Origin of the sequence: Rhizobium sp. CF080 (assembly GCF_000282095.2) — a bacterium.
Taxonomy (GTDB): Bacteria; Pseudomonadota; Alphaproteobacteria; order Rhizobiales; family Rhizobiaceae; genus Neorhizobium.
Genome location: NZ_AKKC02000011.1, coordinates 168,098 through 224,299 on the forward strand (window position 1 = coordinate 168,098; position 56,202 = coordinate 224,299).

Below are 56,202 nucleotides of genomic sequence, written 5' to 3' on the forward strand. Positions count from 1 at the left end.
CCAGCCTGTCGATCCGCTGGCGCTCTGGACCAGCGATCCGTTCGAGCCGCGGCTGGAGCCGCTGCCGAATGGCGATACCGCGATCGTCGCGCGCGGGGCCTCGGACGACAAGGGCCAGATGATGACCTTCGTCGAGGCCTGCCGCGCCTGGAAGGCGGTGACCGGCAAGCTGCCGGTGCAGGTCAGCATTCTTTTCGAAGGCGAGGAGGAGGCGGGCAGCCCGAGCCTTGCGCCCTTCCTCGATGCGACCGCCGCCGAGCTGAAGGCCGACATGGTCTATGTCTGCGACACCGACATGTGGGACCGCGAAACGCCGGCCGTCACCACCATGCTGCGCGGTCTCTACAGCACCGAGGTCGAGATCACCTGCGCCGACCGGGATCTGCATTCCGGCATGTTCGGCAATGCCGCCCGCAACGCGCTGCAGGTGCTGTCGGATGTCGTGTCGAGCCTCAGGACGCCGGATGGCGGGGTGGCGATCGAAGGTTTTTACGACGGCGTCAAGGAACTGCCGGAAGCCGTCAAGGCGCAGTGGCAGCGGCTGCCGTTCGACGAGAAGGGTTTTCTCGCCGATATCGGTCTCAATATCCCGGCGGGCGAAGCGGGCCGGTCGATCCTCGAACAGGTCTGGTCGCGGCCGAGCTGCGAGATCAACGGCATGAGCGGCGGCTATACCGGGGAGGGCTTCAAGACCGTCATCCCGGCCAGGGCGACCGCCAAGATTTCCTTCCGGCTGGTCGAGGGCCAAGTGCCGGAAAAGATCCGCGATGCCTTCAAGGCGCATGTTCAGGGGCGCATCCCCGCCGACTGCTCGGTGACGTTCAAGGATTTCGGCCTGGCGCCGGCGACGGTCATGCCGGTCGAGAGCCCATTCCTGACGAAGACGCTTGCCGCGCTTTCCACCGAGTGGGAATGCGAGGCGGCGCTTGCCGGAACCGGCGGCTCGATCCCGATCATCGGCGAGTTCAAGCGTCGGCTCGGCTGCGATGCGCTGCTTGTCGGCTTTGCCCGCTTCGACAACCGCGTTCACAGCCCGAACGAGAAATACGACCTGTCGAGCTTCCACAAGGGCATCCGCTCCTGGGTGCGCATTCTCGCCGAGCTTGCCGAGTAACCTGCCCGACTGATCCCGCCGCCGGTCAGGCTTTTTCGAAGAGCGGCGAGATCACCATTTCCGGCACCAGGACAAGTCCCTTGTCGGTGATGCGGATTTCGGGGATGACCGATAGCGGGATGAGGTTGAAGCCCATATAGGCGATAGTGCAGCCGGCCTTTTCCCATTCGAGTTTGAGGGCCTTCACCTCGTCTGCGACTTCGTGGACACGTTTGTCGGAGAGCAGGCCGGCGATCGGCAGCGGCACCATGGCGGTGACTTTCCCGTCCATCACGACGCAGACGCCGCCCTGTGTCTCTTCGATCGCGTCCAGCGCCAGCTGCATGTCCGTCTCATTGGTGCCGGCGACGATGATATTGTGGCTGTCATGGCCGACGGAGGAAGCGACGGCACCCTTTTTCAGGCCGAAGCCGTTCAACAGCCCGTGCGCCACGTTGCCGGACGATTTGCCGTGCCGCTCGACGACGGTGACGAAGCAGAGGTCATGACGGTCGAAATGCGCCTGCCAGTCTTTGGCGGGTTCGAGCGTCACCGTGACGTGGCCGAGCGTGATGCCGGGAAGCTCCGTGCGGATCGTATGGGCAGTGACGGTGTCGACGGGAAGATCGGGCGCCAGTTTCAGGTTTTTCGGCAGCTTGACGGTATGATAGGCGGCCTCCGGATAGCGATAGGGTTTCGACAGGGCCTCATCCAGGATTGGGGTGATCTTGCTATTGTCGACCACCAGTTCGCCTCCATACCAGGTGCTGACCGGTTTCAAGTCGTCGGTCAGAAGCACGAGGTCGGCACGGCGTCCACCGCCGAGACCGCCGATCTCCCCTTCCATGCCGAAACGCGTCGCACCGTGCAGCGAGCCCATCGCCCAGGCCTGTTCCGGCGTCATGCCGGCCTTGACCGCTTCGCGCGTCACCCAGTCGAGGCCGAAAGCGAGCAGGTCTTCGGCGTCGCGGTCGTCGGTGCAGACCGCGACGCGTTTGTGCGAGGCGCCGAGTTCGGTGATCGTCTTGATTGCGTGCGGCAGCGAATGCCACGGCGTCGTCGGCGGGCCGCCGCGCAGGAAAAGCCAGACGCCGGCCTCGAGCAGGTCGTCGGCAATGTCGCGGTCGATTGCCTCATGGGTATCGGTGACGCCGGACGCAGCATAGGCCGCGACGAATTCCCGACCATAAACGTGGCCGGAGACCGGCCGGCCGCGCTGGAGCGCTGCGGCAAGGATCGCGTGGCTGCGCTCGTCGCCCATGGCGACGGGGACGAAATCCATCTTCTCGCCGAGCGCCACCGCCTCCGGCCATTTGTCGAAGAGGGCGGCGATCTTGGCGGGCGTCAGGTCGCCGCCGGCGGTTTCGAGTTCCGGAGACGTCGCCGGCACGGTGCTGGGCACGGTGAGGAAGATCGACAGCGGTGCCTGGCGCGCATCTTCGAGCATGGCCTCGACGCCCGCCACGTCCATGACATTGCCGATCTCGTGGCTGTCGCAGAAGATCGTCGTGGTGCCGTTGAGGAGTGCCGCCTCGGCATAGGCGCAGGCCGTGACCATCGAGGATTCGATATGGATATGCGGATCGACGAGGCCGGGCGCGATGATGCCGCCTTTGGCGTCGTAGAGCTTTGCCGAGCCGTTCCGATAGCTGCCGGCCGGCTTTACGGCTGCGATGCGGCCGCCCGAGATCCAGACTTCGCGACCGTCGAGAATGCGTTCCGAATAGGTGGACAGCACGCGCGCACCCTGGATGACCAGATCGGGGTCGTGACGGGCCGAGGCGACATCGGCGAGACGGCGGGTCATGGTCGAAAGCGGCTGAACGGAGAAGCGGGTGAGGGTGCTCATGAAAATCTCATTTCCAGGATTCGGGCAGGACAGGTGGATTGTAGGGAAAGCCGGCGAGGCAAGGAAGCGCCAATAGGGCGGGAAGATTATTGGAGCGTTGCCGAAATTCGAACTCTTGCGGCGAAATATGCTTCTTTTCAGCAACGCCAAGGTTTGGGATAGTGCTGTCGAGGCAATGAGAGGCGAACGATCCGATGGCCTATATCATCACCGAACCCTGTATCGACGTGAAGGACGGCGCCTGCACCGCAGCCTGTCCCGTCGACTGCATCTACGAGGGCGGGCGGATGTTCTATATCCATCCGGACGAGTGCATCAATTGCGGCCTCTGTCTCTCCATCTGTCCGGTCGATGCGATCGCCTATGACGAGGAGGCGACCGAGGCGCAGATGGCATTCATTCCGGTCAACCGGGATTATTTCGGGCCTGAGGTCACCGGGTTGGGATCACCCGGCGGTTGGGACAAGAGCAGGACGCGAGCTGTCGATCACCCGGTGGTGACATCGGTACCCGTGCGGGAGCCAGCTCATTAGGCGTTCGTCCAGCTTCCATAATAGGCGCGAGTGGCGGTGATCAGCTTGCCGCATCTTTCCCGCTCGATGGTGAGGCGCGGCAAGTCGGCCCTGGCCTGCGCCAGCAGTTCCTTTCGCGCCGCGTCGAAATCGACATTCACGAGCCTGCCATCCCGCATCACCGGGCGGCCGGCGACATAGACGGCCTTGGCATGGGCGGCGGACATCCGGTTCAGCAGCACCTCGGCCTCGTCGAGATCGTCGAAGACGCTGTCGGCGATCAGGGCCTCGTAATCGATGACCGTGAAATCCTCGCCGAGAGGCGCGTTGACGACGGTCGCGCCGGTGCGGATGGCGGCGTCGAAGATGCCGGCCGCCGTGAAGCTTCGTTCGAGCTCGCGCCCGCCATGCAGGAAATAGAGGAGCCGCATTTCGCGCCAGAGGTCCTGGTCGTCGTCGAAGGCGCCGCCGTCCAGGCCTATGCCGAAACGCAGGCCGCGTTTGGCGGCATCCGTAAGCGGCGCGATGCCGGAGCGCAGGCGCAGGTTGGCGGAGGGATTGGAGACGAGCTGAACGCCGCGCTCGGCCAGCAATTCGTATTCGTCCGGCCGGAGCTGCACGCCGTGGGCGACCGCGAGGAGCGACGAGAGGAAGCCGATCTCGTCGAGATAGTGGACGATGCCCTGCGGGAAGCGGCGGTCCAGCCATGCCCTTTGCCGCGGGCTTTCCAAGAGATGCATGTGGATGCGGCGATGGTTGGCGGCGGAGGCTTCGGCGATCGCTTCGAGCAGGGCGTTCGAGCACCATTGCGGGCCGATCGGGCCGTATTGGACATCGACCAGTGGATTGGTATTCGCCATAGCGACGGTGTCGGCTGCGGCGAGCTGATCCTTGAAAGGCGCATAGCGGGGCGCTAGCGGAGAGAGGGCTTCCCAGTCCTCATGGTTCAGGAACGGCTTCAGTCGTTCCGGGCCGCCGTCATAGGCCCAGGCGTCGTGGTCGAGCAGCGGGCAGGAGAGGCCGAGGCGGATGCCGACGTCCTTTGCGGCGCGGATCACCTCCAGGGCCTCGTCGACCATGCGCGCCGCGTTCAGCGAATTATGGCAATGGATGGTCGCGGCGACGCCGGTCTTTGCGAGGCGCCCGAAGGCGACGAGGGCTTCGAGATAGGCGTCGGTGCGGGGCCGCAGCCGCATCGTCGGGATCCAGGTTTCCAGCGCGTCGTCGAGGCTACCGAAATCGAGCGTGCGGATGCCGTAGCCGTGGTCATGGGCGTTGACCGGCATCGGCAGCATGAGGTCGCCAGGGACAAGCGGAATGGCCGAGGCGAGAGCGGGAAGGGCGGCGCGTACTGCCTCGCCGCGCAGGGCTTTTTCACGGCCCGGATGCTGCAGGAAACGCGTATCCACATTCGATGTCACCGCTTGATGACCTCCGCGATCTGGTTGCTGAATTTTTCGAGATCGACGCTGAGCGCCTCGATCACGGCTTCGGTGGCATGGGTGAGCTGCCGGTTATGGGGCGCGACGATGCCGACCTCCATGTTCTGCAGTCGGGAACCGGCGATCGGCAGGGCGACGACATCGCCGGCCTTCAGTTCCTTGAGGAGCCCGAGCGGGGTGAAGAAGGCGACGCCTTCGCCGGACAGGATCAGCGGCTTCAGCATCATCTGGTTGTTGGTGGCAACCAGCGTTCGGCCGACGCGATCGAGCGAGGCGAGTTCGACGGCGATCATCGAACTCATCACCTCGTTGTCGAGCTGCAGCAGCAGCTTGAACTGGGCGCATTCCTGCAGGGTCGCGCTCTTCTGACGGGCCAGCGGATGATGTTTGGCGACGATCACCATAAGCGGCATGCGCACACCGTGCACCAGCTTGATGTCGTGCGGCCGGGCGAGATCGAAGGTGATGCCGATGTCGCAATCACCGTCGGCGACGAAATGGAAGATGTTGTTGAAATTGTCGGCGCGGATGCGGAAATCGACGGCCGGGTTCTTGTGGTGAAATCCCATCACGAACTCCGGCAGGAACTGCACCGCCAGACTGTCGAGGCAGGCGATATGGACACGGCCGGTGCGCTTGCCCTGGAGGTCGCCGAGATCGGATTTCATGATCTCGTAGTGGTGCATCGTCTCCTTGGCGTGCTTCAGCACGACCTTGCCGGCGGAGGTGAGGCGCAGGCCATCGGAGAAACGCTCGAACAGGGGCGTGCCGAGTTCGTCCTCAAGCTTGCGGATTTGTCGGCTGACGGCGGAGGTCGCCACATGCAGCTCTTCGGAGGCCTTGCGGATCGAGCCCGAGCGCGCGACTTCGACGAAATATTTCAGGATACTGGCGTGCATACTCATCCCCCAAGCTCCTGAAATTCATATCACGCCTACCGGCCCTGCCAAACCGGAGCACGCTTTTCGCGGAAGGCGGTGACGCCTTCGACGGCGTCCTCGCTCTGCAGCGCACGGATCAGCGCGGGGGTGCGCAGGCCTTGGGCTTCGGCGGGGCTGAGATGACCGGTGCGGTTGACTGTCTGCTTAATGGCCTTCAAGGACAGGGGGGCGCACGCGACGATATCGCTCACCCATTTGTCGACGGCCGCATCAAGCCCATCAAACGGGACGGTTTCGTTGACGATGCCGAAGCCCTGCATTTCGGCGGCGGTGAACTGCCGGCCGGTGAGCATCACGGCCATGGCGAGGTTATGGGGGATTTTCCGCTGCAGGAGCACCATGCCGCCGTCGAGCGGCATACGGCCGACGCGGGCTTCGGGCAGGCCGAACTTGGCGGTATCGGCGGCAATCACGATGTCGCAGCCGAGCACCATTTCGAAGCCGCCGCCGAGCGCATAGCCGTTGACGCGCGCGATGACCGGCACGTCGAGCGATTTGCGGAAGGCGAGGCCGCCGAAACCGTTGGTGCGGCTTTCCGCCCAGTATTCGAGGCCGCTCTTGGTGGCGCCGCCCTTGAGGTCGGCGCCGGTGCAGAAGGCCTTGCTGCCGCTGCCGGTCAGGACCACGCAGGAGATATCGTCGCGGGCCTCGATCTCCGACCAGATGGCTTCGAGTTCCTTTTCGGTCGCGGCATCGACGGCGTTCATGCGGTCCGGGCGGTCGAGCGTGACCCTTGCGACGCGGTTCTCGACGGAAAATCCGACGGTCATGCCGCGTCTCCGCGTGTCGCTTGCAGAGACTGGGCTTCCAGCGAAGCGAGGATCTCGTCATTGTGCTGGCCGAGGCTCGGTGGGGAGATACGAACCGAAACCGGGGCCGCCGACATGTCGATGGGGGAGCCGATCAGGCGGATTGGACCGGCTGCGGTCTCGCCGGCTTCGAGGATCATCTTGTTGATGACCGTCTGCGGGTCCTGCAGCGCTTCGGCGAGGTTACGGACAGGGGCACAAAGGATATCGACCTCTTCCAGGCGCTTCAGCCAGTGGGCATTGCTGTTCCTGGCAAAATTCGCGCGGAAGATTTCCTGAAGTTCGGGGCGATGCGCCATCTGGGAATCGAAGTCCTTGTAGCGATCCTGAGCCGACAGGTCCTCGATTTCGAGCGCGTTGCAGATGTCCTGCAGCGGGTTCTGCTTGAAGGCACCGACCATGACGATCGCGCCATCGGTGGTGTCGAAGACGCCGGTCAGCGGGAAGGCGCCCCAGTTCAGGTCCTTCTCGCGCATCATGTGCGCGGCACCTTCCTGCATCTGCATGGCCAGCATGGAATTGTAGAGGCTGACGGCGACCTGCTGGCCTTCGCCGGTTTTTTCCCGCTGCAGGAGCGCCAGAAGGATGCCCTGCACGAGATGCATGCCGGCGGAATAGTCGGCGAGCGGGGTGGCATAGATCGAGGTCGGATGGGCGCTGTCCGACTTGCGGCGCATGACGCCCGAGAGTGCCTGGGCGAGGATGTCCTGGCCGCCCTTGTGCTGGTAGGGGCCGGTCAGGCCGAAACCGGTGCCGACCGCATAGATCAGCCGCTTGTTGATCTTCTTCAGGTCCTCGTAACCGAAGCCCATGCGCTCCATCACGCCGGGGCGGAAATTGTTGACCACCACGTCGGCGCCGGCGATCAGCGCCAGCACGGCGTCGCGGGCCTCGGTGAGCTTCAGGTCGAGCGCCAGGCTCTTCTTGTTGCGGTTCAGCGAACAGAAGACCGGGTTGTTGAGCCCGTCCGGATCCGAGCCCAGCGACCAGCGGGAGAGGTCGCCGATCTTGCTCTTTTCGATCTTGATGACCTCGGCGCCGTAATCGGCAAGCGTCTGGGTGCAGCAGGGGCCGAGCATGACCTGCGTGAAATCGATCACGCGGACGCCGTCGAGTGGGAGAGAATTCATTCCGCAGCCTCCAGGAATGTTGCATTGTCGGACGGGATATCGCCGGGATCGGCACCCTGGGCCCGCATCTGTTTCTGGATCTTGCCGATATCGGCTTTCCGAACGGTCGTTCCCGCATTGAGCGCCACGACGGCGGCAACGCCCGCGGCCTCGCCCATGGCCATGCAGGGCGGGATCTCGCGGCTCGATTTCTGGGCCTGCGGTGTCGCCGAGTAGTGACGTCCGGCGACGATCAGCTGGTCCACCTCGCGCGGCAGCATCGACCGGTAGGGGGTGTAATAGTCACGGCCGCGGCAGACGGTGTCGGAGAAGTGGATGCGGTTCATCACGTCGTCCTTGGTGACGACATATTCGCCTTCGAGCAGCCGTGTCTGGCGCACGCCGGTCTGTGGCGCGAAATCGACCACATAGGCCTTTTCGAAGCCCGGCATCTTTTCGCGGGTGAAATCGAGCAGGCGGGCGATGCGGTTACGGCCTTCGAGCTCGGCCTTGGTGAGGTCCTCGGTCTTGAGGCCGGAGAGGTTCGGCATATGCGGGCAGTTGAGCCAGACGACACCGGGCAGCGGGGTCTTCAGCCACCAGAAGGACCAGCAGCCGCCGATCAGGCGTTTTGCCTCGTGGTCGATCTTCTTGAAGGCTTCCGGCTCCTCAAACTCGAAACGTTCGGCCGCATCCGTATCGACGCCGCCCCAGCGGGAGACGGTGGTCAGGATGAAGTTGGATTCCACATGCGAGGCGCCGGCCGAGGCCGCGACATCGAGGTCGCCGGTCGTGTCGATGACGACATCGCCGAGGATCGCTTCCATGCCCGACTTGGTCTGGCAGATGACACCTTTGATGGTCTTGCCTTCCATGATGGCGGAGGAGAACCAGCTATGGGTCCTGAGCTTGACGCCAGCTTCGGTGAGCACGTCATAGGAGGCGCGCTTGAAGCCGTCCGGGTCGAAGGCGGCAGAAAAGCAGATCGGGTGCGGCATGGACTGGGTGTGGAAATCGAACAGGCCCCAGCGCGCCCAGCGCCGCCAGGCCTCCGGCGTCTCGCGGATGTCGAGTTCGCGGTCGCGGCCGGTCGGGGTGACGCAGAGATCCCATTTCTTCATCCGCTCGATCATCTCCATGCAGATGCCCTGCACGGTGATTTCGAGGTTGTTGATCATGTCGTCGAGCACCAGCACCATGCCGCCGGCGGCGAGACCGCCGACATAGGGGTACCGCTCGAGCAGCGTCACCTTGGCGCCGTTGCGGGCTGCGGAAACCGCCGCGGAAATGCCCGCTGGTCCTCCGCCGACTACCACCACATCGGAACGGTCGACCACTGCGACGTTGCGCGCCGCCTGAAGAATTGTCTGTTGCATTGGTTCAAACTCCCAAAGAGTTGGGCCTGAGGAAAGTTGGCTCAGTGTGTTGGGCTCAGTGCGATCCGGCCGGCTTCCATCGGATCATCCGGGCTTCGATCACCGAGACGATGAAGAAGAGGACGACGGCGAGGACCGCGGCGATCACGACGGTTGCGTAGAGCAGAGGCGAGCGGAAATTGTAGGTCGCCTCGATGATGAGGGCCCCGAGGCCGAAGCTGGAACCGATCCATTCGGCGACGATGGCGCCCATGACGCTGCTGGTCGCGGCGATCTTCAATGCCGCAAACAGGAAGGGCATCGAGCTCGGCAGCCGCACCTTCCAGAGGATTTCCGTGTTGCTGGCGGAAAGCACCCGCATCAGGTCGAGCATGGCGGGGCTCGCGGATTTCAGGCCCTGGACCATGTTGACCAGCGTCGGGAAGAAGCAGATCAGCCCGGCGATGATGATTTTGGGCGCAAGCCCGTTGCCGAAGATGAGCACGAGGATCGGGGCAAGCGCGATGATCGGGATCGCCTTAATGAACACGGCGATCGGGTAAAAGGCCTTCTCCGCCGTCGAACTGTGGACGAACCAGATCGCCAGAAGGATGGCGACGAGATTGCCGAAGACGAAGCCGAGGAAAGCCTCGAGGATCGTCGGCAGCATGTTGGTCCAGAGAATCTTGGCGTTGTCTTGGAAGGCGTAGGCGACATCGACCGGGCTCGGGGCCATGAAGGTCGGGATCTTGAAGAACCAGACGACGAACTGCCAGAGGACGACGAGCCCGACGGCGGCCGCGATCGCCGGCATATGCTTGGTGAGCACGCCGGCGGTGGCATCGAGCAGCGCGATCTTGCGATCGGCCTCGGTCTTGGCTGTGGAGGAAACGACGTGGCTCACAGGCATTCCTCCAGAAGGCGGCGCAGATGCGCGGTGACACCGATGAACTCCACCGTGTCCCGCACGGCAAGCGAACGCGGGAAGGGCAGGTCCACCTTCATGAATTCCTTGACGCGACCCGGATGGGCCTGGAGCATCAACACGTTCTGGCCAAGGAATGCGGCTTCCGGAATGGAATGGGTGACGAACAGGATCGTCGTTCCCGTCTCCTGCCAGACGCGCAGCAGTTCCTCGTTCAGCCGGTCGCGGGTGATCTCGTCGAGCGCCCCGAACGGTTCATCCATCAGCAGGATGCGCGGCCTTGTGATCAGCGCGCGGGCGATTGCCACGCGCTGGCGCATGCCACCCGAGAGTTCGTGAGGGAGCGCATTTTCGCGCCCCTTCAGTCCGACCATGGCCAGCAGTTCATGCGGGTCCGCATGGTCGCCGCTCTGGGCGTGTTTTCCGACTTCCAGCGGCAGGCGGACATTGTCGATCACGTTCCGCCAAGGGAGCAGTGTGGCGTCCTGGAAGACGAAGGCGAAGTCGCGGGCCTCACGGGCCTGCTGCGGGCTGCGGCCAAAGACGGAAATCGAACCGTCGCTGATGTGGACGAGATCCGCCACGCATCTGAGCAGGGTCGATTTTCCGCAGCCGGAGGGCCCGAGCATGGTGACGAAAGCGCCCTCCGGTATGTCCACGGAAACATCGGAAAGGGCCGTGAATTCGTTGTTCCTGTCGCCGAACCGGACGGAGAGGTTTCTGATGGAAACCGCCGTGGCTGCCGGTTCTGTGAGGGGAACGTTCGGCATCAACTTCGCCGTTCCTAACATGACTGTTACCCCACCTGTTTGCGGACGTCGCTGGTGGCTTCCAGGATTGAGAAGTTCGCGACGTCGTCGACCGTCGGAACGGCACCCTTGAACTGCTTGAGATCGGCATAGGCCTTGATCTGCGCCGCCCAGTTTTCACGCGACATGGTACCCCAGCCCGATGCCTTGGTGGTGGGGCCGAAGGAGAAGTCGACGCAGGGGCCGACGGCCTTAAGCTCGCTCGGCTTGTCGAGGATCGGGTAGGTCTCACAGAGCATCTCGACCGCTTCCTTCTGGTTGCTGCGAACGTAACCCCAGCCCTTGGCGGCGGCTCGGGTGAAGCGCTCGAGAACGTCTGAGTGTTTGGCGATCTGGTCGTCGGTCGTGTAGTAGACGTTGGCGTAGAGTTGCAGGCCGCTGTCCCAGAGCATCATGTCGACGCGGTTGTCACCGAGCACATCGAGAGCGTTGACATTGGTGAGCCAGCCGGTGACCGCATCGGCCTGGCCGGTGATCAACTGGTTCATGTCCGAACCCATGTTGACCATCTTGACCTGATCCTCGGCGATGCCGTTCTTGGCAAGAAGGGCGCGCAGCAGGATGAAGGCGGTCGGCTGGGTGGCGATCGTCTTGCCGATCATGTCCTTCGGGGTCTTGATCGCCTTGTTCTTCAGCGAGAAGTAGGTGAAGGGGTGTTTCTGGTAGCCGGACAGGAAGGCCTTGACCGGCAGGCCGGCGGAACGCGCCAGCATGACGGACGGGCTTGAGGAGATCTGGCCGGTCGCGGACTGGCCGGATGCGACGCCCGCGACGCCGTCGACGCTCGGGCCGCCGGGGACGATTTCAAGTTCAATGCCCTGTTCTTCGAAGAAACCCTTCTTCATAGCGGCGACTTCGCCGAGCACGCCGTTCGAGACGAGCCAGCCGAGCTGCATGCGCACCTTGGCCACATCCTTGGCATTGCCGGCGCGGATGCCGAGGAAGCTGGAGGTGGCGGCAAGACCGCCCGCGGCCGCGGCATTGGAGATGAAACGGCGGCGATTCATGGTGAAATTAGACATAGCGTTCCCCTGTTGGCCTTAAGGCCTGATACATTTTCGCTTGACTAGAGCCGGTCTCGGATGCCGGATTGCGAAGAGGATGGCGCAATGTCGCGTTCTAATAAAGAACAATATTTCGCATATTTCGTTGCCGAAAAGGCAACACCGGAACGCGGCTGTTTCGTCGAACAGACAATCGGAGATGCCTTGGCCGCAGCAAGGCGCCGGCCATAAGGTCCGGAACGCGGCAAAGGCCGCCGGTTCATAGTAGACGTTTTATTTATTTATCCACTCAAGATAGAAAAGGCTTGAAGTGTACTCGGCAACTTGTCGATGATAGGATACGAATAACACCTGAGTAACCTAGCGCCGAAGAGATGGTCCCGCAGTGAGCAAAGCACCGAATGCCGCCGACAAGGAAGTTGGTAAGCGGATCCGCCTCTACAGGCGAGAGAAGAAATTCACCCAGCCTCAACTTGCCCACCATGTGGGCATCACGTCTCAGCAGCTCCAGAAATACGAAAGCGGCGTGAACCGCATCGCCGTCGGCAAGCTTGTGGAGATCGCAGTCGCGCTAAAGGTCGAGATGGTGGCATTCTTCGACCGGATCCCGACGGTTGAACCGTCGAACGACAATCAGCTTGAAAACCCGCAATTCGATTTCACTCATGAGGCATTGCTGATGAGCACGGCATTCATGAGTATTACCCAGCCAATGCTTCGCAGGCGCATCCTGGAACTGGTTCAGGCGGTTGCCGCCAAGGAAGTCGAGATGGATGATTTCCTGGCCGAGATCAAAAGGCAGCCGGCCGAGTGACCGGCTTCCGACTTTAAATCCTCGAACCATCCTCATCGAGGGCCAGCTTCGTCTTGCTGCGGAATATCGCACTCAGCTTTGCGCTCCTCTCGTTTTCCGGGCGGACGCCTTCCCAATCGAGCGAGAGCTGAAGAAGAGCCATGTTCGTCAGGTGGACGACCGTGGAGAGATGAAGCGATTCCGCCTCCTTGTTGACCGCAGAGAGCATGCGGAACAGGCGGACATATTCGTCACTGGCGACGTCGTGGGCGAGATCAATCATTCATGGATCCTTGCGCCGAGTCCACCTCATCGCGCAGTTTTTCCCAATGGGCGGTCTGTGCGAACGTCCATTTGGAGTGTTTACGGGAACTGGTAATGCCGTTGAGCCAAACGAGAACGGCTCTCGCATCCTCACGTTTCAATTCCACTTTGTGGCGTTTGATGTCGTGAAGGATCACCGCACTGCGCTGAGAATCACTGAACTCGCATCGTTCGAGAATGGCCTGATAGGTCCGCTCGGTGTAGTGCATGAAATTGGCGGTAAGGAAAAATCTCTCCCGCTCGGCTGCCGAAATGAGCCCCATCCGCCCCAGCTTGCGGATCGTCGCCTCGTAGTCGACGCGCGGCACCGAGAGCGGCATCCAGCCGAGCTCCTCGGGGCCGTGGATCAGTGCTACAGCCTCGTCGTCGATCAGCCGGCCGGCGGCATAATCGGAATAGATCCGGCCGATGCCGATCATTCCGAATGCCTCGCATTCCGCAGCGCGTAGCGCTCCCATGCTCGCCCCCCCGCCGATGGAGACATCGCGGCTCAGCGCATAAAGGATCTCCTTGTGCCATACGGAGGCGGACTCGCCGAAATACCCGTCGATCAGAGCGATCGCCTTGGCGCCGTCCTCGACCGCCTTCAGGATGTCGCCACGCGCCGCAGGTCCCCGGAAGGTCAGTTCGGGAAATCGCTGCTTCATCTGGCGGATCGACGATCCGAGGCTCGGCCCGACAAAAACGACTTTCAATGCCGTGATCTCCTTATCGCGTTTGCCGCGCGGATACCGAGCTGCAAATATTGGCCGGACAGTTCGACTTCCAGGCCGGGAACGATGACGCGGACGACCGAAACGGGGAGCCCGGCATCCTGCATGGGCACCGCAACGACCTGCCTGATGCCGGCCAGTTTCAACCGACCGAGGATGTGATCGATCGTGCCGTTGATGGAGTGGCGAGCCGCGTCGATCTCGCGGTAGTGAACACGGCGCCTGTCCTGAGACGACAAAGCGACCAGGCGGCTGAGAGCGTTATCCGCACGCATGTGCTGATAGATGCGTGGCGAGAAGTCGTCGCGGCTGCCGGCAATCGCGGTCAGACGGCTCTGTGCAGCCTCGGTGATGGCACGCAGCATCGCGCGCACCGGATCCGGATGGCAACCGCAGCCGCCGCAAACCTGGCTCCAGCGCGGGTCGGATCGCTTGGCCGTCGAATGGGGGATGAGCACGGCCAGGAATGCCGGAACCTGGAGATCGGTCGTCATGTCGAGGAGGGCGAGCTGCATGCCCGCATCGCGGAGGCGGCCGACCATGAGGTCGATCAGGGCATCCTCGACCGTTGCCGGATCGACGAGGCAGGCATTCAATTCGTGTTCGGATTTGAGCTGGACAAGGGTCCAGGCGTCGCGTTCGACGAGTTCGCAGAGCCCGTGCAGAAGTGCCTCGGCCTGCGAATTTCCGGATGCGAGACCGTCGCTGGACTGTTCGAAACCAGCCGGCCGTTCGCCTCGGTGGTCCATTCCGGCAAGCCACCAGGGCACCATGATCTGATTGCCGGAAAGGATATCCAGACCGGGGACCCACGGTAGCTCCCGACCGCCGATTTCGGACGGGACACAGCGCGCGGTCGAATGAAGGTCGATCATGCCCATGGCGGAGCCCGCTACGTCGTCGACGGTCGCCCAGGTGAGCGATGGGGGTTGGACTTCGGCAACCCGCGTTTCCAACGCCTCCATGGCAGCCGAGGTGCGCGCCGCGTCGGCATCGACGCCTTTGCCCTGGAAGACCGAGAGGGTATAGCTGTTCGGCCGCGTCGCGAATGCGACGGGAATGCCGACCGTGTCGAGGCCGGTCAGGAAACCGACCCGGGTAATGCCGAGATCTCTGAAAAACGGCCTGATCGCTTCGTAGGTTTCCGCCGGCGAGACGCGCCGGTCGTGATACGTGCTGAAGCCATGCTCCCGCTGCGTAAGGGAGGCTGCAAATTTCTGTATCGTCTGTGTCGATGACTGGATCTGCATCGTCATTTCCGGCTGCCGAATTTCAAGGGACACTGAACTCGAACGAGATCGGGCGGGCGACTGCCGGGTCTGCAAAAGCGATTGTGATGCCCCACTCATCCTGTCGAATCCTCTTTGAGGGTCTCTATGAGAGAGGAGACCAAAGGCACCGTGACTCGGGCGTGACAGGCTTGTGCAGGGGAGTGAGTCTGGCGGCTGAAACGATCTTGCTCGGCGGCATTCCAGAGCCCTCGCGTCTCGTGGTTAAGCCCAAGGCAACCGTCGGCGCCTTGGGCTTCCAGGCTCATTACTGATATCTCATTGCATGCGTGACCTGAGAGAGCGCGTTTGGCGCAATTTCAGTCTGACGGCCGAGGACGGCTTCGGCAGCGGCGGAAAACCGCAGGGTCGGGGCCGAGGAAGTGGCTTCAACCGGCTTGGAGGTCTTGAACTTCGTTTCCATCTTTCTCTCCGCTAAAAGGCAGCTTGTGCTGCGTGCATCGAGAAAGCACCACACCGGGTGTTATTCCAGCGTGACAGGCATTTTCACGCCTGTTTACGGCAGGCCGGCGAGCCTGAGGCCGTGAATGAGAAGTTCGGCATGCGCCGGGTCGCGATCGGGCACGAAATAGCGGATATCCTCGCTGCGGAAGTCCGGGAAATTCTCCCTGACGATCGCCGCATATTTGCGCGCGGCGGGTATATCGTCCGCCATGGCGTGGCTGGCGGCAAGCAGCCGTGCCGTGGCGTGCTTGGTGCGGACCGGGTCGATCGTATCGATCGCTTTCGAATATTCCTGGCGGACGTAATAGGTGGAGCCTAGGATCCAGTAGTAATAATCCGGTGGCAGCGGGTTCAGCTTGAAGGCGGCAAGCCCGAGATCGAGCGCCTTGTCCAGATCACCGGCATGCGAGAGCGCGTCCGAATAATCCACCAGCACATCCGCATCGCTCGGGTTGAGATTCTGGGCCTCCTGAAAGAGATCCAGGCTTTCGTCGAAACGCCGCCGGTAGAGGGAGATGAAGCCAAGCTCCCGGAAGGCACGGCCGCTGCCGGGATCGAGATCGCGGGATGCGCGGGCGGATTGGTTGGCCACGTCCAGCAGTTCATGATCCTTCATGCCGCGCACCAGCCATTCCATGCCAAGCGAGCGTGAAATCCCCGCATGCGCCGGCGAGAAGCTGTCACAACGCTTGACCGCCGATTTGAACCATTTGCGCGCCTGGCGCAGATGCTGCAGGTCCGTGCCGGACAGATAGCGCTTTCCTTCGAGATAGAGGCGGTAGGCGGACGGATCGACATCATCGAGCGACTTGGCAATTTCGTGCCGTTCGATGACATCGGTCAGTGACGCCGAAATGCGTCGCGCCAGCTGGCCGAAGGACGCGCTCATGTGCTGGACGTCAAGCGGCAGGTTGATGGCCCAGAGCACTTCGCCCGTACCCACCCGCGTCAGCCGGCAGGTCGCAAAAATCTCGTCGCCTTCACCCTGGATCGTCACGAAGACGGAATAGTCGAACTGAAGATCGCTGAGCGCCGACTGGCGCTGATGCGGGTCGGACAGCCGGTTGATGAGTTCGAAACTCGTGTGGGCGGCGATGATCTTGAAGACCCGCTGATGGCTGAGGCCGATCGTGACGTCTTCCAGCAGAGCCCTGCCGAGGCGCTGGACCAGGGCATCCTGCACGATCGTTTCGGGCGGAAGGATCACCACGCGCGGTTGCGTCGGCATGACGTCCTTCGGACGTTCCTCTGCGGGCGCGCGGTCCGAGCCTGGCCGGCTGAGGATGCCGAGCTCGTAGGCGAGCTGCACCGTTTCCGGTGTCGGCGGCGTGTCGTAGTCGGCCCGGAGCTGGTCCCGGCATCTGCCATAGGCCTGGCGAGCGGCGGCGAAATCACCATGGCCGACGTGATACTTCATCAGCGCCCGTGTGGCGCCCTCATGAGAGGCATCCAGTTCGATCAGGCGGTTGGCGAGCAAAGGTAATGACGAGGACTGCTGGTGAGCCGGTATCGCGAGCAGGCTTTCGATGTGGCTCGATCGCGAGTCCCCGACCTTGCGCCGCGCGTCCGAAAGCCAGTCTTCCGCGCCGCCCGTCGGAGCCTCCACGGCTTCGAGCAGTTCACCCTGAATAAGGTCCCAGTTCTCTTCCCTCAGGGGACCTGGTTCCATCAAGGCGAGGAGATCGACGTCAGGGCGACCGCAAGCGAGCCGCAACGCCTCTTCGTCGGTGACGAGGATGGCCGGGGCGTCCGGACCGACTGCCTTGGCAATGCGCGCCAAAAGCTGACGCAGACTGTTGGCGCGCTTCTCCGGATCATGGGAAGGCCAGAGAAGCCGCCGGATTGTTTCACGGTCGACCGTCAATCTGGGCGCCATCGCAACGACGGCAAATAGAAAATACGCCTTTTCCGGCAGCGAAATGCTGACGCCGTCCAACTGAAGCGAAGGGCGACCGAGCAACCGGATCTGTAGCATCGTATTTTCGAGCATTGTATTGTTGTTCGGAACTACGTGTTGTTGTCGAAAATATGTATCGTTATGAGGACTGTCTGTACATGCATTTTTGATACTGGTGAGGTAATAAGATACAGGTTCGACGCGCGTCGTCAAATTGGCGTTGAATTGTTTTGATCGAAGGCGCGTTTCAAGCGCTCGCCGTGGGTTGAGAGCTCCTCGGCAGATATGTTGAGGATACCGCGTTCAGTCGGACCGGGTAAACTCAAGATGACGCCGGGGTTCCAAGGAACTGGAAATACGCCCAGGCGAGAACAAGGCACACGATCACCACCGCAACAACCGCCAACTTGCGCAGCAGCGGGTTCGGCTCTCGTGGTGGTTCCGGGCGTCGGAATTTGATGACGTTATCGTTCATGGATCTGCTTTTACCGCTGAACTTCCTGAATCGCTACTGCAACGTTGCGATTGTTTTGTAGAGCTACGGGTGCGAGCAGCATCCTGAACGTGCACAACAGTACACCGATCGGCGTTCGACAACCTCCGCCTCAGGTTCCCCGGCAACTGTCGGGGCTACTTCACTGCTCCGGCGGTCATGCCGTTGATGAACTGGCGGGACAGGATGATGTAGACGATGATCACCGGGGCGGAGGAGAGCAGAAGCCCCGCAAACAGCACGCCCCAATCGGTCGTGTATTCGCCCATGAAGGTCGTCAGGCCCTGCGGCAGCGTCTTCAGTTTGTCCTTCTGGATGAAGATCAGCGGGAAGAAGAAGTCGTTCCAGATCGGCACGACGTTCTGGATGCCGGCGATCACCATGGCCGGCCGGACCAGCGGCAGCATGATCGACCACATGATCCGGGGTTCGCTGGCGCCGTCCATGCGGGCTGCGTCCTCGAGCTCGTTCGGAAGCGTGCGGATGAAGCCGGTCATGATGAACACGGTGGTCGGCAGGCCCATTGCCACATAGATGACGATCAGCGACAGCTGCGTGTTCAAGATGCCGAGATCGCGCATCAGGATGAAGAGCGGGATGATCGCGAGCTTCAGGGGAAGCGTCAGGCCCGCCAGGAAGAACATCAGCACGAAGCTCGCGCCCCAGAACTTGTATCGCGCGACCGCATAGGCCGCCATCGTCCCGAGCGTCAGGATCACGACGATCGACGAACCGGTGACGATCACCGAGTTCATGAGATATCGCAGGAAGTTGGTTTCGTTCCAGATCTTCGTGATGTTGGCGACGTTGGAAAAATCGGGGATGCCGAACGGCGACTGGAAGATCTGCGCATTGGTCTTGAACGCTGCAAACAGCATGATGAGGATGGGGGCGAGCATCACCGCCGTATTCAGGATCAGGATGAGCTGGATGAGCCCGTCCTTGCCGAGTGCTGCGAGGATGCCGCGCCGGTCGTAATAGCTTTGCGAAGCAACATTCATATCTGAATTTCCCTGGCCCGCAGCTTGAAGGTGATGATGCCGGCTACAAGAGCGATGAAGACGAAGATCAGCACGGCAAGCGCGCTGCCGGCGCCGAAATCCTGGCCCGAGCCGGACATGTTGCCGAAGGCGGTGCGGTAGAAATAGAGCCCGAGCACATCGGTCGCGCCATGGGGCGAGCCTTCAAGGCCCACCATCACGTAAGGGATCTCGAACCAGTTGAAGCTGCCGACGAAGAGCAGGGTAAAGACGACGGTGGCGCTCGGCGCCACCAGCGGCCAGACGATCTTGGTGATCTTGGTCCACTCGCTTTCGGTTTCCATCCTGACGGCGTCGAGGATTTCGCCCGGAATGCGCTGCATGCCGGCGAGGAAGACGAGCGTCGGGAAACCCACCATGTGCCATGCATTGGCAATAATCAACGACCAGAGCGCCGTGGAATCCTGTCCGAGCCATGGCTGGGCAAGTCCGCCAAGGCCCAGCCCGCGGAACGAGATGTTGACCACGCCGAAGAGTGGATGGAGGAAGAGCTTCCAGAGAAAACCGACGATGATGGTCGACAGCACGACCGGCAGGAAGACAGAAATCCGGTGGAAGGCCGCACCCGGCAATTCGCGCCAGAGGCAGTATGCGAGCAGGAAACCGAGGCCGTTCTGCAGCACCATCAGCGCGAAGAAGACCCAGACGTTGTGAAGAAACGCGTTGACGGTCCAATCGGCATAGGGCTGCGTGAACAGCACCTTGTAGAAGTTGGCAAAGCCCACGAATTCACCGCGCGCCAAGCCGTTCCAATGGAAGAAGGCATAGGCAAAGGCCGAAATGATCGGGTAGACGACAAACAGCGCCACGAAGGCAAGCGGCGGCACGATCAGCGCCGAAATCCAGAGCCTTCGCGAAACAAGGGGCGATCCGGGCATCACTACTCTCTTGAGGTTGGAAGCGGGGCGATTTTAGGCCGCCCCGCCGCTTGAGGTCACTTCTTGAACGGCGCGTACCAGGCCGCAAGGCCGGTCGTCAGGTTCTTGCCGACCTCTTCCGGGGTCGCCTTGCCGCCGAGCAGCTTCTGGATCTCGCTCTGCAGCAGGACCGAACCGGACGGCTCGCCGTAACGGAAATGGACCAGCATCAGGTAGGGGATCGAGTGCTTGTTGAGGTCGGCCACTTCGCCAAGCAGCGGTTCCTTGAACGTGACACCCGGCACCGCCGAGATGTTGTTCAGGTCGTTGGCGAACATCTGGCCGAATTCCTGGCTGGCGAGGAAGTTCAGGAACTTGACTGCGGCTTCCTTGTTCTTGGTCTTCGCATTGGCCGCATAACCGCCGTCGAAATAGAGGGCGACGAGCTTCTCGTCCTCGGCCTTCAGGCCGGGAGCGGCGAAGATGCCCATCTTCATGTTGGGGTTCTGCTTCTTGAAGTTGGCAAGCTCGTAGGAGCCGCCGACGAACATGCCGGCCATGCCGGAGGAGAAGAGCTGCTGGGCGGAAGCGTAATCAAGACCGATGAAGCCGTCCGGGAAATATTTGGTGATTTCCTTGAGCTTGGTGAGTGCGCCGACATAACGCTTGTCGGTGAAGTCGGCCTTGCCGGCCATCAGGTCGTCGTAGAAGCTGCGGCCCATGATCGAGGAGACAAGGCCGCCGACCACGACTTCATTCTGCCAGGCGGTCGCCGTGCCGTTGGCAAACGGCATGACGCCGGCAGCCTTCAGCTTTTCGGATGCCTTGATGAAGTCGTCCCAGCTCTGCGGCTCGCTCAGGCCGTTCTTGTCGAAGATGTCCTTGTTGTAGATCACCAGCATGGTCTGGCTGGCAAAGGGAACGGCGTAGGTGGTCTTGTTCGAACGCATCGTTTCCGAGGCAAGCGCCGGCGCGGTGAACGTCGAGAGCGCCGGGACGTTGGTCTTGTCCAGAGCCAGAAGGTAACCGCCGCTTGCGACCGTTTCCATGCCGCCATAGGTGCGGGTGAACATCAGGTCCGGTCCCGAACCGCCGGCAAGCGCGGTCGACAGGATGGTGTTGTAGTTCGTCGCTTCGAACGTCTCGAACTTGACGGTGATGCCCGGGTTCTTCGCCTCGAAAACGTCGATGAACTTTTCGTACTGGGCCTTGTCTTCCTGGCGCCAGCTCCAGAAAGTCAACTCCTGTGCCATCGCCGGCAAAGCCGTCGCCAGCGCTCCCAGGGCTACTATCGTGCTGCAAACTAGCTTTTTCATCTGGTTCCATCCTCTTGGTATTTATAGGAGACGAAAAGTGCTTTCAGGCCGCCAACCTCTCCCTCGTTGCGCGACTGAAATAGTGGATTTCCTCTGAAGCGACCGTGATGACGACCGGCGTGTCCGGAGGCAGGTCGACCGAGGCCGAGGAGCGGATGCCGACCAGCGTGCCATCGCCGAGACGCACATAAACATACGTGTTCTCGCCCAGGTATTCGGTGTAGACGACATTGCCTCGAAACCCGTCGGTGCTCTCGTCCGTGGAGACCGTCATCGCATCCGGCCGGACGCCGATGACCAGATTTCGCTCGTCCGAATGGGGAAGGCGGGAGACGCTCACCGCACCCGATCCGGGAAGTGCCAGATGATTGCCGTTGCGCTCGACATCGAGAAGCGACATGCGCGGCGAGCCGATGAAGGTCGCGACGAAGGTATTCGCCGGTCTTTCGTAAAGTTCGCGTGGGCTGCCGAACTGTTCCACCTTGCCATTGTTCATGACGACGATCCGGTCGGCAAGCGTCATGGCTTCCACCTGGTCGTGGGTGACGTAGATGGTGGTGCCGCCGATCTCGCGATGAAGCCTGGCGATTTCCAGGCGCACGTCGGAGCGCAACGCCGCGTCGAGGTTGGACAGGGGCTCGTCGAGAAGCAGGACTTTCGGCTTCCTGACCAGTGCGCGGCCGATCGCGACGCGCTGCCGCTGACCGCCGGACAGTTCCCGCGGCTTGCGCTTCAGCAGCGGATCGAGCCGCAGCATCTTGGACGCTTCGTCTATGCGCTTTTCGACTTCGTCCTTCTCAAGGCCCATCAGCCGGGCGCCGAAGGCCATGTTTTCGTAGACGTCCATATGCGGATAGAGCGCGTAGGACTGGAAGACCATGGCAATGCCACGGCGCGATGGGGCGATGTCGTTCATCCGGCGTTCGTCGAGGTGAAATTCACCCGAGCTGATCGTATCGAGGCCCGCAATCAGTCTCAGCAACGTGGATTTTCCACAGCCCGACGGACCGACGAAAACGACGAACTCCCTGTCGGAAATCTCGAGATCGATGCCATGCAGCACGTCGACGGATTTGAAGCTTTTCTTGATGCCGCTGAGGGTCATTCGAGCCATGCCGAAACTCCGTACTCGTCAATTCAAAGTGTGCTCGGCGGCAAGCGCCGTGAGCAATTCAGCCGTTTCAACCGGGTCGCGATGGAGGATGCAATGCTGCCATCCGACTTCGCGTGCCGTCACGACGTTTTCCTCGATGTCGTCGATGAAGAAGACGTCCTTTTCAGAACATCCTTCCGCTTCCGACACCGCCTGAAAAATCATGGGGTCCGGTTTTTCAAGGCCCATTTCCTGGGACAGGTATTCGCGATCGAAATAACCGGCGCCCAGGAGATTTTCGCTGATATAGCGCCAGTGGATCGACTGATTGTTGCTGAGGCAGACGACGCGATGATTTTCCCTGAGCTTGCGGACAAAACCGATGAACCCTTCAAAGCCCTCGGCGACATAGGCATGCTCGGCTGCGTAGATGCTTTCGGACGGCACGCCGAATACCTTGGCAAGGGCCTGCACGTAGTCGGGTTCCGTCGACCGCCCCAGTCGGAAATCGCGGAAGATTGCTTCCGGAACGTCGCCATATCGCAGGGAAGGGCCTGCAACGCCAGGCTTGGATACGGCACGGTCGCGCGAAGCCGGATCCAGTTTCACGAACACGCCGCCAATGTCAAAAATGAAGAGTTTTTCGCGTTTCTTCATGAGCCGGCTCCAGGCCACTCCCTCACCCTTAAGTGTTAACAACCTATTAGATAATTCCGCCCTGTCAATTAAGCGTGGAATTTTTTATTCGTCTCAAATGATTTCAACAGGCTAATCTGCCGGACCCTGCATCTTGATCGGGAGAGAACCGCGAGTCGCAGGGTGAATCAAGATGAAAAGCGGGCGGCCCACCTTCCGGCGTGCTGCGATTCCGCCGTCGTGCCGTTCGTTCCCAACGCTTCCTCCCCAGCAGGATGGAATATAAAATTCTTTCAATTGTTGATGTTGGGAATTTTCTATCGTAATCGTTGTCGCGGCGAAGGCTGCCAACCGAAAGCCCGCGGGAGAGGACGATGTCAGAGAGCACGCTGGTTTCAGAACTCGAAAAGCTCGTTTCAGAAGGCCGAAATCCAAAAAGCCTCGAGATCGACGTGCTTTCGACGATCGATATCGTCCGGCATATCAATGACGAGGACAAGACCGTTCCTTATGCGGTCGAAAAAGTGCTTCCCGATATGGCGCGGGCAGTCGACATCATTGTCGACGCCTTCAAGAGCGGAGGGCGGCTGATCTATGTCGGGGCGGGCACCAGCGGCCGGCTCGGCATTCTCGATGCTTCCGAATGCCCGCCGACCTTTAGCGTTCCGGAGGGCATGGTGGTGGGGCTGATTGCCGGCGGCCAGCAGGCTGTCTTTCGCGCCGTCGAAGGCGCCGAAGACGACCAGGCCGGCGGTCAGGCGGCGCTCACAGATAGCGACCTGACGGAGAGGGACGTGGTTGTCGGCATCGCTTCCAGCGGCCGCACGCCCTTCGTTATCGGTGCCTTGCGTTACGCGCGAGGCCTGGGTGCAAAGACGGTTTCATTGTCCTGCAATCCGGATTCCGAGATCGCCCGGTTTGCCGATGTGGCGATCACGCCCGTCGTCGGGCCTGAGATACTGACCGGTTCCACCCGGCTGAAATCCGGCACGGCCCAGAAGCTGGTGCTGAACACGCTGACGACGACGGCCATGATCAAGCTTGGCAAGACCTATGGCAACCTGATGGTCGACATGAAGGCCAGCAACAGCAAGCTCGTCGCCCGCGCCGTGCGGATCGTGATGCAGGCGACCGGCTGCACGACGCCAGAGGCCAAGGCCGTTCTGGAACGGACCGGTTATGACGTGAAACTGGCAATTCTGATGCAGATGACCGGAATGGGTGTGGACGAGGCGACCGCCGCCTTGAAGGCCAATGGCGGCTATATCCGCAAGGCTGTGACGCCTGCCGCCAGCCAGCCGGGTTCACGATAGGACAGAAGAACGTGACAATAGAAGCTGCCGATGACGGAATAACGGGCGCGGCGGCACGCGCGTTCGAGCTCGTGCGATCTGCGGTCGATGAGGGCCGTATTCCAGGCGGAGTTCTGGGTGTCGTCGACCGAAGCGGAAGCCGGACTGTTCTTATTCACGGCAGCGCGCAGATTTTTCCAGATCGCAGGCCGATGACGCGCGAAACCTGGTTTGATCTGGCTTCGCTGACCAAGGTGATCTTCACCACGACGCGGATTTTGCACCTGGCGGTGGTCGGCACGATCGATCTCGATGCACCCCTGACCTCGGTGATCCCGGATTTTCGCCAGCAGGACATGAGCGCCTGGGAACGGCAGGTAACGTTCCGGCAATGCCTCGGCCACCAGACTCATTTTCCGGCCACGACCCCGCTTTATATCCAGGGATTGTCGCCGCATCTGCTCAGAACCTTCGTTCTTCAGCGCGAGTGGCCGAAGGGTGAGAGCGTCTATTCCGACATGAACTTCATCCTGCTTGGGTTCGCGCTCGAGCGGCTGATGGGTGAGGGGATCAGAGACATGAATGCCGGGCCGGGCTTTGCTTTTTCAGCCCCGCCCGAACTTTCCGCGGCCACCGAGCAATGCCCGTGGCGGCAGCGGATGATCTGCGGCGAGGTCCATGACGAAAACTGCGCCGCGCTCGAAGGCGCCGGTCATGCCGGTCTGTTCGGGACCGCGGACGCTGTCCTGGATTTTGCAGCCGGCCTGCTGGATGGCGACGCCAAAGGCGATCCGGTCGTCCAGATGATGCGTCAGCCGCTCTCGGAGAAACGAGCCCATGGTTGGGAGCGTCGATATGCCGGGTGGTCCGGTGGAGACGATTGCAGCGCCGCCACGATCGGACATACCGGCTTTACCGGGACCGGCCTCTGGATCGATTTCGAACGCGGGCGCGCCTGGACGCTTCTTACCAATCGTATCCACCCGACGCGCCATTTCGACAGCGGCATTTTCGACCTGCGCCGCCAGGTCGGCGACGCGGTCTGCGCCTCGTAGACTTTCCGCCCGAGCACCCGTATCTCCTCGACCGGGCGACCGGGCAGCGGCTTGATCGAGGTGACTGTTACGCCGCGACCGACTGGGCGGGCGCCTTGGCGCCGGTCATGAAGGCGACCGCGTCGGACATCGTATAGTCCTTCGGGTTGATGACGGTGAGCCGTCGTCCAAGCCGATGGATGTGGATGCGGTCGGCCACTTCGAACACGTGCGGCATGTTGTGCGAGATGAGCACGATCGGGATGCCGCGCGAGCGCACGTCGAGGATGAGCTCCAGAACTTTCCGGCTTTCCTTGACGCCGAGTGCCGCAGTCGGTTCGTCGAGAATGATGACCTTGGAGCCGAACGCTGCAGCACGTGCCACCGCGACGCCCTGGCGCTGGCCGCCTGACAGGGTCTCGACGGCCTGGTTGATGTTCTGGATCGTCATCAGCCCGAGTTCGGTGAGCTTTTCCCGGGCAAACTTGTCCATCGCCCTATGATCGAGTTTGCGCAGCACCGTGCCCATGAAGCCCGGCTTGCGGATTTCGCGGCCAAGGAACATGTTGTCGGTGATCGACAGTGCCGGCGAGAGCGCCAGGTTCTGGTAGACGGTCTCGATGCCGGCGTCGCGGGCTTCGAGCGGCGACCTGAAATTCACCACCTGGCCTTCCAGCTTGATCTCGCCGCCGTCGGGGCGGATGGCGCCGGAAACCGCCTTGATGAGCGAGGATTTGCCGGCGCCGTTGTCGCCGATGACGGCAAGGATTTCTCCCGGATACAGGTCGAAATCCGCGTCGTCGAGGGCAGTCACGCGGCCGTAGCGCTTGAAAAGGCCGCGGGCGGACAGGATGGGTTCCACATTTGGCTGCATGGTCGGTTCCATCAGACGCCTGCCTTTCTGATCCACTGGTCGATTGCGACGGCGGCGATGATGAGCCAGCCGGTCAGCATGACTTTCCATTGGGGGTCGGCGCCGAGCATGTTCAGTCCCATCGACACGACGCCGACAAGCATGGCGCCGAACAGCGTGCCGAGAATCGATCCGCGCCCACCGAAGAGAGAGATGCCGCCGATCACCGTCGCGGTAATGGCCTGCAGGTTATAGTCAGTCACCGCGGCGGAGGGCGAGACGGAACCGTTGCGGCCGATCGAGACCCAGGCGGCAAAGGCGGCGATAACGCCGGCGATCGTGTAGACGCTCAGGAGCACCTTGCGGGTCTGGATGCCGGAAAGCTTGGCAGCTTCCGGATCGTCGCCGACGGCATAGACATGCCGGCCCCACGCGGTGTGGTTCAGCACGTACCAGAGGATGCCGACGAGCAAGACCATGGAGATGACGCCGAGGGTGAGGATGGCGTTGCCGAACCTGAAGTTGATGGCGAAGAGATGCAGGAGGGGCGCGCTTGCATCCACGTCGGCGTCGCGGATCGTCTGGTTGGCGGAGTAGATGAAATTCGTCGCCATGACGATGTTCCACGAACCGAGCGTGACGATGAACGGCGGCAACCGGACGATCGCGACGAGAAAGCCGTTGAAGAACCCGCAGAGCCCGCCGGTCACCATGCCGGCGAGGATTGCGATCGGCGTCGGCAGGCCATAGGTGACGGCGAAATTGCCCATGATGACAGCAGAGATGACCATCACCACGCCGATCGAAAGGTCGATGCCGGCGGTCAGGATAACCAGCGTCTGCGCCGATCCGAGAATGCCGACCACGGCAATCTGCTGCAGGATCAGCGTCAGCGTGTAGGACGAGAAGAACCGTCCGCCGATCGCCAGTCCGAAGACGATGATCGAAAGCACCAGCACGATCAGCGGCACGGCAGCTGGCGTCGAGTGCAGGAAATGCTGGGCACGCTTCAATGGGGAGATGTTCTGGTGTTCGAAGGAAGCGACATTCTTGTCGCTGCCGTCGAGCGCGCGCTCGAACTCCTGTATACCGCTCATGTTTCCTCCTCCGCCTGTCTGACCCATCTACGAAGCGTAGGTTTGGACCGGTCTTCGGCCGGTCTGGTCGAAAGGACTTGTAAAGTCTGGTCGGAACGGCCGGAGCTTTCGCCCCGGCCGGATGCAGGTCAGGGGATCAGCCCCAGCACTTGTCGGTGCCTTCCTTGACACTGATCGACTTGACGCCGGAGACCGGCTTGTCGGTGACCAGCGAAACGCCGGTGTCGAAGAACGACTTGCCTTCGGTCGGCTTCGGCTTTTCCTTGGTGTCGGCGAACTTCTTGATCGCCTCGATGCCGAGCGATGCCATCAGCAGCGGATATTGCTGCGAGGTGGCGCCGATCTGGCCATCCTTGACGGACTTGACGCCCGGGCAACCGCCGTCGACGGAAACGATCAGCACGTTCTTTTCCAGTCCGACGGCTTTCAGAGCCTGGTAGGCGCCGACGGCGGAGGGCTCGTTGATCGTGTGGATGACGTTGATGCCGGGGTCCTTCTGGAGGAGGTTTTCCATGGCCTTGCGGCCGCCTTCCTCGTTGCCGTTGGTCACGTCGTGGCCGACGATGCGCTTGTCGGTTTCGTCACCGATCTTGTCGGGGTTCTTGGGGTCGATGCCAAAGCCGATCATGAAGCCCTGGTCGCGCAGAACGTCGACCGTCGGCTGATCCGGGGTCAGGTCAAGGAAGCCGACCTTGGCATCCTTGGCCTTGTCGCCCATGGTTTCCTTGGCCCACTGGCCGATCAGCTTGCCGGCAAGAAGATTGTCGGTGGCGAAGGTGGCGTCGGCCGAATTGATCGGGTCGAGCGGAGTGTCGAGCGCGATGACGAGGACGCCGGCATCACGGGCCTTCTTGACGGTCGGCACGATGCCCTTGGTGTCGGAAGCGGTGATGAGAATGCCCTTGGCGCCGTCGGCGATGCAGCTTTCGATCGCTGCGACCTGGCTTTCGCTGTCGCCGTCAATCTTGCCGGCATAGGATTTCAGCGTCACACCGAGTTCCTTGGCCTTGGCCGAGGCACCTTCCTTCATCTTGACGAAGAAGGGATTGGTGTCGGTCTTGGTGATCAGGCAGGCGGACACGTCTGCGGCCTTGGCAGGGGCGGAAAACGCGACGCCCAGGACGAGGGCGCCAAATGCGGCGGACAATACGGATTTCTTCATGGTCTCCTCCCAGAGTTAAGACTGTCCGCCATGCGGACCAATGTTCAGACATATGAATGGGCACCGGTGCCACCGAGTTCGACAGGCGCCTCCTCCTAAGCCGTCCTGTGCCCTTACACGTCTAATTAAGAACGAGTTGAAATAGCCTGTCAATAATTAATTCCGATTGAATTATTTATTTGTCGTGCCATAGTTTGGCAGAGCGGAGGTTCGAAATTCGACGATCTGTGTGCGGCGTGCCTTGCCGTTTGTTGCTGGATATCAAAAAGATACCCGCATTCCTGAATAGGCGGCCCTGTCGATTCGAGGCTTCTGGGAGGAACAAGCCAATGTCGGTTTCAGATAGTATGGCGCAAGGCCATGCGCTGCTGGGCAATTTCACCGGCGGTTCAAATCAGGTGCGGGTGAGGGCCTATAACGAGCGGCTCGTGCTTTCGCTGGTGCGTCTGAACGGCTCCATGTCGAAGGCGGATATTACCCGCCGCAGCGGGCTTTCGGCCCAGACCGTCTCTGTCATCATGCGGGCGCTCGAAAAGGACGGCCTTCTGTTGCGCGGGGAGCCGGTTCGCGGCCGGGTGGGGCAGCCTTCGGTGCCGATGCGCCTCAATCCTGATGCGGTCTATTCGTTCGGCGTGAAGATCGGCCGACGCAGCGCCGACCTCGTGCTGATGGACTTCGTCGGCGATATCCGGCTGCAATATCACGAAACCTATGCCTATCCACTTCCCGCGAACATAATCGAGATCATCACCTCCGGCATAACGCGGCTGGAAGGCCAGTTGAACGAGGTGCAGCGTGGCCGTATCGCCGGGATCGGGATCGCCGCACCGTTCGAACTCTGGAACTGGGCCGAGGAGGTGGGCGCTCCGCAAGGGGCGATGGAGATCTGGCGCGGGATCGATCTGCAGGCGGAAATCGCCAGCCGGGTCCCGCACGCGGTCTATCTGCAGAATGACGCGACCAGTGCCTGTGGTGCCGAACTGGTGTTCGGGGTTGGCCCATCCTATCCGGATTTCGTGTATTTCTTCATCGGCTCGTTCATCGGCGGCGGGATCGTCCTCAATTCGGCGATCTTCTCCGGCCGGACCGGAACCGCCGGTGCGGTGGGGCCGCTCCCCGTGCGCGGCAAGGATGGCGAGACGCGCCAGTTGCTGGATATCGCTTCGATCTTCGTTCTGGAGAATCTTCTGAAGGAACGGAACATCGATCCGCAGCCGCTCTGGTATTCCGCCAACGACTGGATCGATTTCGGCGAACCGCTCGATCTATGGATTCGGCAGACCGCGAACGCACTTGCCCAGGCGATCGTTGCGGCAGCGTCGATCATCGATTTTGGCGCGGCGGTGATCGATGGCGGTTTTCCGGCCTGGGTCCGGCGACGGATCGTCGCCTCGACTATCGAGGCGGTGGCGCGGCTCGACCTTCAGGGCGTCATCATCCCCGATATCATCGAGGGAATGGTTGGCTCCCAGGCGCGGGCGATCGGCGGCGCCAGCCTGCCGATCTTTGCCAAATATCTCACCGACCAGAGCGTACTTTTCAAGGATCTGCGGGAAATGCCCGCAGGTTCGTAAGCCGCTGTCAGGAACGGCGCCGTTTGTTGGGATCAGCGGGATCAGCGCCTCAGCGGCCCTTCGCCTGGCGCCAACGGGCGAAATCGGTCTTGGTCTCTTCCTTGGTCGCCGGATAGAGGCCGATGATCGAGCGGCCGTTCAGCACTTCCTCGGTGACGAAATCCTCGAACGCAGTCATCTCGACCGCCTCGTCGGCGATCTCGTCGGCGATATTCGCGGGGACGATGACGACGCCCTCATTGTCTCCGACCACAACGTCGCCCGGCCAGACGGCAACATCGCCGCAGCCGATCGGCACGTTGATGTCGAGCGCCTGGTGGAGGGTGAGGTTGGTCGGGGCGGACGGGCGGTTGTGATAGGCGCGGATGCCGAGTTCGGCGATCTCGGGGCTGTCGCGAAAACCGCCATCGGTGACGACGCCGGCAACATCGCGCAGCATCAGGCGCGACACGAGGATGGAGCCGGCGGAGGCGGCGCGCGGGTCCTTGCGGCTGTCCATGACCATGACATGACCCGGCGGGCATTGCTCGACGGCGGCGCGCTGCGGATGTTGCGGGTTCTGGAACACCGAAAGCTGGTTCAGGTCTTCGCGTGCCGGGATGTAACGTAGGGTGAAGGCCTGGCCGACCATGTTTTTAGGCTTCTGGGAGAGCGGCCGGACATCCTGGATGAACTGGTTGCGCAATCCGCGCTTGAAGAGCGCGGTGCAGATCGTCGCGCAACTGATTCCCTCGTATTTCTTGCGCGTGGTTTCGGAAAGAACGTAGTCGGTCATGGGGTCTCCACTCAGAAATACCTGGGATCGGGAATAGCGGGGGTCAGAAAATGTCGGGCTCGCCGGCGGTGGCGCCGAACTCCCGTTCGAGGAAGTCGAAGTCGCAGCCTTCATTGGCCTGCTTGATATGCTTGGAAAACATCCAGCCGTAGCCGCGTTCGTACTTGTCGGCGGGCGCCACCCATTCGGCGCGGCGCTTGGCGAGCGTTTCCTCGTCCACCAGCATGTCGATCGAACGGTTCGGCAGATCGACGCGGATGATGTCGCCGGTGCGCACCAGCGACAGTGGGCCGCCGATATGGGCCTCCGGCGCCACATGCAGGATGCAGGCGCCGTAGCTCGTGCCGGACATGCGGGCATCGGAAATACGCAGCATATCTCGATAACCCTGTTTCAGGATCTTCTTCGGGATCGGCAGCATGCCCCATTCCGGCATGCCGGGTCCGCCCTTCGGGCCGGCATTGCGCAGGATCAGCACGTGATCGGCGGTGACGTCGAGGTCCTCGCGGTCGATCATCGCCTTCATTTCCGGATAACTGTCGAAGACGAGGGCAGGGCCTTCGTGCGCCCGCAGCCGCGGCTCGCAGGCGGAAGGCTTCATGACGCAGCCGTCCGGGGCGAGGTTGCCCTTGAGGACCGCCAGGGAACCCTCATGATAGATCGGGTTCGACAGCGGGCGGATGACGTCGCTGTTGTAGACTTCGGCGCCTTTCAGCGTCTCGCCGAGCGGGAAACCGCTGACGGTCATGGCGTCGAGCTTCAGGAGATCCTTGATCTCCGCCATCAGGGCGCGCAGGCCGCCGGCGTAATAGAAGTCTTCCATCAGATACTTGTCGCCTGAGGGACGGATGTTGGCGACGACGGGGGTGGTGCGTCCCGCCTTGTCGAGATCGTCCAATGTCAGCGGAACGCCGGCGCGGCGCGCCATCGACAGGAGATGGACAACGGCATTGGTGGAACAGCCGGTCGCCATGGCGACCGTCGTGGCATTGTGGACCGCGTCGGGCGTGATGATCTTGTCGGGTGTCAGGTCGTCCCAGACCATTTCGACGATCCGTCGGCCGCAGCGGGTGCTCATGCGGATGTGGTTGGCGTCGGCGGCGGGAATGGAACTGGCACCGGGCAGGGTGAGGCCGAGCGCTTCGGCGATCGCGGTCATGGTGCTGGCGGTGCCGAAGGTCATGCAATGGCCGTAGGAGCGGGCAATGCCTTCTTCGACGCCGGTCCATTGTTCCTCGGAAATCGTGCCGGCGCGGCGTTCGTCCCAGTATTTCCAGGCATCCGAGCCGGAGCCCAGCCATTCGCCCTTGTAATTGCCACGCAGCATCGGACCGGCGGGCAGGAAGATCATCGGGAAACCGGCGCTTATAGCGCCCATCACCAGGGCAGGGGTGGTCTTGTCGCAACCGCCCATCAGCACCGCGCCGTCGACCGGATGAGCACGCAGCAGCTCTTCCGCCTCCATGGCGAGGAAATTGCGATAAAGCATGGATGTGGGCTTCAGCGCGCTTTCGGACAGTGACTGCACCGGCAGCTCGACCGGGAAACCGCCCGCCTGCAGGACGCCGCGCTTCACGTGCTCGACGCGATCCTTGAAATGGGCGTGGCAGGCGTTGAGGTCGGACCAGGTATTGAGGATGGCGATGATCGGTTTCTTGCCCCAATCCTTCTCATCAAAACCCATCTGCATCATGCGGGAGCGATGTCCCGACGAACGGAGATCATCCGGCGCGAACCAGCGTGCGCTGCGGAGATCGGCTGCTTCCTTTGTCATGCTTCTCTTCCAGAAATCCTGCCATCATTCCGGAATCGATCATGCCTCGATCACGGGGGCGGAGCTCCTCCCGCCCGGCGCCAACTTAAACAGGCTTCGGAGAAATTGATATATCAAGTTTCAGATTTCCTCCTTGATATATCAAATTTCAAATGCTAGATCAGCGCCGAGACGAGGATGGAGGATGTGAATGGGCGGCGATGATGCGCTTCTGCCAGTGGAGCCGGTTTTTCTGAAAAGCCTGCGTGACCACGTCTATGGCCTGGTGCGCGATGCCATTCTTGCGGGCCGCCTGAAGGGTGGCGAAAAGCTCAACGAGCGCCACCTCGCTAGCCAGCTAGGCATCAGCACGACGCCGCTCAAGGAGGCCTTGCGCGTACTCGAGTCCGAAGGGTTGGTGCGATCGGAGCCCCGCCGCGGGATCTACATCACCTTCAATGCCGGCCAGGCGGAAGAGATGATGCTGGCGCGGGCCGCGCTTGAAAGCATGATCGCTCGCCAGGCCGCCAAGCGGGTGAAGGATGAGGATGTGGCCCTGATGCGCGCGCTCATCGTCGAGATGCGGGCCGGCCTCGAGACGGTGGACGTGCTGCAGCTCATCGCTCTCAACGAGCGCTTCCACAACGTTATCCATGAAGCATCCGGTTGCAGCTATCTGCGTCGCCTGCAGGGCGGCCAGAACATCTACACCCATGCGGCCCGTCTCAGCGTGCTGTCGGAGGAGCGGGAGCGCTTCCTGGCGGTCGAGGAGCATGAGGCCATCGCCAACGCGATCGCTGCCCGCGAGCCTGATCTCGCCGAGCGGCTGATGCGCGACCACGTCATTCGCTCGGGCGAGAAGCATCTCCTCCGGGTGTAGCAAGTCGGGAATGAGGGAAACGGACATGAATATCCGCGACTACAAGCGCGTCCTCACGGGCATTTCGGGCGTCCACGTGACCGCCTATGACAACAAGGGGGCGATCGAGCCTCGGTTGACCGGCAAGATCATTCGGCGGATTGCCGATGCGGGCATTCACAATATCGTCAGTGGCGGCAATACCGGCGAGTTCTACAGCCTCCAGCACGAGGAGGTCCTTCGCCTGCAATCGATCTGCGTTGCGGCTGTCGAGGGCAAGACGGTGGTCACCGCCGCTGCCGGTCGTTCGGTCGGCGAAGCGATCGCGACCGCCAAGGCGGCCAAGCGGGAAGGCGCTCAGGGTGTGATGGTCCATCACCCGCTCGATCCATTCGCTGCACCCCGCTCGCAGGCCGACTATTTCATCGCCATCGCCGAGGCTTCGGAACTGCCGCTCGTCGCCTATGTGCGGTCCAATACGATCGCCGTCGACGACCTCGCCCGCATCGCGACCCATCCAAACATTGCCGGCGTCAAGTTCGCCTCGACCGACATGATGCTGTTTTCCGAATGCGTGCGGGCGACCGAGGGTACGGATGCGGTCTGGATCTGCGGCCTCGCCGAGGGCTGGGCGGCACCTTTTTACGCGCTCGGCGCCAAGGGGTTCACGTCCGGCCTCGTCAATATCGATCCGGCCCGGTCGCTGGCGATCTGGCATGCGCTCGAGGCGGGCGACTATGCCAGGACGCGGGCGATGGTCGCCAAAATTGCCGGCTTTGAAATGCTGCGCACCAAGTTCAACAACGGCGCCAATGTCACGGTCGTCAAGGAGGCTTTGGCTTTGCGTGGCGAAAACCTCGGACCGGTGCGTCTGCCGGGCCTGCCGGCGCTCGATGTCGCCGACCGCAATCACCTCGAACAAATTCTGAAAGGCTGGGAGCCTGTCGCTGCTGCTCATTGACCCCGCGTTCATCCGGATAGACCCATGAAAATCACTGCGCTCGAAACCGTTCAACTTCCCAGCCTGAACAATATCATCTGGCTTCGCATCCATACCGACGAAGGCGTCATCGGCCTCGGCGAGACCTTTCGGGGGGCGGATGCCGTCGCGACCTATCTGCATGCGGAGGTCGCGCCGGCGCTGATCGGCAAGAATCCGCTGGAGATCGACCGGATTTCCAAGCAGCTGACCGAGACCTATGTGGGCTTCCGCTCCTCCGGCGTCGAAATCCGCGCGGCATCCGCCGTCGACATCGCCCTCTGGGACATCTTTGGCAAGGTCACGAACCAGCCGATCCACCAGCTTCTCGGCGGCCTGTCGCGGCGTTCGATCCGCACCTACAATACCTGCGCCGGCTATTCCTATAACAGCCGAGGTTCACGCCGTTACATCGGTGATGCCGACAAGCCTCAGGGTCCCTATGACGATCAGGTCGCCTTCACCAACGATGCGGGGGCGCTCGCCGAAAGCCTGCTGTCCGAAGGCATCACCGCCATGAAGATCTGGCCGCTCGATCCCTTTGCGGTCGCCAGCGGTGGGAACTTCATTCACCGGGATGACCTCGAAAAAGGGCTTGAGCCGTTCCGCAAGATCCGCGACGCCGTCGGCAACAAAATGGAAGTGATGGTCGAGCTGCATTCGATGTGGGATCTGCCTTCCGCATTGGCGATCGCCCGCGAGATCAAGGAATTCCGCCCCTTTTGGATGGAAGACCCGATCAAGATGCAGGACACCGAAGCGCTGACGATCTACGCGCAGCGTTCCGGCCTGCCGGTCTGCGCCAGCGAGACGCTCGCGACCCGCGCCCAGTTCGTAGAACTCCTGCGCAAGAATGCCGTCGACTATGTCATGCTCGACATTTCCTGGTGCGGGGGCTTGAGCGAAGCGAAGAAGATCGCCACCATGGCGGAAGCCTTCCAGCGGCCGATCGCGCCGCATGACTGCACCGGCCCGGTCGTGTTCACCGCCTCGATCCATCTGGCGCTCAACGCTCCGAATGCGGTGTTCCAGGAGTCCGTACGGGCCTATTACTCGACCTGGTACCGCGATCTCGTCACGGTCATGCCGCGTATCGAGAATGGCCAGATTTATCCGTTCGAGGGAGCGGGCCTCGGGCTGGAACTCAGCGACTACGTTCTCGACAATCCCGACGTCATCCGCCGCACCACCAAGGTCAGCGACCTGTGATACGCTTCGAGCCGCTCGGAGGGCTCAGTCTCGGGCTTGGCGAAAGCCCCGTCTGGGACGAAAGACGCAATCTCGTCTTTCTCTGCGATATCCCGACCGGCCGATTGCTGGCGATCCGACTTGGCGAGGGCCAGGTCGACGAGTGGGTTCTCGGCACGAATGTCTGTTCGGTCGGGCTCTGCGAAAGCGGCAGGCTGGTCGTGTCGCTGACGCGCGAGATTATCCTCTTCGATCCCGAGACCGGTGAGCGCCAGACGCTCGCGCATCTCGAAGGAGAGCTTGAAACCAATCGGCTCAACGACGGCAAGGTGGGACCTGACGGCGCCTTCTGGGTCGGCACGACCGACCAGCGGCCGGAGCGACAGCCGGTCTGTTCGCTTTACCGCATTGGTGCGGATGGAAACCTCGTCCGCAAGAAGAGCGGACTTCTGATTTCAAACGGGCTTGCCTGGTCGCCGGATGGCACCAGCATGTATCATTCGGATTCAGGCGGCCAGTGGATCGAGCGGCATGATTTCGATGCGGCGACGTGTGAGATGGGCGAAGGTATTCGGATCGCCGCGCCCGGTGAAGCGGACGGGCGGCCGGATGGTGGCGCGACTGACATCAACGGCTTCTACTGGAGCGCCGGCGTTTCGGCCGGATGTCTCAACCGATATTCGTCAGAAGGGGAGCTAGTCGACAAATATCCGCTGCCGGTTGCGACGCCGACCATGCCGTGTTTCTGCGGTCCCGACCTGAAGACGCTACTGATCACCTCGCACCGCTATCTTTCGCCGGAGAGATTGCAGGCATATCCTTTGAGTGGCGCCGTGCTGGTCGCATCGTCGCCGGTCGCAGGGGCGCCGATCGCGCGCATGAAAGGATTTTGACCGTGAGCTTCGACAAGGCAAACAAGATCGATGACTGACGATTCCATCTACAGGCTCAAGTCGGGCCGTTGCGAACTGGTTGTCGATGCCGCCCACGGTGCGAGCCTCACCTCCTTTCGGTGGCGGAAGCCGGATGGCGACTGGTTCGAGATCCTGCATTCCTGTCCGCCGGCGCAGGTCGCCCTGACCGGTGGATCCTTCGTCATGGTGCCGTTTGCCAACCGGCTCGATGCCGGTCGCTTCCCGAGCCCCGACGGCCCGGTCGAAGTTCCGGTCAACCGGCCGGAGCAGAACATGGCGCTCCACGGATTTTCCCGCGACAGGGCCTGGCAGGTCACCGAGGCGACGGAAAGCACGCTGACCCTGGTCGACGACTTCGCCCACGAGTCTATCCCGTTCGCCTATCGGCTGGTGCAGCATATCTCGATCGGCCCGGATGGTGCTAAACTGACGTTGATCTTGACCAATACCGCGGATCGGGCGCTTCCCTACGGCATGGGTTTTCATCCCTGGTTCCGGAAGGATGAGGATACCTGGCTGAGGTTCGACGCAGAGACCGGTTTCGGCCGAGATCAGCGAGGCTTCCCGGCCGGACCTGTCCCAGCCGATAACGGCCCTCCTTTCGCCCATGGCCTCGACACCTCGACGATGCCCTGGTTCGACGGACATTTTGCAGGATGGGCGTCGCGGCGGGCAGTCGTCGAGTGGAGGCAGGCCGGGGTCAGCATGACGCTTTCGGCGACCGGCGTACTGACCAACCTGCATGTCTATGTGCCGGACGATCGGCCCATCCTTTGCGTCGAACCCGTCAGTCACGTTCCGGACGTTCATAATCGACGCGAACTGGCGGGCTACGGGGATCTCGCATGGTTGGCTCCCGGCGAGACGATCGAGGGCTCCATGACCTTGCGGTGCGGCTCGCCTGAGGTCGCTGGTGCCGAGACGCCTCCAAAGGGATGAGAGGGTGAAGACCTTTTGAATTATGCGGGCGTAATCCTCCGAGAAAATCCAAACATTCGGCGTAGTAAATAAGCATTACGAACAGGTTCATCGCAGTTAAACTTGAAGCCTGCTTGTCTTGCGGGGCCAGAAGAACTCTGAGACCATCCCGTGCATCTTTGATGGACGGGGCTCGGGGTATCTCATGTTGAAAAGTTTTCGCCTCAATGAGATCGAGGCGCATCTGGCCTCTCGCGTCGGCGGGTTTATCCTTGCGGCGCTGACGCTGATCTTGTGCCTGGCTTATGTGGTGCGCCTGGCGATGAGCCAGGATGTCGCCGGGGATTTCTGGCATTTCTGGGCGGCGGGAAAGCTGTGGGCCATGGGAGAGAACCCTTACGGCGCCGATTTCAACGTCCGGGTTCGCGCCGAATTTGGCTTTGAAGCAATCAACGGCTGGTTCTATTCGCCTCATACCTGGCTCCTGTCGCGCCCGCTGGCGGGACTTGGTTTCGATACCGCGCTGCTTGTCTGGCGCATGCTTTCGGTTGCGGCACTTGTTGTCGGAACCGCGCTGGTGGTCTCGCTCAGATCTGAAGAGGGACGCGGCTGGAAGCGGCTGCTCTGGGCGGTCCTGCTTCTCTGGGCCGTGACGTCCCAGCCGGGTTCGATCAACTTCACCATCGGCCAGTTTTCGGCCTTCCTGTTTCTGGCCGTCGTCCTGTTTTTCTATGGCGTTCTGCGCCAGAAGAACTGGGCTGTGGTCGTGGCTCTCGTCCTGCTCAGCATGAAACTGAGCCTCGCCTTGCCCTTCATAGGTTATGCGGCTGCGGTGCCCCGGCTGCGCGTCCCGATGCTGCTGGCAGGCGGTATCGCGCTCGTGGCGTCGGTGCCGGCTTTTCTTGCAGGTGGAACGGTTGAGACTTTCACGGGATATTTCGAAGGCATCGCGCAATATACCAAGTTCGACGTCAATGGCCCGCTGGAGGTCACAGGGCTGCGCAATCTGCTGATGCACTGGTTCGGGATTTCCGTCTCCGGCATCGTGCTTGCCATCGGCGCGGGGCTTCTCGGCATGATCCTCGGCTGGTTCAGCTGGCGAAACCCGGGGCGGATGTCTCCGACATTCAGTCTCGTTCTGTTGCTGGCCTGGACCATGCTTCTCATTCCTCAGCACCGCTACGACCTGCTGATCCTGCCCGCGTTGCTGATCCATGTCGGACGAGGTTGGCTGTGGGCGAATCTCGCGGTGATGGCGCTGGTGTTCCGGGGGCATATCGTGACCGGCGTCATGAGGCTTCCGGATATGGCTGTCCACGCGCCGGGCAGTTACTTGTTCTCACTGGCAATGCTCGGGCTTTGCGCATTTCTCCATCTGAGGCTCCTGAGGGCAGGATCAGTCAAGGATGGATCATTCCTCGGCACGGCATAAGCTGGCGTGTGTTCCAGGAGGCCAGATCAACCGCTATTCGCAGCGCACAAAATATTTGCTCGACGGGCGCTTCCAGAACTCGCACATTCGCCAATCTGCCCTACATAACCTTGGCTTTTATGTGTTCCAGGCCAAGTCCAACGCGTCGGCCGGCGATCCGGAGGGAAATTCTGTCATGTCTTTGAAAAATAAGCTTTTGGGCATTGCTTTTGCGCTTGGCGTTTCGGCCACCATGGCCAATGCCCAGGTCGTCGTCTCTTCCAAGATCGATACGGAAGGCGGCGTGCTCGGCAACATCATCCTCGCGATGCTGAAGGCCAACAACATCCAGGCCACCGACCGTATCCAGCTCGGTGCGACGCCGGTCGTGCGCAAGGCGATCACCGCCGGCGAGATCGACATCTATCCGGAATATACGGGTAATGGCGCCTTTTTCTTCGAAAAGGGCGACGATCCGGCGTGGAAGAACCCGCAGAAGGCCTATGAAGCGGTCAAGAAGCTCGATTACGACGCCAACAAGATCGTCTGGCTGGCGCCGTCTTCGGCCAACAACACCTGGGCGATCGCTGTGCGCAAGGATGTCGCGGATACCAACAAGCTGAAGACGCTGACCGACTTCGGCAAATATGTTGCCGGCGGCGGCAAGATCGTCCTGGCGGCGTCGTCTGAATTCGTCAATTCGGCGGCCGCATTGCCGGCCTTCCAGACCACCTACGGCTTCAAGCTGAAGCCCGACCAGCTGATCACGCTTTCCGGCGGCGATACGGCTGCAACCATCGCCGCTGCCGCCAACCAGACCAACAACGCCAACGCTGCGATGGTCTACGGCACCGACGGCGGCATCGCGCCTTCTGGCCTGGTGGTTCTCGAAGACGACAAGGGCGTTCAGCCGGTCTACCAGCCGACCCCGATCATCCGCGAGGAGGCGCTCAAGAAAAACCCGACCATCGAGGCGGTGCTGAAGCCGGTCTTCGCCAAGCTCGATCTCGTCACCCTGCAGGATCTCAACGGCCGTGTGCAGGTCGGCGGCGAGCCGGCCAAGGCAGTTGCCGAGGACTTTCTCAAGAAGAATGGCTTCCTGAAGTAATTCCTTTTCGGCGTGGTTTCGTGTCAACATGGGCCGGGCGCTCGAACGCCCGGCTTTTTTATCAGTCGTAAGGCAGGGGGCGGTTTGAGAGTTCGGTTCGACAAGCTCGGCATCGTCATCGCCCTCCTTGCCGCCTATGGCGTGCTCTGGTCGGCCTTCGCGACGCTCAAGCCCAACCGCATCGTGCAGGGGCAGGCTGAATCGATGCTGCAATCGCTGCCGGCCTGGGCGGGCTGGGGGCTGGTCGGCGTGCTCGTGGTCGCGATTGCCGTAGCCCTCTTTCGCACTTCCCCCTGGATCAAGCTGATTGCCGCCGTCGCGGCGCTGACGGCACTGACCCTTTCGATCGGATATGCAGCGACATTTCTGACGCCGGCCGCCAATACCTATGCCCGTGTCTCACCCGCCTCCGGCTTCTGGATCCTGCTGTTCGCCTTCGCGCTTCTGGCTGCCGACGCGATCACGCGGCTCGATCCGCCGCCGGGGATGCGCGTCCTGTTTCTGATCCTGGCGGGGCTCAGCATTGGCGCGCTGCTGATGTCGGGGAGGTGGGACGGGCTCTCGATCATGAAGGAATATTCCGGCCGCGCCGACGTTTTCTGGGTCGAAGCGGGCAAGCATGTGGAACTGGCGCTCGGTTCGCTTTTCGCCGCCGTCCTGGTCGGGCTGCCGCTCGGCATTCTCTGTCATCGGGTGGCACCGCTCAGGGACGGCGTGCTCAACACGTTGAACCTCGTCCAGACCATCCCCTCGATCGCGCTGTTCGGCCTGCTGATTGCGCCGCTCGGCTGGATCGCCACCAATGTGCCCGGGGCCGCGGCGATCGGCATTCGCGGCATCGGGGTGGCCCCGGCCTTCGTGGCGCTGTTCCTCTATTCGCTGTTGCCGGTCGTCGCCAATACGGTCGTCGGGCTTGCCGGCGTGCCGCGCGAGGCCAATGATGCGGCCCGCGGCATCGGCATGACCGGTCGCCAGCGGCTGTTCAAGGTCGAGTTTCCGCTGGCGCTGCCGGTCATTTTGACGGCGATCCGCATCGTGCTCGTTCAGAATATCGGCATGGCGACGATTGCGGCATTGATCGGCGGCGGCGGTTTCGGCGTCTTCGTCTTCCAGGGCATCGGCCAGACTGCCATGGACCTGGTACTGCTCGGCGCCGTACCGACCGTGGCGCTCGCCTTTGCCTCAGCCGTCGTCCTTGATGCGCTGATCGAAATGAACTCCCGCGTCCCCAACGGAGCCAGATCCGCATGATCGAGATCGACGCCATTACCAAGCGCTATGACGGCGTCACCGTCGTCGACAACGTCTCGATGGTGATCGAACCGCGCACCGTGACGGTCGTCGTCGGCACGTCCGGTTCGGGCAAGACGACGCTGATCCGGATGATCAACCGGCTGGTGGAGGCGAGCGAGGGCGCCATCCGGCTCGATGGCGAGGACAATCGGTCGATCCCCGGTTACGAATTGCGGCGGCGGATCGGTTACGCCATCCAGGGGCACGGACTTTTCCCGCACCGCACGGTGGCACAGAACATCGCGACCGTGCCTGGCCTGCTCGGGTGGACGAAGGCCCGTATCGACGCCAAGGTCGAGGAATTGCTGACGCTCTTCCAGCTGGAGCCGAAGACGTTCGGGCCGCGTTATCCGCACGAGCTTTCCGGCGGCCAGCAGCAGCGCGTCGGCGTGGCGCGCGCGCTTGCCGCCGAGCCATATGTGTTGCTGATGGACGAGCCCTTCGGGGCGCTCGACCCGATCATCCGTGCCAAGGCGCAGGAGGATCTTCTGGCGATCCAGAAACATTTCGGCACGACCATCGTGCTCGTCACCCACGACATGAACGAAGCCTTTCATCTCGCCGACAAGATCGCGGTGATGGACAAGGGCAGGGTGGTGCAATACGGGCCGCCGGCCGAACTGGTGCGGGCACCGGCCACGCCGTTCGTCGAAACGCTGATCGGCGACGCGGAGCGGCCGTTCCGGTTGCTTTCGATTGCAACGACTGGCGCTGCGGCGGAGCCGGGCGAGGCGGAAGGCGTGCCGATCGGGGAGGACAGGAGCCAGCAGGAGGCGCTTGCCGATCTGATCTGGAGCGGGCGGGATGCACTTCCCGTCATTTCCAGGAGCGGAGCGCCGATGGGGCGGGTGACCCTCGAGGCTATCCTCAAGCGCGCCGCGAGGCAGCGATGAGGGCTTGGGTGCCGACTATCCTGCGCGGCCTTTTGCTTGTGGTGCTGATCGCCTTCCTGGTGTCGCCGGATAATTTTGAACCGCTGCTGAAGCCGCTCGTGCAGCCGAACGCACCGGCGATCTACAATCAGGGCAGCCTGCTCAGTCTGACGCTCCTGCATTTGCGGACGGTCTTTATCGCAACGCTGGCCGCGACGATCATCGCCGTGCTTCTGGCGATCCTTGTGACAAGGCCTTTTGGTGCCGAATTTCTGGCGCTGTCCCGCAGCCTGGTGAATATCGGCCAAACCTTTCCGCCGGTCGCGGTGTTGGCACTTGCCGTTCCGGCTGTCGGTTTCGGCGAGAAGCCGACGCTAATCGCGCTTTTTCTTTATGGCCTGCTGCCAATCTTCGAGAATACGCTGACGGCCCTCACCAACCTTCCACGATCGGTGATGGAGGCGGCGCGTGGTTCCGGTATGACCCCTTTCCAGCGGCTCATCCAGGTGGAACTGCCATTGTCTCTGCCGATCATCGTTGCGGGCGTCCGGCTTTCGGTGGTGATCAGTCTCGCGACCGCGACGATCGGCTCGACGGTTGCTGCAAAGACGCTCGGCGAGGTGATCATCGCCGGGCTGCAGTCCAACAACCTCGCCTTCGTGCTGCAGGGCGGCCTGATCGTCGGGGCGCTGGCCGTGCTGATCTATGATGGGCTCTCGGCTGTCGAGTCCATGCTTACCCGCCGGACGGGCTCGGCCTAACCGTGGCTGGAATCGGTCGGCACGACCGGTTCCGCATCCTGTTTCAGGTTGCCGCGGTGGAAGATGAACAGTCCGGCGATGACGATGATGCCGGCGCCGATCCAGGTCTGCGCATCCGGCAGGTCACCGAAAAACAGCCAGCCGAGAATGACCGCCCAGACCAGTAGCGTATATTGCAGCGGCGCCAGCACGGAGGCCGGCGCGAGCTTCAATGAGCGGGTGATCAGGAGATGGGCGATGCAGGCGACGACGCCGAGCAGCAGCAGCGCCAGCAATTCGCCGACATTGAACGGGCTCCACTGGCCGATGCTGAGGAAAATTCCGGCGATCAGGCCGGCAATCGTCTGCCAGGTGACGAGTGTTGCATCAGTCGTGGCGCGCAGCCGACGGTTCAGCACCAGGGTGAGCGCGAAGGACAGGCTGCCGACGAGGCCGAAGACCGAAGGCCATGCGAGCATTTCCGACGAGGGGCGAAGCGCAATCACCACGCCGACGAATCCGATGAGAACGGCGAGCCACCGCCGCCAGCCGATCCGTTCGCCGAGCAGGAAATGCGAAAGGGCCGCCACATAGATCGGCCCCGCCATGTAGAAGGTCATCACGTCGGCGAGCGGCAGGTAGGCGACGGCGGCGTAGAACAGTGCCAGATCTCCGGTGGCGAACAGCACGCGCAGCACCTGCAGCGGCATCCGCTCGACCTTGTACAGGGCCGATATCGGCTGGCGGGCGATCATCGGGCCAAGGATGAAGACGGCCCCGAACGAGCGGATCACCAGGACCTGGCCGACCGAAAAGCTTGCGACCAGCCACTTGCCCATGGCGTCGTTGAGCGAGAACATGAAGGCGCCGAGCAGAAACAGCAGGACGCCGGCCAGTGCGGCATTGGCGCCGAAGGCGGAAGAGGCTCTTTTGTCCATGGTGTCTAAGAGTCCCCCCGACCCTGAAATTGCGATGTGATGGCCGGTCAGCCAGCGAGCCGTCCACCCAGCATCGGCTTCGGTGCGCCGGTCGTGGTCGGAAAGCTGATCGGCATGCCGCGCAGCACGCGCACCGCGAGGAATGCAAAACATTCCGCCTCGACCGCATCGCCTCGCCAGCCGAGCGTATCGGCGGAAACGGCTTTGACGCCGGCACGGCTTTCGATCATCGACATGATCGTCGGATTATGACGGCCGCCGCCGCTGACGATCAGCCGCTTCGGCCGGTGGGGCAGCAGATCGAGCGCCTTGCCGACCGCAGAGGCCGTGAAGGCCGAAAGCGTTGCCGCGCCGGTGGCGTCGTCGAGGCCATCTGCCATGGCGGCGGTGAAGTCGAAACGATCGAGCGATTTCGGGTAGGGTGCTGCGAGATAGGGATGTTCAAGAAGCTTGGCGAGGCGCTCCTCATCGACCTTGCCGGAAGCGCCGAGCGCGCCGTTGCGGTCCATCTCGCCGAGGCCGCGCGCCTTGATGAAATCGTTGAGCGGCGCGTTGGCCGGGCCGGTGTCGAAGGCGATCACCAGATCCTCGCCGTCCCACCAGGTGATATTGGCGACGCCGCCGAGATTGAGGACGGCCGTATCGCCGCTCGTATCGACGCCGCGCAGCAGAGCGGAATGGTAGGCCGCGGCAAGCGGCGCGCCCTGGCCACCGGCGCGGACGTCCGCCGAGCGGAAGTCGTAAGCGACCTTGGTGCCGAGGATCGAGGCCATCAGCTCGCCATCGCCAAGCTGGCGGGTATCGCCGAGCCTGTCCTTGGTCGGCGCGCGATGCAGGACGCTCTGGCCGTGGAAGCCGACGATGCCGATATCCGCCATGGTGAGCCCGGTGCTTTCGACGAGTTGCTTGACGGCGTAGGACTGCGCCTTCGTCAGTGCCTGTTCTGCCTCGCGGAAGATCGCGGGATCTGGTCCTTCGAAATTCCAGACGCGGGCCTGCGCCAGCGTTTCCTCCAGCAGAGTGCGGATCACCGGCGGGTAGGGGGCGAGCGTATAGGCGCCAAAAGTCTCGATCGTCTCGCCGTCGGTCTTCAGGAGCGCCACGTCGATATTGCCGTCGAGAACGGTTCCGGTCATCAGGCCGACGGCCCAGATTGGCTCCATGGTCTAGCTCCTCTCAAGACTGGTAGACGAGATTGCCGACCGCCTGCCGCAAGGCGAGGATGCCGCTGTCGAAATGGCGGGTCGGATGAATGCGGTTGGTAAGCAGCGTCACGGCGCGGCCCCTGTCGAAATCGATCAGCAGGCTGGTACCGGTGAAACCGGTATGGCCGATCGTGGCGGCGCTGCATGTCGTGCCGCCCCACCAGTCGGCATAGGGATGTTCCCAGCCATGGGTGCGGCGGTTGGAGAGCGGCGCACGTATCAATGCGATGGCCTCTTTGGAGGCGCCGGTGCCGTCGAGCATGCCTTTTGCGAAATCGAGAACCGAGGTCACGGTGCCGAACAAGCCGGCATGGCCGGAACCCTGCAGCGCCGAGCAATTGTCGTCATGGACTTCACCGGACAGAACCCGGTGCCGCCAGGTGCAGTCTTCGGTCGCGGCCGAATGTTCCGGATCGGCGGACCAGGCGAAGCCTTGGCCGGGATCGAGGTCACGGAGCGTCTTCTTCGTCAGCCGTTCCAGCGCGAAGCCGAGCAGGATGAAATTGATGTCGGAATAGACCGGCGGGCCGGCCTCCCATTCGCGCTGCAGGATGAAGGCGCGCAGCAGGTCCGGATCGCGGCCATAGGTATAGATCGGCTCGACGCCCGGAAACGGCGTCTGGTGGCCGAGGCACTGGCGGAAGGTGATCTTCCGCTCCCAGGCCTCGGCATTGTACTGGCGCAGATCCGGCAGCAGGGTGGTGAGCGGCGCGTCGAGATCGATCGTGCCTTCGTCGGCGAACTTCAGGATACGGGTGGTGGTGAAGATCACCTTGGTGAGCGAGGCGAGATCGAACCAGATGTCCAGGGTCATCGGACGCGTGGTGGGAACGACCTGCGCCGAGCCGATGGCGCGGGCCAAACGGCCGTGTTTCAGGTCGACAATGCCGAGCACGCCGCCGGGGATGCGCTTGTCGCTTACGGCCGTCGCGAGCGGGGCGAAGGCGCGTTCGAAGACGGCGGCAAGTTCGGGATTGGCGGATGCTTTGTCGTCCGTCATCGTTACATCCTCAGGCTTCCGCTCGCGCCCGGTGGTCCGGTCCGTAAGTCTGCCATTGGGCAGGCGGCGGTTCGAAACCTTGTGGGCGAACCAGCGACGGGACCTGGCGCGTATCGAGTTCGAAATGCTGGTTGCGGCGCTCGATGCTCGGCACGGCGGAAATCAGCCGCTTGGTATAGGAATGCTGCGGGCTCGACAGAACCGACGCGGCATCGCCGATCTCGACGATCTGGCCAGCATACAGCACCGCGATGCGGTGGGCGATACGTTCGACGACAGCCATGTCGTGTGACACGAACAGATAGGCGAGGCCATATTCGTGCTGCAGGTCTACCAGCAGTTCCAGCACCTTGGCCTGTACCGAAACGTCCAGCGCCGAGACCGCTTCGTCGAGCACGACGATCGACGGATTGAGCATCAGCGCGCGGGCGATGCAGAGGCGCTGGCGCTGGCCGCCGGAGAACTCGTGCGGGTAACGCAGGAGGCTGTTTTCGGGCAGGCCCACACGCTTCAGCAGCGCCACCATTTTTGCCCGCGTTTCGGCATCGACCCGGCCCCCGGCGGCGATCACCGGTTCGGCCAGGATGCTGTCGATCCGCAGGCGCGGATTGAGCGAGGCGTAAGGGTTCTGGAAGACCATCTGCACGGAGGGGTCGCTTCCATCCACGATCGCGCCGTTGTTGGCGGAAAAGCTTCCGCGGGTGGGCTTCACGAGACCGAGGATGGCGCGGGCGGTGGTCGACTTGCCGGAGCCGCTTTCGCCGACGATCGCCAGCGTTTCGCCCGGCATCAGGTCGAAGCCGACATTCTCGACCGCATGGACGGAGCCCGGCGAGCGGGTGAGGATGCTGCCGGCCACCTTGAAGCGCACCGTCAGGCCATCGACTTTCAGGGCAGGGACAATAGCCTCGGATTTTTCCCGGCTGAAATCGGAACGGGCGGCGCGGCCGGATTCGAAATGCGGCACGGCGCTCAGGAGATGCTGGGTATAGGGATGTTTCGGCTGATCGAGGACGTCGCCAAGCGGTCCCTGTTCGACCGCTTCGCCGGCCTGCATGACCATGACCTTGTCGGCAATGCCGGCGACGAGGCCGATGTCATGGGTGATGAAGATCATCCCCATGTCGGTTTCGCGTTTCAACTCGCCGAGCAGCGCCATGATCTGCGCCTGGACGGTCACGTCGAGTGCCGTGGTCGGTTCGTCGGCGATCAGCAGGCGCGGATTGCAGGCGAGCGCCATGGCGATCATCACCCGCTGGAGCATGCCGCCGGAAAGCTGGTTCGGCGTGTATTTGAGACGCCGCGCGGCATCGGGGATGCGGACGCGATCGAGTGCGTCCTTGGCTGCAGCCGTCGCCTGCCTGCCGGTCAGTCCGCGATGCAGGCGAAACGATTCCTCGATCTGCCGGCCGATCGTCAACACCGGGTTGAGCGAGGTCATCGGCTCCTGGAAGATCATGCCGATCTCGGAACCGCGGATCTTTTCGAGCACCGGCTCTTGCGCCCTGGTGATGTCGAGAATGCTGCCGTCGGTACGTTTCAGGGTGATCGAACCGCCGATGATCCGGCCGCCGCCGAAATCGACGAGCCGGTTGATCGACAGCGCGGTGACGGATTTGCCCGAGCCGCTTTCTCCGACGATCGCCAGCGTTTCGCCGGCGTCGAGGTCGAAGCTGACACCCTTGACGATCTCGTTTTGCTTCGGATCACGTCCGAAACCGACGCGCAGGCCGGATACCGAGAGAAGTGGCGTCATGGCGCGGACCTCCGCGTCTTGGGGTCGAGGATGTCGCGCAAAGCGTCACCGAGCAGGTTGAAGCCGAGAATGCTGATCATGATGGCGACCGCCGGGAAGATCAGCAGCCAGGGCGCGTTTTCCATCAGGTTGCGGCTGTCGGCGAGCATCAGTCCGAGCGAGGAAGCCGGTGGCTGGGTACCGAGGCCGAGGAAGCTCAGGCCGGCCTCGGTCAGCAGCGACCACGCGAGTGCCAGCGTCACCTGCACGGTCAGCGGTGCCACGAGATTGAGGAGCAGGTGCCGGGTGAGGATATAGCGGCGACTCGAGCCAAAGGTGCGCGCAGCATCGACGAATTCGCGGGCCTTGATCGAGAGTGCCGGGCCACGCACCACGCGGGTGAAGATCGGCGTGTAGACGATGGCGATCGCAGCCACGCTCGTCCAGGTGCCGGGGCCGACAACGGCGATGATGAGGAGGGCGAGCAGGATCGCCGGGAAGGCGAGCAGCACGTCCATGATGCGCATGACGATGCCGTCCCAAGCCTTGCCGAACCAGGCAGCAGTCAGGCCAAGCACGGTTCCGGCAAAAGTCGCCAGCGCGACCGAGCAGAAGGCGACGAGGAAGGACTGGCCGATGCCGTTCATCAGCCGGCTGGCGACGTCGCGGCCGAACAGGTCGGTGCCCATCCAGTAGACGGCATTCGGCGCATGCAGGCGGTCGATGCGGAACTGCTGGAGGGGATTTTGAGGAGTGATGCCAAACATGCCGAGCAGTGCCACGATGACGTAGATCACAACGATCGTCCCGCCGATCCTGCCACTGGAATGGCCGAAAATTGCGCGCAGCATTGACATCAGTTGCTCTCTCCGAGCCGGATGCGCGGATCAAGCGTCACATAAGCGAGGTCGACGAGCAGGTTGACCACCATGAAGTTGAAGGCAATGAACAGCACGCAACCCTGAACCAACGCATAGTCGCGCTGCAGGATCGCTTCGAGGACGAGACGGCCGAGGCCGGGCAGGGCATAGATCTGCTCCACCAGCACGGCGCCGCCGAGCAGATAGCCAAATTCGACGCCGCTCAAGGTGACGACCGGGATCAGAGCGTTGGGCAGGGCATGGCGCCAGATGACGCTGCGTTTCGGCACTCCCTTCGAGCGGGCGGTACGCACATAGTCGTCGCTGAGCACATCCAGCATGGCGGAGCGGGAGATGCGGGTGACGGATGCTGCGAAGGCGAAGCCGAGCGTGATCGACGGCAGGATCATCTGGCCGAGATTGCGCAAGGGATCGGTGAACAGCGGCGTGAATTCGCCCATGGTCGGCAGGATGCCGAAACCGGCCGATAGTGCATAGATGATGAGCAGGCCGACGACGAAATTCGGGGTCGACTGGCCGATCATGGCAAAGACGCGCACCGCGAGGTCGGACATCTTTTCGTTACGGGTGGCGGCGAACACGCCGGCCGGCAAGCCGACGAGAAGCGCCACGCACATGGACATCAATGCGAGCTGCAGCGTCAACGGAAAACGTTCGAGGATGATGGTGAGCGCCGGCTTGCCGTGGATCACGGAAATGCCGAGATCGCCCTGGAAAACGCCGAGAAGCCAGCTCCAGTATTGCACCAGGATCGGCTTGTCGATGCCGAAATAGGCGGCGAGCGCCGCCCTTTGCGCCGGCGTCAGAAGGCCGGCTTCGGTGCCGAGCATCGCGGTGATTGCGTCACCCGGCACCAATCGAATTGCGACGAACACGAGGATGGAGGCCCCGAGCATCACGAGCGGAAACGTCAACAGCCGTCGCGCCAGGTAACTCATTCGTTCACCAACCTCGTATCCGTACCGTCAGTCTTTTCGCGATTACTGCAACGTGACCTTGCTCAGGCCGAACAGCGAGCCTTCCGGCGTCGGCACGAAGCCCTGAACGTTCTTCTGCTGTGCGGTGTAGCTATAGGACGTGTAGAGCCAGACCCAGGGCGAGACTTCGACGAGGTGCTTTTCGAAGTCGGCGAAGATGACCTTGCGCTTGGCAGGGTCTGTTTCGACGCGGCCCTTCTGCATCAGGCTATCGAGCGTGTCGTCGATATAGTTCGCGACCTTCTGCAGATTGCCCGTCTTCGTCCAGTAGCGGTTATACATCGGATAGGGGTCGGCGCGGCCGCCATTCAGCGCCACCGCCATGTCGAAATCGCCCTTCAGCCAGGCGTCCACATAGACGTTCAGCTCCATCATCTTGATGTTGAGCTTGACGCCGATCTCGGCGAGTTGGGACTGCAGGACCTGCGCTTCGGCGGCGGCGGTCGCCGGCTCGCCATTGGCGGCGATCACGGTGGCGCTAAAGCCGTTCGCAAAGCCGGCGTCAGCCATCAGCTTCTTCGCCTTGGCGATATCCTGCTTGTAGCAGAACAGCGCGCTGGCATCGGACGTATAGCCGGGCATGGTCAGCGGACCGGTGACCTTGCCTTCGCCGACCGAAGCTGTGTCGAGCACGTCCTTGCGGTCGATGGCGCAGGAGATCGCCTGTCGCACGGCGAGGTTGTCCATCGGCTTGCGCGATGGGTTCATCTGCAGGACGTGATAGGCGAGAACCGGGGTGCGGTTGAGAACCAGGCTTGCTTCCTTCGGCACCAGCGTCGCGACCAACGGATCATTGATCAGCGCGAAATCGACCTGCTTGGTGCGCAGTGCCGCAAGGATCGCGGTCTCGTCCGGCAGGACGCTGATGTCGATGCCGTCGATCGCCACCTTGCCGCCGGCCCAGTCCTTGTTGGTGGAGAGCGTTTCCTTGGAATTCGGCTCCCATTTGTCGAGCTTGAACGGGCCGGAGCCGAGCGCCTTGGTGCCGATCGTGCCGGCGGTGATCTCGGCAGCCGGGACGATCGCCGCGTTGATGCTCGCCATGGCGGCGAGAAGGGGCACGTCCGGCTGCGACAGCTTGAAGACGACGGTCTTGTCGTCCGGAGTCTCGATCGAAGCGATCGACAGGTAGTTGGCGCGGGCGGCTGCCGCGGTCTTTTCGTCGAGAACGCGCTCGAAGGAAGCCTTGACATCAGCTGCCGTGACCGCCTTGCCGTCCTGGAATTTTGCGTTCGGGTTGAGCTTGAAGGTCAGCTGCTTGGCGTCGGGTGCGAATTCCCACGAAGCTGCGACGGCCGGGACGATCTGCAAGTCCTTGTCGAAGCGGACGAGCGGCTCATAGATCAGTTCCAGCAGGCGGATCGAGGAAAACGCGGTCTGTTTGTGCGGATCAAGGCCCGTCGCATCCTGCTTCCAGGCCATTTTCAGCGAGGCGGCAAAGGCCGGCGAGGCGATTGCGGTCGCGCCGACAGCGACGGCCAAAGCAAGGCCGGAAAGCAGTTTAGTCGAAAGATGTCTTCCCATTTTTATTCTCCCTCTTGAGATCTGTTCGTCGTCTCGGCCGAGCCGCGTCCAGGCGGCGGCCTGTCATTCAGCAGCTTTACGCTGTCTTCCCATTAATAGCCTTCCGGAGGAAGCCTCCGGCATCGTCGAGCGCGGTGCGCGCCGTATCGACATCCATTCCGGTCAGCGCGATCAGGATCGCCAGTTTGACGTCGTTGCCGGTGAGGTCAAGCACGCGGCGCGCCTCTTCGGCCGTGCAGTCGGTTGCCTGCATGACGATACGGGCGGCGCGGGCGACGAGCTTCTGGTTGCTCGCGTGCACGTCGACCATGAGGTTCTGGTAAGTCTTGCCGATGCGGATCATGCTCGCGGTGGTCAGCATATTGAGCACGAGCTTCTGGGCCGTGCCGGATTTCAGCCGGGTCGAGCCGGTGAGGATTTCCGGTCCGACGACCGGGGAAATGGCGATGTCGGCGATATCAGCAATCACGGCATCGGGATTGCAGGAGAGGGCTACGGTCTTCGCGCCCAGTCCCTTGGCATAGTTCAATGCGCCGATGACGTAAGGGGTGCGTCCGCTGACGGCGATGCCGACAACGACATCATCTGCAGTCAGGCCGATGTCCAAGAGGTCCTGCCGGCCCTGTTCCGGGCTGTCCTCGGCACCTTCGACGGCATGGCGCAGCGCGTAGTCGCCGCCGGCGATCAGGCCGACGACCATGCCTTCCGGGACGCTGAAGGTTGGCGGGCATTCGGATGCATCGAGCACGCCGAGCCGGCCGCTGGTGCCGGCGCCGATATAGACCAGCCGCGCGCCCTTCTGAAAGGCGCGAACTATTTCATCGACCGCCTCGGCGATCTGCGGGATCACCTTTTCCACCGCGGTCGCGACGCCCTTGTCTTCCTCGTTGATCTCGCGGAGGACATCGACGGTCGGCAGGAGATCGATGTCCATGGAGCGGGGATTGCGGTCTTCCGAAACCAGTCTTTCCAGTTCGGATATCAGCCGTTCGTCGCTCATGACCCTGCCTTCGAGATCGGGGTGCGGTGCAGCGCTTCGCAGGATTTGCGTCATACGATGTTGCTCCTCACCCGTCGTTACCTTTCTTAAAGGATTAGGATCATCCATTCCATGAGTCAATTGGATATTGGAATATATTATTCCATTTCACCTAAGCCTATCGAGGGAGCCGGATCAAGGCTCAGGAGGTATGGCGGGCGAGGATGATCGCGCCTGAGACGGCATCGCCGTCGGCGGGCTTCAGACGGCGCCGAACATCGGGTGCCAGCCAGGCTTCGAGCGGGCTCGACAGGCCGCCCAGAAGGGTGACGCGCGGCGCACCCTGATCGAACAATGTGCGGACCAGCGTATCGATCTGTTCGGCGGCACTCTGGACGATGCGGCGGCCGGCGGAATCGCCCTGGTCCGCATGGCGCATCACCATCGGCGCGAGCGAGGCATAGTCCGTGGCCGACGACCGGTCCATCCAGGCGATGGCTTCCGCCGGATCGTTCTGGAAACGCTGCATGACCTCGATCAGCAGCGCGGTTTTTTCCATCCGCCCGTCATTGGCCCTCAGCGCGAACTGGATGGCCTTGAGGCCGAGATCGGCGCCGCTGCCTTCGTCTGAGATCGGAAAGCCGTAGCCGCCGACGCGCAGGTTGCGCCCTTCGGCGAAACCGAGCCCGATCGAGCCGGTGCCGGCAATCACGATCGCGCCGTCGCGGCCGGAATGCGCGCCGAGGCAGGCACCCATGCCGTCGCTGACGAAATCGATGCTGGCGAACGGGTGGGGGATCGCTTTCAAGGCTTCGACTGAACCCTTGCGACCGGTGCCTGCAAGGCCGACGCCCACATGGGTCCTAGCCACCTCGTCCGGGCCAAACCGGGCTTCGTCGAAGGCGGCATTAAAGGCGCGCGAGATCGAGGCCCAGGCCTCCTCGATGCCGAGCCGTGTCGTGGCAGGGCCGGAGAGGCCTTGTCCGAGCACCGCGCCGGAGCCGTCCTCGATGCGGGCGCGGCAGCCGGTTCCGCCGCCGTCAACGCCCAGGAAAAAGTGCTCTGTTCCGGCCGTCATGCGCTGAGCCGCTCGATATCGGCTCCGCATTGGCGAAGCTTGCGGTCGAGTTGTTCGTAACCGCGGTCGAGATGGTAGACGCGATTGATAACCGTTTCGCCCGATGACACGAGCCCGGCGAGCACGAGCGAAACGGAAGCGCGCAGATCCGTTGCCATCACCTGCGCCCCTTTCAACGGCGCGCCGCCGCGCACCAGCGCGGTGGTTCCCTGGAGCGCTATATTGGCTCCGAGGCGCATCAGTTCCGGCACATGCATGAAGCGGCTTTCGAAGACGGTTTCGCGGATGAGCGATGCCCCTTCCGCGCAGGCGGCGAGGGCCATGAATTGCGCCTGGAGATCGGTCGGGAAACCCGGATAGGGCTCGGTGGTGATGTCGGTCGCCCTCAGCGGTCCTTCGCGCGAAACGACGAGCCCGCGGTCGCTCGGCCAGATGCTGACGCCCATCGCCTCCAGCACCTGCACGATGGAGGCCATGTTTTCCAGCCGTGCGTTGGTGAGCTCCAGCATGCCGCCGGTGATGGCGGCTGCCACGGCGTAGGTTCCGGCTTCGATACGGTCGGGAATGCCGTGATGTTTCGCCGGCTGCCAGGTCGTCGCGCCTTCCACCAGGATGCGGTGGGTGCCGGCGCCGTCGATACGTGCGCCCATGGCGATCAGGCAGGCGGCGAGATCGGCGACTTCGGGCTCGCGGGCGGCGTTGAGGATCTCGGTTTCGCCCTTGGCGGCGGTGGCGGCCATCATCGCCGTCTCGGTGGCGCCGACGGAGGGCGAGGGAAGCACGATGCGTCCGCCCTTCAAACCGCCCGTTGCCGAGGCGACGATCAGGCCGCTCTCGATATCGATATCGGCTCCGAGTGCTGCAAGCGCCTTGATATGCATGTCGACCGGCCGCGCGCCGATGGCGCAGCCGCCGGGAAGCGAAACGCGGGCCTGGCCGAAGCGGGCGAGCAGTGGCGCAAGAACGAGCACGGTGGCGCGCATCTTGCGGACGGTGTCGTAGGAGGTCTCGTTCGAGACGATCGCCTTGGCATCGATGACGGTGGAATGGCCGGTGCGGGTGACGGCGGCGCCGTGCAGCTCGACCACGCCGAGCATGTTTTCCACGTCGCTGACTTGCGGCAGGTTGGTGAGCTCGACCGGGTAGGGGCTGAGCAGCGTCGCCGCGATCTGCGGAAGGGCCGCGTTTTTCGCCCCGGCAATGGTGACGGCACCCTGGAGCCGATGACCGCCGACGATCCGTAATCTGTCCATGACGAAACCTGTCGAAGAGGTGCAGTGAATCTCAAATCATTCTACGCTTTCTCGAAACTAAACCACCCGGCGTTCCTGTCAATCATTCGGAATTTTTTATTCGTTTGTGCGACGTAATCTGCGATAATCCATCCTGGGGTCGAGAATGGAAACTGTGTTGCAGACGGGCGTTGCGGTGATATCCTCCACTATTGCCCAAACCGTATCGCGAAGCTTCCGAAGGAACGCATGTCAGTCTTAAAGAAGATCAACGCGCAGCTCGAGGATATGGCGCCGGCGGACCGGGAGATCGGCCAGTTCATCCTCGACAATCCGGACCAGATGCTGCGGCTTTCCTCCGCAGCACTTGCCGCCGAGACAGGGCGCAGCCAGTCGAGCGTCGTGAAGTTCAGCCAGAAGCTGGGTTTTGCGGGGTACCAGGAGCTGAAGCTCGCCGTCAGCGAGGCGAAGGCTCAGGAATGGCATGCGCCGCCGGGAATGATCCACGGCTCGATCGAGGTCGGCGACAGTTATCTGACCATCCTGCAGAAGCTGATCGGCAGCAAGATGCTCTCCATGCAGCAAACGCTTGCGGTCAACAACGAGCAGGAGATCGAACGGGCGCTGACCGCTCTCAACGATGCGCGGCGCATCCATATGGCCGGCGTCGGTGCCTCGTCGCTGGTCGCCCGCGACTTTTCCTACAAGCTGATGAAGCTCGGCCGCAACGTGCTGCATGACAGCGACAGCCATGTGCAGATGGCGAATGTCTCGACGCTCAACAGCCAGGACGTGCTGCTCGCGCTCTCCTATTCCGGCACCAGTATCGAGACGCTCAGGATCACCGAGCTCGCGCGCCAGCGCGGCGCGACGGTGATTGCCATTACCGGTCTCAACGCCAATGCGCTGATGCAGGCGGCGGATATCCGGCTTTATACGGTCGCCGACGAGGAGCGCGTGCGCTCATCCTCGATCACGGCGCGCGACGCGCAGCTGATGCTGACGGACTTGCTGTTCATCCTGCTCGTCCAGCGCCAGCCGGACGCCAATGAATACGTCCACAACAGCGAGCTTGCGGTCTCGGTCCTGAAGACCAAGTAACGCATCAAGCTCACGCGGCCCTGCGATGCTTCAGCCGCATGACTTTGAAGAACCCATTCGGGAACACGCGGCGGATGCCCGCGACTTCGAAATCGCCGCGACGCTCGGCCCATTCGGCAATCCGGGCGATGCGGAACGACGAGCTCCACCCGACCCGATGCACCAGCGGCGCCACCACATCTTCGATCGCGCCCTGCAGCCCACGCCCGTCACCGAGCTTGCTCGCGACGATGATCTCGCCGCCGGGACGCAACACGCGGGCGCATTCGTCGAGCGCACGTTCGGGATCCGGGATCAGCGTGATGACGAAGGGCAGGCAGACGACATCGAACGAGCGGTCGACAAAATCCAGGTTGTGCGCGTCCATGACATGCAGCGATTGAACATGGACAAGCCCGTGACGGGCAACCTTTTCGCGCGCCTTGGCGATCATGTGTTCGGAAAGATCGATGCCGGTGACGCGGCAGTGTTTCGGGTAATAGGGCAATACGAGCCCGGTGCCGACGCCGACTTCGAGGATGTCCCGTCCTGCTTCGGCGGCAAGCCTTGCGACCGTGCGATGCCCGTCGCGCAGCAAGCCGCGATAGACCCGGTCATAGACCGGCGCCCACCGTTCATACACCTTCTGCTGATGTTCGGCGCTGTTGCGGATCACTGCCAAGATCGTCCCCCTCCGGTTTGCCCCGCGTCGGGCTGAAACTCAGGACGAAAACGATAGTACCGCTTCGCGACGGTTTTGCGACAGGGTTTTTGACGTCACAGGGCGCGCATCGCGGCGATGAATTCTCTCGCCTTTTCCCCGATGGAGGCGAGGTCGGAACCGGGTTTGTAAAGGGAAGAGCCGATGCCGAACCCGGCCGTACCCGCCTGCGCATAGACTGCCATGTTGTCCGGTGTGACGCCGCCGACGGCAAGCACTGGAATATGCTTCGGCAGCACCGCCTTCCACGCCTTGATGACATAGGGCGGGATCGCTTCCGCCGGAAA

General features: G+C 62.3%; 54 protein-coding genes (2 of these 54 only partly in view). 17 read left to right on the top strand and 37 right to left on the bottom strand.

What is annotated here, in order from left to right; translation table 11 throughout:
- Positions 1-1,114, top strand: the 3' portion of a protein-coding gene (locus PMI07_RS24835; RefSeq protein WP_024164120.1) for a M20/M25/M40 family metallo-hydrolase. It extends 284 nt beyond the left edge of the window; the window shows 1,114 of its 1,398 coding nt (coding positions 285-1,398); its start codon lies beyond the left edge, outside the window; it ends in the stop codon at positions 1,112-1,114.
- 25 nt (positions 1,115-1,139) lie between these two features.
- Here the strand turns inward: PMI07_RS24835 and PMI07_RS24840 are convergent, their stop codons facing one another.
- Positions 1,140-2,942: an adenine deaminase C-terminal domain-containing protein gene (locus PMI07_RS24840; RefSeq protein ID WP_024164121.1), complete on the bottom strand. Its 1,803-nt coding sequence runs from the start codon at positions 2,940-2,942 to the stop codon at positions 1,140-1,142.
- Between the two features lie 194 nt (positions 2,943-3,136).
- Here PMI07_RS24840 and fdxA point away from each other — a divergent pair, with 194 nt between their 5' ends.
- Positions 3,137-3,475 (top strand): ferredoxin, encoded by a 339-nt coding sequence (gene fdxA / locus PMI07_RS24845; RefSeq protein ID WP_007771371.1) that lies wholly within the window; start codon positions 3,137-3,139, stop codon positions 3,473-3,475.
- On the opposite strand, the gene PMI07_RS24850 is transcribed toward fdxA, so the two are convergent.
- The 8 genes from PMI07_RS24850 to PMI07_RS24885 are packed head-to-tail and all read right to left on the bottom strand — an operon-like array spanning position 3,472 to position 11,866.
- Entirely contained in the window at positions 3,472-4,821 is a 1,350-nt protein-coding gene (locus PMI07_RS24850; protein ID WP_348626257.1) for an amidohydrolase family protein, read from the bottom strand. The two genes, fdxA and PMI07_RS24850, sit on opposite strands and share 4 nt — an antisense overlap.
- A gap of 50 nt (positions 4,822-4,871) precedes the next feature.
- On the bottom strand, positions 4,872-5,795 hold the full coding sequence (locus PMI07_RS24855) for a LysR family transcriptional regulator (protein WP_037088193.1): 924 nt from the start codon (positions 5,793-5,795) through the stop codon (positions 4,872-4,874).
- A 35-nt stretch (positions 5,796-5,830) separates the two neighbouring features.
- Complete coding sequence (locus tag PMI07_RS24860) at positions 5,831-6,607, bottom strand: enoyl-CoA hydratase-related protein (RefSeq protein ID WP_007758449.1); 777 nt, start codon at positions 6,605-6,607, stop codon at positions 5,831-5,833.
- The gene (locus PMI07_RS24865) at positions 6,604-7,776 is read right to left on the bottom strand and encodes a CoA transferase (protein WP_007758448.1); all 1,173 of its coding nucleotides are present in this window, start codon (positions 7,774-7,776) and stop codon (positions 6,604-6,606) included. Before PMI07_RS24865 ends, PMI07_RS24860 begins: the two co-directional genes overlap by 4 nt.
- Positions 7,773-9,131, bottom strand: coding sequence for an FAD-dependent oxidoreductase (locus PMI07_RS24870; RefSeq protein WP_007758447.1), 1,359 nt, complete (start codon positions 9,129-9,131; stop codon positions 7,773-7,775). Before PMI07_RS24870 ends, PMI07_RS24865 begins: the two co-directional genes overlap by 4 nt.
- Positions 9,132-9,186: 55 nt before the next feature.
- Positions 9,187-10,014 (bottom strand): ABC transporter permease, encoded by an 828-nt coding sequence (locus PMI07_RS24875; RefSeq protein ID WP_024164123.1) that lies wholly within the window; start codon positions 10,012-10,014, stop codon positions 9,187-9,189.
- Complete coding sequence (locus tag PMI07_RS24880; protein ID WP_245277230.1) at positions 10,011-10,805, bottom strand: ABC transporter ATP-binding protein; 795 nt, start codon at positions 10,803-10,805, stop codon at positions 10,011-10,013. Before PMI07_RS24880 ends, PMI07_RS24875 begins: the two co-directional genes overlap by 4 nt.
- Positions 10,806-10,831: 26 nt before the next feature.
- On the bottom strand, positions 10,832-11,866 hold the full coding sequence (locus tag PMI07_RS24885; protein WP_007757661.1) for an ABC transporter substrate-binding protein: 1,035 nt from the start codon (positions 11,864-11,866) through the stop codon (positions 10,832-10,834).
- A 367-nt stretch (positions 11,867-12,233) separates the two neighbouring features.
- Here PMI07_RS24885 and PMI07_RS24890 point away from each other — a divergent pair, with 367 nt between their 5' ends.
- Positions 12,234-12,662 carry a helix-turn-helix transcriptional regulator gene (locus PMI07_RS24890; protein WP_007757663.1) on the top strand — a complete coding sequence of 143 codons (429 nt, stop codon included), beginning with the start codon at positions 12,234-12,236 and terminating at the stop codon, positions 12,660-12,662.
- Between the two features lie 13 nt (positions 12,663-12,675).
- Here the strand turns inward: PMI07_RS24890 and PMI07_RS24895 are convergent, their stop codons facing one another.
- The 11 genes from PMI07_RS24895 to PMI07_RS33815 all read right to left on the bottom strand — a co-directional run bounded on the left by PMI07_RS24895 (position 12,676) and on the right by PMI07_RS33815 (position 22,764).
- Complete coding sequence (locus PMI07_RS24895) at positions 12,676-12,924, bottom strand: hypothetical protein (protein WP_007757664.1); 249 nt, start codon at positions 12,922-12,924, stop codon at positions 12,676-12,678.
- Positions 12,917-13,660 carry a TfuA-like protein gene (locus PMI07_RS24900; RefSeq protein WP_007757668.1) on the bottom strand — a complete coding sequence of 248 codons (744 nt, stop codon included), beginning with the start codon at positions 13,658-13,660 and terminating at the stop codon, positions 12,917-12,919. The genes PMI07_RS24895 and PMI07_RS24900 overlap by 8 nt, the downstream gene beginning before the upstream one ends.
- Positions 13,657-14,928, bottom strand: coding sequence for a YcaO-like family protein (locus tag PMI07_RS24905; RefSeq protein WP_037088196.1), 1,272 nt, complete (start codon positions 14,926-14,928; stop codon positions 13,657-13,659). Before PMI07_RS24905 ends, PMI07_RS24900 begins: the two co-directional genes overlap by 4 nt.
- Before the next feature lie 286 nt (positions 14,929-15,214).
- Entirely contained in the window at positions 15,215-15,370 is a 156-nt protein-coding gene (locus PMI07_RS35095) for a hypothetical protein (RefSeq protein WP_007757670.1), read from the bottom strand.
- A gap of 93 nt (positions 15,371-15,463) precedes the next feature.
- On the bottom strand, positions 15,464-17,401 hold the full coding sequence (locus PMI07_RS24915) for a BTAD domain-containing putative transcriptional regulator (RefSeq protein WP_024164124.1): 1,938 nt from the start codon (positions 17,399-17,401) through the stop codon (positions 15,464-15,466).
- Between the two features lie 229 nt (positions 17,402-17,630).
- Positions 17,631-17,783 (bottom strand): hypothetical protein, encoded by a 153-nt coding sequence (locus PMI07_RS35440; protein ID WP_197032561.1) that lies wholly within the window; start codon positions 17,781-17,783, stop codon positions 17,631-17,633.
- A gap of 155 nt (positions 17,784-17,938) precedes the next feature.
- A complete protein-coding gene (locus PMI07_RS24920) occupies positions 17,939-18,802 on the bottom strand; it encodes a carbohydrate ABC transporter permease (protein WP_007755653.1) in 864 nt (287 codons plus the stop codon).
- Positions 18,799-19,719, bottom strand: coding sequence for a sugar ABC transporter permease (locus PMI07_RS24925; protein ID WP_007755650.1), 921 nt, complete (start codon positions 19,717-19,719; stop codon positions 18,799-18,801). The genes PMI07_RS24920 and PMI07_RS24925 overlap by 4 nt, the downstream gene beginning before the upstream one ends.
- A 56-nt stretch (positions 19,720-19,775) precedes the next feature.
- The gene (locus PMI07_RS24930; protein ID WP_007755647.1) at positions 19,776-21,014 is read right to left on the bottom strand and encodes an extracellular solute-binding protein; all 1,239 of its coding nucleotides are present in this window, start codon (positions 21,012-21,014) and stop codon (positions 19,776-19,778) included.
- A 43-nt stretch (positions 21,015-21,057) separates the two neighbouring features.
- On the bottom strand, positions 21,058-22,128 hold the full coding sequence (ugpC, locus tag PMI07_RS24935) for a sn-glycerol-3-phosphate ABC transporter ATP-binding protein UgpC (protein ID WP_024164125.1): 1,071 nt from the start codon (positions 22,126-22,128) through the stop codon (positions 21,058-21,060).
- A gap of 18 nt (positions 22,129-22,146) precedes the next feature.
- Complete coding sequence (locus tag PMI07_RS33815; protein ID WP_007773016.1) at positions 22,147-22,764, bottom strand: HAD-IA family hydrolase; 618 nt, start codon at positions 22,762-22,764, stop codon at positions 22,147-22,149.
- Positions 22,765-23,117: 353 nt separating this feature from the next.
- Here PMI07_RS33815 and murQ (PMI07_RS24945) point away from each other — a divergent pair, with 353 nt between their 5' ends.
- Complete coding sequence (gene murQ, locus PMI07_RS24945; protein ID WP_024164126.1) at positions 23,118-24,056, top strand: N-acetylmuramic acid 6-phosphate etherase; 939 nt, start codon at positions 23,118-23,120, stop codon at positions 24,054-24,056.
- Between the two features lie 11 nt (positions 24,057-24,067).
- Positions 24,068-25,090 carry a serine hydrolase domain-containing protein gene (locus tag PMI07_RS24950; protein ID WP_051484256.1) on the top strand — a complete coding sequence of 341 codons (1,023 nt, stop codon included), beginning with the start codon at positions 24,068-24,070 and terminating at the stop codon, positions 25,088-25,090.
- 67 nt (positions 25,091-25,157) lie between these two features.
- On the opposite strand, the gene PMI07_RS24955 is transcribed toward PMI07_RS24950, so the two are convergent.
- From PMI07_RS24955 to PMI07_RS24965, 3 genes are all read right to left on the bottom strand, one after another.
- A complete protein-coding gene (locus PMI07_RS24955) occupies positions 25,158-25,943 on the bottom strand; it encodes an ATP-binding cassette domain-containing protein (RefSeq protein ID WP_037088305.1) in 786 nt (261 codons plus the stop codon).
- A gap of 11 nt (positions 25,944-25,954) precedes the next feature.
- Positions 25,955-27,019, bottom strand: a complete 1,065-nt coding sequence (locus tag PMI07_RS24960) for an ABC transporter permease (protein ID WP_007764192.1) — start codon at positions 27,017-27,019, stop codon at positions 25,955-25,957.
- A 136-nt stretch (positions 27,020-27,155) separates the two neighbouring features.
- Positions 27,156-28,181: a sugar ABC transporter substrate-binding protein gene (locus tag PMI07_RS24965; protein WP_007764194.1), complete on the bottom strand. Its 1,026-nt coding sequence runs from the start codon at positions 28,179-28,181 to the stop codon at positions 27,156-27,158.
- Positions 28,182-28,510: 329 nt separating this feature from the next.
- Here PMI07_RS24965 and PMI07_RS24970 point away from each other — a divergent pair, with 329 nt between their 5' ends.
- Positions 28,511-29,755, top strand: a complete 1,245-nt coding sequence (locus tag PMI07_RS24970; protein ID WP_007764196.1) for an ROK family transcriptional regulator — start codon at positions 28,511-28,513, stop codon at positions 29,753-29,755.
- Positions 29,756-29,804: 49 nt separating this feature from the next.
- Here the strand turns inward: PMI07_RS24970 and PMI07_RS24975 are convergent, their stop codons facing one another.
- Both PMI07_RS24975 and araD read right to left on the bottom strand, forming a co-directional pair.
- Complete coding sequence (locus PMI07_RS24975; protein ID WP_007764198.1) at positions 29,805-30,530, bottom strand: ribonuclease activity regulator RraA; 726 nt, start codon at positions 30,528-30,530, stop codon at positions 29,805-29,807.
- Positions 30,531-30,573: 43 nt separating this feature from the next.
- A complete protein-coding gene (gene araD / locus PMI07_RS24980) occupies positions 30,574-32,304 on the bottom strand; it encodes an L-arabinonate dehydratase (RefSeq protein ID WP_007764200.1) in 1,731 nt (576 codons plus the stop codon).
- 190 nt (positions 32,305-32,494) lie between these two features.
- On the opposite strand from araD, the gene PMI07_RS24985 reads away from it, so the two are divergent.
- From PMI07_RS24985 to PMI07_RS25030, 10 genes are all read left to right on the top strand, one after another.
- A complete protein-coding gene (locus PMI07_RS24985; RefSeq protein ID WP_007764202.1) occupies positions 32,495-33,163 on the top strand; it encodes a GntR family transcriptional regulator in 669 nt (222 codons plus the stop codon).
- A gap of 25 nt (positions 33,164-33,188) precedes the next feature.
- Positions 33,189-34,103, top strand: coding sequence for a dihydrodipicolinate synthase family protein (locus PMI07_RS24990; RefSeq protein ID WP_007764204.1), 915 nt, complete (start codon positions 33,189-33,191; stop codon positions 34,101-34,103).
- A 24-nt stretch (positions 34,104-34,127) separates the two neighbouring features.
- Positions 34,128-35,330: a mandelate racemase/muconate lactonizing enzyme family protein gene (locus PMI07_RS24995; protein WP_007764206.1), complete on the top strand. Its 1,203-nt coding sequence runs from the start codon at positions 34,128-34,130 to the stop codon at positions 35,328-35,330.
- Positions 35,327-36,202, top strand: a complete 876-nt coding sequence (locus tag PMI07_RS25000; RefSeq protein ID WP_007764207.1) for an SMP-30/gluconolactonase/LRE family protein — start codon at positions 35,327-35,329, stop codon at positions 36,200-36,202. Before PMI07_RS24995 ends, PMI07_RS25000 begins: the two co-directional genes overlap by 4 nt.
- Before the next feature lie 30 nt (positions 36,203-36,232).
- Positions 36,233-37,162 carry a galactose mutarotase-like enzyme gene (locus PMI07_RS25005; RefSeq protein WP_007764210.1) on the top strand — a complete coding sequence of 310 codons (930 nt, stop codon included), beginning with the start codon at positions 36,233-36,235 and terminating at the stop codon, positions 37,160-37,162.
- A gap of 184 nt (positions 37,163-37,346) precedes the next feature.
- Positions 37,347-38,573, top strand: coding sequence for a glycosyltransferase family 87 protein (locus PMI07_RS25010; protein WP_007764211.1), 1,227 nt, complete (start codon positions 37,347-37,349; stop codon positions 38,571-38,573).
- 175 nt (positions 38,574-38,748) lie between these two features.
- A complete protein-coding gene (locus PMI07_RS25015) occupies positions 38,749-39,660 on the top strand; it encodes an ABC transporter substrate-binding protein (protein WP_037088308.1) in 912 nt (303 codons plus the stop codon).
- A gap of 84 nt (positions 39,661-39,744) precedes the next feature.
- Complete coding sequence (locus PMI07_RS25020) at positions 39,745-40,911, top strand: ABC transporter permease (RefSeq protein WP_024164127.1); 1,167 nt, start codon at positions 39,745-39,747, stop codon at positions 40,909-40,911.
- Positions 40,908-41,846 carry an ABC transporter ATP-binding protein gene (locus PMI07_RS25025; RefSeq protein ID WP_007754864.1) on the top strand — a complete coding sequence of 313 codons (939 nt, stop codon included), beginning with the start codon at positions 40,908-40,910 and terminating at the stop codon, positions 41,844-41,846. The genes PMI07_RS25020 and PMI07_RS25025 overlap by 4 nt, the downstream gene beginning before the upstream one ends.
- Entirely contained in the window at positions 41,843-42,586 is a 744-nt protein-coding gene (locus tag PMI07_RS25030) for an ABC transporter permease (RefSeq protein WP_007754869.1), read from the top strand. The genes PMI07_RS25025 and PMI07_RS25030 overlap by 4 nt, the downstream gene beginning before the upstream one ends.
- Here PMI07_RS25030 and PMI07_RS25035 read toward each other — a convergent pair.
- From PMI07_RS25035 to murA, 10 genes are all read right to left on the bottom strand, one after another.
- The gene (locus PMI07_RS25035; RefSeq protein WP_007754870.1) at positions 42,583-43,503 is read right to left on the bottom strand and encodes a DMT family transporter; all 921 of its coding nucleotides are present in this window, start codon (positions 43,501-43,503) and stop codon (positions 42,583-42,585) included. The genes PMI07_RS25030 and PMI07_RS25035 overlap by 4 nt on opposite strands.
- 47 nt (positions 43,504-43,550) lie before the next feature.
- The gene (locus PMI07_RS25040) at positions 43,551-44,666 is read right to left on the bottom strand and encodes an anhydro-N-acetylmuramic acid kinase (protein WP_024164128.1); all 1,116 of its coding nucleotides are present in this window, start codon (positions 44,664-44,666) and stop codon (positions 43,551-43,553) included.
- Between the two features lie 13 nt (positions 44,667-44,679).
- Positions 44,680-45,708 (bottom strand): serine hydrolase domain-containing protein, encoded by a 1,029-nt coding sequence (locus PMI07_RS25045; protein WP_024164129.1) that lies wholly within the window; start codon positions 45,706-45,708, stop codon positions 44,680-44,682.
- A gap of 10 nt (positions 45,709-45,718) precedes the next feature.
- The gene (locus PMI07_RS25050) at positions 45,719-47,464 is read right to left on the bottom strand and encodes an ABC transporter ATP-binding protein (protein ID WP_007757197.1); all 1,746 of its coding nucleotides are present in this window, start codon (positions 47,462-47,464) and stop codon (positions 45,719-45,721) included.
- A complete protein-coding gene (locus PMI07_RS25055) occupies positions 47,461-48,300 on the bottom strand; it encodes an ABC transporter permease (protein WP_007757198.1) in 840 nt (279 codons plus the stop codon). Before PMI07_RS25055 ends, PMI07_RS25050 begins: the two co-directional genes overlap by 4 nt.
- Positions 48,300-49,262: an ABC transporter permease gene (locus PMI07_RS25060; protein ID WP_007757199.1), complete on the bottom strand. Its 963-nt coding sequence runs from the start codon at positions 49,260-49,262 to the stop codon at positions 48,300-48,302. The genes PMI07_RS25055 and PMI07_RS25060 overlap by 1 nt, the downstream gene beginning before the upstream one ends.
- 42 nt (positions 49,263-49,304) lie before the next feature.
- The gene (locus tag PMI07_RS25065; RefSeq protein WP_007757200.1) at positions 49,305-50,825 is read right to left on the bottom strand and encodes an ABC transporter substrate-binding protein; all 1,521 of its coding nucleotides are present in this window, start codon (positions 50,823-50,825) and stop codon (positions 49,305-49,307) included.
- 76 nt (positions 50,826-50,901) lie between these two features.
- Positions 50,902-51,825 carry an N-acetylmuramic acid 6-phosphate etherase gene (gene murQ, locus PMI07_RS25070; RefSeq protein WP_037088311.1) on the bottom strand — a complete coding sequence of 308 codons (924 nt, stop codon included), beginning with the start codon at positions 51,823-51,825 and terminating at the stop codon, positions 50,902-50,904.
- Between the two features lie 181 nt (positions 51,826-52,006).
- Positions 52,007-52,882: an N-acetylglucosamine kinase gene (locus PMI07_RS25075; RefSeq protein WP_007757202.1), complete on the bottom strand. Its 876-nt coding sequence runs from the start codon at positions 52,880-52,882 to the stop codon at positions 52,007-52,009.
- The gene (murA, locus tag PMI07_RS25080) at positions 52,879-54,135 is read right to left on the bottom strand and encodes a UDP-N-acetylglucosamine 1-carboxyvinyltransferase (RefSeq protein ID WP_024164130.1); all 1,257 of its coding nucleotides are present in this window, start codon (positions 54,133-54,135) and stop codon (positions 52,879-52,881) included. The genes PMI07_RS25075 and murA overlap by 4 nt, the downstream gene beginning before the upstream one ends.
- A gap of 228 nt (positions 54,136-54,363) precedes the next feature.
- On the opposite strand from murA, the gene PMI07_RS25085 reads away from it, so the two are divergent.
- The gene (locus PMI07_RS25085) at positions 54,364-55,215 is read left to right on the top strand and encodes a MurR/RpiR family transcriptional regulator (protein WP_007768960.1); all 852 of its coding nucleotides are present in this window, start codon (positions 54,364-54,366) and stop codon (positions 55,213-55,215) included.
- Between the two features lie 10 nt (positions 55,216-55,225).
- Here PMI07_RS25085 and PMI07_RS25090 read toward each other — a convergent pair whose 3' ends face one another.
- Both PMI07_RS25090 and PMI07_RS25095 read right to left on the bottom strand, forming a co-directional pair.
- Positions 55,226-55,876, bottom strand: coding sequence for a class I SAM-dependent methyltransferase (locus tag PMI07_RS25090; RefSeq protein ID WP_007768958.1), 651 nt, complete (start codon positions 55,874-55,876; stop codon positions 55,226-55,228).
- A gap of 95 nt (positions 55,877-55,971) precedes the next feature.
- On the bottom strand, positions 55,972-56,202 hold the 3' portion of the coding sequence (locus tag PMI07_RS25095) for a 2-dehydro-3-deoxy-6-phosphogalactonate aldolase (RefSeq protein WP_007768956.1). It continues 390 nt past the right edge of the window; 231 of the gene's 621 nt are visible here — the last part of the coding sequence; its start codon lies beyond the right edge, outside the window; the stop codon is at positions 55,972-55,974.

Excerpts from the sequence above, each read along its gene's own strand:
- PMI07_RS24915 (WP_024164124.1), bottom strand. The coding sequence starts at position 17,401 with ATGCTCGAAAATACGATGCTACAGATCCGGTTGCTCGGTCGCCCTTCG.
- PMI07_RS24990 (WP_007764204.1), top strand. The coding sequence starts at position 33,189 with ATGAATATCCGCGACTACAAGCGCGTCCTCACGGGCATTTCGGGCGTC.
- PMI07_RS25015 (WP_037088308.1), top strand. The coding sequence starts at position 38,749 with ATGTCTTTGAAAAATAAGCTTTTGGGCATTGCTTTTGCGCTTGGCGTT.
- PMI07_RS25050 (WP_007757197.1), bottom strand. The coding sequence starts at position 47,464 with ATGACGCCACTTCTCTCGGTATCCGGCCTGCGCGTCGGTTTCGGACGT.
- PMI07_RS24860 (WP_007758449.1), bottom strand. The coding sequence starts at position 6,607 with ATGACCGTCGGATTTTCCGTCGAGAACCGCGTCGCAAGGGTCACGCTC.
- PMI07_RS25035 (WP_007754870.1), bottom strand. The coding sequence starts at position 43,503 with ATGGACAAAAGAGCCTCTTCCGCCTTCGGCGCCAATGCCGCACTGGCC.
- murA (WP_024164130.1), bottom strand. The coding sequence starts at position 54,135 with ATGGACAGATTACGGATCGTCGGCGGTCATCGGCTCCAGGGTGCCGTC.
- PMI07_RS24840 (WP_024164121.1), bottom strand. The coding sequence starts at position 2,942 with ATGAGCACCCTCACCCGCTTCTCCGTTCAGCCGCTTTCGACCATGACC.
- PMI07_RS25040 (WP_024164128.1), bottom strand. The coding sequence starts at position 44,666 with ATGGAGCCAATCTGGGCCGTCGGCCTGATGACCGGAACCGTTCTCGAC.
- PMI07_RS25030 (WP_007754869.1), top strand. The coding sequence starts at position 41,843 with ATGAGGGCTTGGGTGCCGACTATCCTGCGCGGCCTTTTGCTTGTGGTG.
- PMI07_RS25025 (WP_007754864.1), top strand. The coding sequence starts at position 40,908 with ATGATCGAGATCGACGCCATTACCAAGCGCTATGACGGCGTCACCGTC.
- PMI07_RS24955 (WP_037088305.1), bottom strand. The coding sequence starts at position 25,943 with ATGCAGCCAAATGTGGAACCCATCCTGTCCGCCCGCGGCCTTTTCAAG.
- fdxA (WP_007771371.1), top strand. The coding sequence starts at position 3,137 with ATGGCCTATATCATCACCGAACCCTGTATCGACGTGAAGGACGGCGCC.
- PMI07_RS24870 (WP_007758447.1), bottom strand. The coding sequence starts at position 9,131 with ATGCAACAGACAATTCTTCAGGCGGCGCGCAACGTCGCAGTGGTCGAC.
- PMI07_RS24985 (WP_007764202.1), top strand. The coding sequence starts at position 32,495 with ATGGGCGGCGATGATGCGCTTCTGCCAGTGGAGCCGGTTTTTCTGAAA.
- PMI07_RS24920 (WP_007755653.1), bottom strand. The coding sequence starts at position 18,802 with ATGAATGTTGCTTCGCAAAGCTATTACGACCGGCGCGGCATCCTCGCA.
- PMI07_RS25065 (WP_007757200.1), bottom strand. The coding sequence starts at position 50,825 with ATGGGAAGACATCTTTCGACTAAACTGCTTTCCGGCCTTGCTTTGGCC.
- PMI07_RS24865 (WP_007758448.1), bottom strand. The coding sequence starts at position 7,776 with ATGAATTCTCTCCCACTCGACGGCGTCCGCGTGATCGATTTCACGCAG.
- murQ (WP_037088311.1), bottom strand. The coding sequence starts at position 51,825 with ATGAGCGACGAACGGCTGATATCCGAACTGGAAAGACTGGTTTCGGAA.
- PMI07_RS35440 (WP_197032561.1), bottom strand. The coding sequence starts at position 17,783 with ATGAACGATAACGTCATCAAATTCCGACGCCCGGAACCACCACGAGAG.
- PMI07_RS24895 (WP_007757664.1), bottom strand. The coding sequence starts at position 12,924 with ATGATTGATCTCGCCCACGACGTCGCCAGTGACGAATATGTCCGCCTG.
- araD (WP_007764200.1), bottom strand. The coding sequence starts at position 32,304 with ATGACAAAGGAAGCAGCCGATCTCCGCAGCGCACGCTGGTTCGCGCCG.
- ugpC (WP_024164125.1), bottom strand. The coding sequence starts at position 22,128 with ATGGCTCGAATGACCCTCAGCGGCATCAAGAAAAGCTTCAAATCCGTC.
- PMI07_RS24960 (WP_007764192.1), bottom strand. The coding sequence starts at position 27,019 with ATGAGCGGTATACAGGAGTTCGAGCGCGCGCTCGACGGCAGCGACAAG.
- PMI07_RS25055 (WP_007757198.1), bottom strand. The coding sequence starts at position 48,300 with ATGTCAATGCTGCGCGCAATTTTCGGCCATTCCAGTGGCAGGATCGGC.
- PMI07_RS24925 (WP_007755650.1), bottom strand. The coding sequence starts at position 19,719 with ATGCCCGGATCGCCCCTTGTTTCGCGAAGGCTCTGGATTTCGGCGCTG.
- PMI07_RS24905 (WP_037088196.1), bottom strand. The coding sequence starts at position 14,928 with ATGCAGATCCAGTCATCGACACAGACGATACAGAAATTTGCAGCCTCC.
- PMI07_RS25010 (WP_007764211.1), top strand. The coding sequence starts at position 37,347 with ATGTTGAAAAGTTTTCGCCTCAATGAGATCGAGGCGCATCTGGCCTCT.
- PMI07_RS24855 (WP_037088193.1), bottom strand. The coding sequence starts at position 5,795 with ATGCACGCCAGTATCCTGAAATATTTCGTCGAAGTCGCGCGCTCGGGC.
- PMI07_RS25060 (WP_007757199.1), bottom strand. The coding sequence starts at position 49,262 with ATGAGTTACCTGGCGCGACGGCTGTTGACGTTTCCGCTCGTGATGCTC.
- murQ (WP_024164126.1), top strand. The coding sequence starts at position 23,118 with ATGTCAGAGAGCACGCTGGTTTCAGAACTCGAAAAGCTCGTTTCAGAA.
- PMI07_RS25085 (WP_007768960.1), top strand. The coding sequence starts at position 54,364 with ATGTCAGTCTTAAAGAAGATCAACGCGCAGCTCGAGGATATGGCGCCG.
- PMI07_RS24930 (WP_007755647.1), bottom strand. The coding sequence starts at position 21,014 with ATGAAAAAGCTAGTTTGCAGCACGATAGTAGCCCTGGGAGCGCTGGCG.
- PMI07_RS24970 (WP_007764196.1), top strand. The coding sequence starts at position 28,511 with ATGTCGGTTTCAGATAGTATGGCGCAAGGCCATGCGCTGCTGGGCAAT.
- PMI07_RS33815 (WP_007773016.1), bottom strand. The coding sequence starts at position 22,764 with ATGAAGAAACGCGAAAAACTCTTCATTTTTGACATTGGCGGCGTGTTC.
- PMI07_RS25045 (WP_024164129.1), bottom strand. The coding sequence starts at position 45,708 with ATGACGGACGACAAAGCATCCGCCAATCCCGAACTTGCCGCCGTCTTC.
- PMI07_RS25075 (WP_007757202.1), bottom strand. The coding sequence starts at position 52,882 with ATGACGGCCGGAACAGAGCACTTTTTCCTGGGCGTTGACGGCGGCGGA.
- PMI07_RS24965 (WP_007764194.1), bottom strand. The coding sequence starts at position 28,181 with ATGAAGAAATCCGTATTGTCCGCCGCATTTGGCGCCCTCGTCCTGGGC.
- PMI07_RS25005 (WP_007764210.1), top strand. The coding sequence starts at position 36,233 with ATGACTGACGATTCCATCTACAGGCTCAAGTCGGGCCGTTGCGAACTG.
- PMI07_RS24975 (WP_007764198.1), bottom strand. The coding sequence starts at position 30,530 with ATGACCGACTACGTTCTTTCCGAAACCACGCGCAAGAAATACGAGGGA.
- PMI07_RS35095 (WP_007757670.1), bottom strand. The coding sequence starts at position 15,370 with ATGGAAACGAAGTTCAAGACCTCCAAGCCGGTTGAAGCCACTTCCTCG.
- PMI07_RS24995 (WP_007764206.1), top strand. The coding sequence starts at position 34,128 with ATGAAAATCACTGCGCTCGAAACCGTTCAACTTCCCAGCCTGAACAAT.
- PMI07_RS24885 (WP_007757661.1), bottom strand. The coding sequence starts at position 11,866 with ATGTCTAATTTCACCATGAATCGCCGCCGTTTCATCTCCAATGCCGCG.
- PMI07_RS24880 (WP_245277230.1), bottom strand. The coding sequence starts at position 10,805 with ATGCCGAACGTTCCCCTCACAGAACCGGCAGCCACGGCGGTTTCCATC.